Source organism: Actinocorallia populi (assembly GCF_002995495.1).
GTDB lineage: Bacteria > Actinomycetota > Actinomycetes > Streptosporangiales > Streptosporangiaceae > Actinocorallia > Actinocorallia populi.
The window spans coordinates 280,453-336,626 of sequence record NZ_PVZV01000007.1 but is presented as its reverse complement, the minus strand read 5'-3'; the positions used below and the strand labels follow the sequence as shown (position 1 = coordinate 336,626).

At 72.1% G+C, this 56,174-nt stretch carries 53 protein-coding genes and 2 pseudogenes (2 of these 55 only partly in view); 28 read left to right on the top strand and 27 right to left on the bottom strand.

Annotation, left to right across the window (positions count from 1 at the left end; genetic code table 11):
- Positions 1-694, top strand: partial view of a type 1 periplasmic-binding domain-containing protein gene (locus C2865_RS28320; protein ID WP_106401640.1) — the 3' portion only. The gene continues 1,847 nt to the left of window position 1, outside the view; only the last 694 of its 2,541 coding nucleotides appear in the window; its start codon lies off the left edge, out of view; it ends in the stop codon at positions 692-694.
- A 118-nt stretch (positions 695-812) separates the two neighbouring features.
- Here the strand turns inward: C2865_RS28320 and C2865_RS28315 are convergent, their stop codons facing one another.
- Positions 813-1,964, bottom strand: coding sequence for a CoA transferase (locus C2865_RS28315; protein WP_106401639.1), 1,152 nt, complete (start codon positions 1,962-1,964; stop codon positions 813-815).
- Positions 1,965-2,039: 75 nt separating this feature from the next.
- On the opposite strand from C2865_RS28315, the gene C2865_RS28310 reads away from it, so the two are divergent.
- The 9 genes from C2865_RS28310 to C2865_RS28270 all read left to right on the top strand — a co-directional run bounded on the left by C2865_RS28310 (position 2,040) and on the right by C2865_RS28270 (position 12,378).
- Positions 2,040-3,530 (top strand): AMP-binding protein, encoded by a 1,491-nt coding sequence (locus C2865_RS28310; RefSeq protein WP_106401638.1) that lies wholly within the window; start codon positions 2,040-2,042, stop codon positions 3,528-3,530.
- A complete protein-coding gene (locus C2865_RS28305) occupies positions 3,530-5,032 on the top strand; it encodes a class I adenylate-forming enzyme family protein (RefSeq protein WP_106401637.1) in 1,503 nt (500 codons plus the stop codon). The genes C2865_RS28310 and C2865_RS28305 overlap by 1 nt, the downstream gene beginning before the upstream one ends.
- 208 nt (positions 5,033-5,240) lie before the next feature.
- Positions 5,241-7,721, top strand: a complete 2,481-nt coding sequence (locus C2865_RS28300; RefSeq protein ID WP_106401636.1) for a carboxylate--amine ligase/circularly permuted type 2 ATP-grasp protein — start codon at positions 5,241-5,243, stop codon at positions 7,719-7,721.
- A gap of 24 nt (positions 7,722-7,745) precedes the next feature.
- Complete coding sequence (locus tag C2865_RS28295; protein ID WP_106401635.1) at positions 7,746-9,518, top strand: N-acetylglutaminylglutamine amidotransferase; 1,773 nt, start codon at positions 7,746-7,748, stop codon at positions 9,516-9,518.
- Positions 9,519-9,567: 49 nt separating this feature from the next.
- Complete coding sequence (locus C2865_RS28290; RefSeq protein WP_106401634.1) at positions 9,568-10,344, top strand: class II glutamine amidotransferase domain-containing protein; 777 nt, start codon at positions 9,568-9,570, stop codon at positions 10,342-10,344.
- A 91-nt stretch (positions 10,345-10,435) separates the two neighbouring features.
- A complete protein-coding gene (locus C2865_RS28285; protein WP_106401633.1) occupies positions 10,436-10,873 on the top strand; it encodes a nitroreductase family deazaflavin-dependent oxidoreductase in 438 nt (145 codons plus the stop codon).
- Positions 10,874-10,938: 65 nt separating this feature from the next.
- Positions 10,939-11,322, top strand: coding sequence for a hypothetical protein (locus tag C2865_RS28280; RefSeq protein WP_198653664.1), 384 nt, complete (start codon positions 10,939-10,941; stop codon positions 11,320-11,322).
- Complete coding sequence (locus C2865_RS28275; protein WP_106401632.1) at positions 11,246-11,602, top strand: hypothetical protein; 357 nt, start codon at positions 11,246-11,248, stop codon at positions 11,600-11,602. The genes C2865_RS28280 and C2865_RS28275 overlap by 77 nt, the downstream gene beginning before the upstream one ends.
- A gap of 5 nt (positions 11,603-11,607) precedes the next feature.
- Positions 11,608-12,378 (top strand): thioesterase family protein, encoded by a 771-nt coding sequence (locus C2865_RS28270; RefSeq protein ID WP_198653663.1) that lies wholly within the window; start codon positions 11,608-11,610, stop codon positions 12,376-12,378.
- Here the strand turns inward: C2865_RS28270 and C2865_RS28265 are convergent.
- From C2865_RS28265 to C2865_RS28255, 3 genes are read right to left on the bottom strand one after another with little or no spacing between them, the layout of a single operon-like run.
- Positions 12,375-13,256, bottom strand: a complete 882-nt coding sequence (locus C2865_RS28265; RefSeq protein ID WP_106401631.1) for an amidohydrolase family protein — start codon at positions 13,254-13,256, stop codon at positions 12,375-12,377. The genes C2865_RS28270 and C2865_RS28265 overlap by 4 nt on opposite strands.
- Positions 13,257-13,267: 11 nt before the next feature.
- Positions 13,268-13,675 carry a VOC family protein gene (locus C2865_RS28260; RefSeq protein ID WP_106401630.1) on the bottom strand — a complete coding sequence of 136 codons (408 nt, stop codon included), beginning with the start codon at positions 13,673-13,675 and terminating at the stop codon, positions 13,268-13,270.
- Positions 13,663-14,316 carry a nucleoside/nucleotide kinase family protein gene (locus C2865_RS28255; RefSeq protein WP_106401629.1) on the bottom strand — a complete coding sequence of 218 codons (654 nt, stop codon included), beginning with the start codon at positions 14,314-14,316 and terminating at the stop codon, positions 13,663-13,665. Before C2865_RS28255 ends, C2865_RS28260 begins: the two co-directional genes overlap by 13 nt.
- A 197-nt stretch (positions 14,317-14,513) precedes the next feature.
- On the opposite strand from C2865_RS28255, the pseudogene C2865_RS28250 reads away from it, so the two are divergent.
- A pseudogene (locus C2865_RS28250) lies at positions 14,514-16,131 on the top strand (ABC-F family ATP-binding cassette domain-containing protein).
- Positions 16,132-16,324: 193 nt separating this feature from the next.
- Here the strand turns inward: C2865_RS28250 and C2865_RS28245 are convergent.
- On the bottom strand, positions 16,325-16,987 hold the full coding sequence (locus C2865_RS28245) for a DUF998 domain-containing protein (protein WP_106401628.1): 663 nt from the start codon (positions 16,985-16,987) through the stop codon (positions 16,325-16,327).
- A 137-nt stretch (positions 16,988-17,124) separates the two neighbouring features.
- Here C2865_RS28245 and C2865_RS28240 point away from each other — a divergent pair, with 137 nt between their 5' ends.
- The 4 genes and pseudogenes from C2865_RS28240 to C2865_RS28230 all read left to right on the top strand — a co-directional run bounded on the left by C2865_RS28240 (position 17,125) and on the right by C2865_RS28230 (position 20,690).
- Positions 17,125-17,442 carry a YciI family protein gene (locus C2865_RS28240; RefSeq protein ID WP_106401627.1) on the top strand — a complete coding sequence of 106 codons (318 nt, stop codon included), beginning with the start codon at positions 17,125-17,127 and terminating at the stop codon, positions 17,440-17,442.
- A gap of 67 nt (positions 17,443-17,509) precedes the next feature.
- Positions 17,510-18,727 (top strand): annotated as a pseudogene (locus C2865_RS41905) (RNA polymerase sigma factor); the annotation flags it as partial.
- A gap of 78 nt (positions 18,728-18,805) precedes the next feature.
- A complete protein-coding gene (locus C2865_RS41900) occupies positions 18,806-19,486 on the top strand; it encodes a site-specific integrase (RefSeq protein ID WP_408608336.1) in 681 nt (226 codons plus the stop codon).
- 220 nt (positions 19,487-19,706) lie between these two features.
- Complete coding sequence (locus C2865_RS28230) at positions 19,707-20,690, top strand: hypothetical protein (protein WP_106401625.1); 984 nt, start codon at positions 19,707-19,709, stop codon at positions 20,688-20,690.
- A gap of 23 nt (positions 20,691-20,713) precedes the next feature.
- On the opposite strand, the gene C2865_RS28225 is transcribed toward C2865_RS28230, so the two are convergent.
- From C2865_RS28225 to C2865_RS28210, 4 genes are all read right to left on the bottom strand, one after another.
- A complete protein-coding gene (locus tag C2865_RS28225) occupies positions 20,714-22,924 on the bottom strand; it encodes a hypothetical protein (RefSeq protein ID WP_106401624.1) in 2,211 nt (736 codons plus the stop codon).
- The gene (locus C2865_RS28220) at positions 22,921-23,661 is read right to left on the bottom strand and encodes a hypothetical protein (RefSeq protein ID WP_106401623.1); all 741 of its coding nucleotides are present in this window, start codon (positions 23,659-23,661) and stop codon (positions 22,921-22,923) included. The genes C2865_RS28225 and C2865_RS28220 overlap by 4 nt, the downstream gene beginning before the upstream one ends.
- 65 nt (positions 23,662-23,726) lie before the next feature.
- Positions 23,727-24,368, bottom strand: a complete 642-nt coding sequence (locus tag C2865_RS28215) for a Crp/Fnr family transcriptional regulator (protein WP_106401622.1) — start codon at positions 24,366-24,368, stop codon at positions 23,727-23,729.
- Positions 24,369-24,443: 75 nt separating this feature from the next.
- Entirely contained in the window at positions 24,444-24,998 is a 555-nt protein-coding gene (locus C2865_RS28210; protein ID WP_106401621.1) for a TetR/AcrR family transcriptional regulator, read from the bottom strand.
- A 157-nt stretch (positions 24,999-25,155) separates the two neighbouring features.
- On the opposite strand from C2865_RS28210, the gene C2865_RS28205 reads away from it, so the two are divergent.
- The 5 genes from C2865_RS28205 to C2865_RS28185 all read left to right on the top strand — a co-directional run bounded on the left by C2865_RS28205 (position 25,156) and on the right by C2865_RS28185 (position 28,849).
- The gene (locus tag C2865_RS28205) at positions 25,156-26,058 is read left to right on the top strand and encodes an oxygenase MpaB family protein (RefSeq protein WP_232835844.1); all 903 of its coding nucleotides are present in this window, start codon (positions 25,156-25,158) and stop codon (positions 26,056-26,058) included.
- Positions 26,059-26,200: 142 nt separating this feature from the next.
- The gene (locus tag C2865_RS28200) at positions 26,201-26,686 is read left to right on the top strand and encodes a hypothetical protein (RefSeq protein WP_106401620.1); all 486 of its coding nucleotides are present in this window, start codon (positions 26,201-26,203) and stop codon (positions 26,684-26,686) included.
- Between the two features lie 70 nt (positions 26,687-26,756).
- Positions 26,757-27,359 (top strand): FMN-binding negative transcriptional regulator, encoded by a 603-nt coding sequence (locus tag C2865_RS28195; RefSeq protein ID WP_106401619.1) that lies wholly within the window; start codon positions 26,757-26,759, stop codon positions 27,357-27,359.
- 66 nt (positions 27,360-27,425) lie between these two features.
- Complete coding sequence (locus C2865_RS28190) at positions 27,426-28,187, top strand: SDR family oxidoreductase (protein ID WP_106401618.1); 762 nt, start codon at positions 27,426-27,428, stop codon at positions 28,185-28,187.
- A gap of 56 nt (positions 28,188-28,243) precedes the next feature.
- Positions 28,244-28,849: a TetR/AcrR family transcriptional regulator gene (locus tag C2865_RS28185; protein WP_106401617.1), complete on the top strand. Its 606-nt coding sequence runs from the start codon at positions 28,244-28,246 to the stop codon at positions 28,847-28,849.
- A 13-nt stretch (positions 28,850-28,862) separates the two neighbouring features.
- On the opposite strand, the gene C2865_RS28180 is transcribed toward C2865_RS28185, so the two are convergent.
- The 13 genes from C2865_RS28180 to C2865_RS28120 form a co-directional block, all read right to left on the bottom strand.
- Positions 28,863-29,978, bottom strand: coding sequence for a zinc-binding dehydrogenase (locus C2865_RS28180; protein ID WP_106401616.1), 1,116 nt, complete (start codon positions 29,976-29,978; stop codon positions 28,863-28,865).
- Positions 29,975-30,388 (bottom strand): acyl-CoA thioesterase, encoded by a 414-nt coding sequence (locus C2865_RS28175; protein WP_106401615.1) that lies wholly within the window; start codon positions 30,386-30,388, stop codon positions 29,975-29,977. The genes C2865_RS28180 and C2865_RS28175 overlap by 4 nt, the downstream gene beginning before the upstream one ends.
- A gap of 11 nt (positions 30,389-30,399) precedes the next feature.
- Positions 30,400-31,092: a nitroreductase family protein gene (locus C2865_RS28170; RefSeq protein ID WP_106401614.1), complete on the bottom strand. Its 693-nt coding sequence runs from the start codon at positions 31,090-31,092 to the stop codon at positions 30,400-30,402.
- Between the two features lie 62 nt (positions 31,093-31,154).
- Positions 31,155-31,784, bottom strand: coding sequence for an MBL fold metallo-hydrolase (locus C2865_RS28165; RefSeq protein ID WP_106401613.1), 630 nt, complete (start codon positions 31,782-31,784; stop codon positions 31,155-31,157).
- Positions 31,781-32,866: an S-(hydroxymethyl)mycothiol dehydrogenase gene (locus C2865_RS28160; protein ID WP_106401612.1), complete on the bottom strand. Its 1,086-nt coding sequence runs from the start codon at positions 32,864-32,866 to the stop codon at positions 31,781-31,783. Before C2865_RS28160 ends, C2865_RS28165 begins: the two co-directional genes overlap by 4 nt.
- Positions 32,867-32,926: 60 nt before the next feature.
- On the bottom strand, positions 32,927-33,694 hold the full coding sequence (locus C2865_RS28155; RefSeq protein WP_106401611.1) for an enoyl-CoA hydratase: 768 nt from the start codon (positions 33,692-33,694) through the stop codon (positions 32,927-32,929).
- The gene (locus C2865_RS28150; protein WP_106401610.1) at positions 33,691-35,865 is read right to left on the bottom strand and encodes an acyl-CoA dehydrogenase family protein; all 2,175 of its coding nucleotides are present in this window, start codon (positions 35,863-35,865) and stop codon (positions 33,691-33,693) included. The genes C2865_RS28155 and C2865_RS28150 overlap by 4 nt, the downstream gene beginning before the upstream one ends.
- Positions 35,866-35,913: 48 nt before the next feature.
- The gene (locus C2865_RS28145; protein WP_106401609.1) at positions 35,914-37,848 is read right to left on the bottom strand and encodes an acetoacetate--CoA ligase; all 1,935 of its coding nucleotides are present in this window, start codon (positions 37,846-37,848) and stop codon (positions 35,914-35,916) included.
- A gap of 66 nt (positions 37,849-37,914) precedes the next feature.
- Entirely contained in the window at positions 37,915-38,682 is a 768-nt protein-coding gene (locus tag C2865_RS28140; protein WP_106401608.1) for an enoyl-CoA hydratase/isomerase family protein, read from the bottom strand.
- A complete protein-coding gene (locus tag C2865_RS28135) occupies positions 38,679-39,821 on the bottom strand; it encodes an acyl-CoA dehydrogenase family protein (protein ID WP_106401607.1) in 1,143 nt (380 codons plus the stop codon). The genes C2865_RS28140 and C2865_RS28135 overlap by 4 nt, the downstream gene beginning before the upstream one ends.
- Positions 39,818-40,708 (bottom strand): hydroxymethylglutaryl-CoA lyase, encoded by an 891-nt coding sequence (locus tag C2865_RS28130; RefSeq protein ID WP_106401606.1) that lies wholly within the window; start codon positions 40,706-40,708, stop codon positions 39,818-39,820. Before C2865_RS28130 ends, C2865_RS28135 begins: the two co-directional genes overlap by 4 nt.
- The gene (locus C2865_RS28125) at positions 40,705-42,642 is read right to left on the bottom strand and encodes an acetyl/propionyl/methylcrotonyl-CoA carboxylase subunit alpha (RefSeq protein WP_198653662.1); all 1,938 of its coding nucleotides are present in this window, start codon (positions 42,640-42,642) and stop codon (positions 40,705-40,707) included. The genes C2865_RS28130 and C2865_RS28125 overlap by 4 nt, the downstream gene beginning before the upstream one ends.
- A 5-nt stretch (positions 42,643-42,647) precedes the next feature.
- On the bottom strand, positions 42,648-44,201 hold the full coding sequence (locus C2865_RS28120; RefSeq protein ID WP_232835862.1) for a carboxyl transferase domain-containing protein: 1,554 nt from the start codon (positions 44,199-44,201) through the stop codon (positions 42,648-42,650).
- 137 nt (positions 44,202-44,338) lie between these two features.
- Here C2865_RS28120 and C2865_RS28115 point away from each other — a divergent pair, with 137 nt between their 5' ends.
- A complete protein-coding gene (locus C2865_RS28115) occupies positions 44,339-44,935 on the top strand; it encodes a TetR/AcrR family transcriptional regulator (RefSeq protein ID WP_106401603.1) in 597 nt (198 codons plus the stop codon).
- 22 nt (positions 44,936-44,957) lie between these two features.
- Entirely contained in the window at positions 44,958-46,748 is a 1,791-nt protein-coding gene (gene glsA / locus C2865_RS28110; RefSeq protein ID WP_198653661.1) for a glutaminase A, read from the top strand.
- A 127-nt stretch (positions 46,749-46,875) separates the two neighbouring features.
- Here glsA and C2865_RS28105 read toward each other — a convergent pair whose 3' ends face one another.
- Together C2865_RS28105 and C2865_RS28100 are read right to left on the bottom strand one after the other, a co-directional pair.
- Positions 46,876-48,420 (bottom strand): MDR family MFS transporter, encoded by a 1,545-nt coding sequence (locus tag C2865_RS28105; protein ID WP_106401602.1) that lies wholly within the window; start codon positions 48,418-48,420, stop codon positions 46,876-46,878.
- A 1-nt stretch (position 48,421) separates the two neighbouring features.
- Positions 48,422-49,009, bottom strand: a complete 588-nt coding sequence (locus C2865_RS28100) for an NADPH-dependent FMN reductase (RefSeq protein ID WP_106401601.1) — start codon at positions 49,007-49,009, stop codon at positions 48,422-48,424.
- Positions 49,010-49,097: 88 nt separating this feature from the next.
- On the opposite strand from C2865_RS28100, the gene C2865_RS28095 reads away from it, so the two are divergent.
- The 3 genes from C2865_RS28095 to C2865_RS28085 all read left to right on the top strand — a co-directional run bounded on the left by C2865_RS28095 (position 49,098) and on the right by C2865_RS28085 (position 50,699).
- On the top strand, positions 49,098-49,814 hold the full coding sequence (locus C2865_RS28095; RefSeq protein WP_106401600.1) for a TetR/AcrR family transcriptional regulator C-terminal domain-containing protein: 717 nt from the start codon (positions 49,098-49,100) through the stop codon (positions 49,812-49,814).
- 59 nt (positions 49,815-49,873) lie between these two features.
- Positions 49,874-50,254, top strand: coding sequence for a cupin domain-containing protein (locus C2865_RS28090; protein ID WP_106401599.1), 381 nt, complete (start codon positions 49,874-49,876; stop codon positions 50,252-50,254).
- A gap of 70 nt (positions 50,255-50,324) precedes the next feature.
- Entirely contained in the window at positions 50,325-50,699 is a 375-nt protein-coding gene (locus tag C2865_RS28085) for a YchJ family protein (RefSeq protein ID WP_106401598.1), read from the top strand.
- Here the strand turns inward: C2865_RS28085 and C2865_RS28080 are convergent.
- Entirely contained in the window at positions 50,696-51,670 is a 975-nt protein-coding gene (locus tag C2865_RS28080) for an NAD-dependent epimerase/dehydratase family protein (protein ID WP_106401597.1), read from the bottom strand. The two genes, C2865_RS28085 and C2865_RS28080, sit on opposite strands and share 4 nt — an antisense overlap.
- 360 nt (positions 51,671-52,030) lie before the next feature.
- Complete coding sequence (locus C2865_RS28075) at positions 52,031-52,651, bottom strand: TetR/AcrR family transcriptional regulator (RefSeq protein WP_232835843.1); 621 nt, start codon at positions 52,649-52,651, stop codon at positions 52,031-52,033.
- Positions 52,652-52,734: 83 nt separating this feature from the next.
- On the opposite strand from C2865_RS28075, the gene C2865_RS28070 reads away from it, so the two are divergent.
- Together C2865_RS28070 and C2865_RS28065 are read left to right on the top strand one after the other, a co-directional pair.
- Positions 52,735-53,841 carry a ferritin-like domain-containing protein gene (locus C2865_RS28070; RefSeq protein ID WP_106401596.1) on the top strand — a complete coding sequence of 369 codons (1,107 nt, stop codon included), beginning with the start codon at positions 52,735-52,737 and terminating at the stop codon, positions 53,839-53,841.
- A 79-nt stretch (positions 53,842-53,920) separates the two neighbouring features.
- Positions 53,921-54,733 (top strand): universal stress protein, encoded by an 813-nt coding sequence (locus C2865_RS28065; RefSeq protein ID WP_106401595.1) that lies wholly within the window; start codon positions 53,921-53,923, stop codon positions 54,731-54,733.
- A 6-nt stretch (positions 54,734-54,739) separates the two neighbouring features.
- Here C2865_RS28065 and C2865_RS28060 read toward each other — a convergent pair whose 3' ends face one another.
- On the bottom strand, positions 54,740-55,564 hold the full coding sequence (locus C2865_RS28060; RefSeq protein WP_106401855.1) for a helix-turn-helix domain-containing protein: 825 nt from the start codon (positions 55,562-55,564) through the stop codon (positions 54,740-54,742).
- Positions 55,565-55,853: 289 nt separating this feature from the next.
- Between C2865_RS28060 and C2865_RS28055 the strand changes: the two genes are divergently transcribed.
- On the top strand, positions 55,854-56,174 hold the start of the coding sequence (locus C2865_RS28055; protein WP_106401594.1) for a selenium-binding protein SBP56-related protein. 1,077 nt of this gene lie beyond the right edge of the window; the window shows 321 of its 1,398 coding nt (coding positions 1-321); it begins with the start codon at positions 55,854-55,856; the stop codon falls past the right edge of the window.

The following is a 56,174-nucleotide window of genomic DNA, read 5'->3' as shown; positions in this document are numbered from 1 at the left end:
GTTCTCCGGCCGTGGGATCGAGGTGACGGAGATCCTGCCCTACCACGACACCACCCCGTCGGCTCACGAGTCGGCCGGTGACCTCGGTGAACAGGCGTGCGCTGCGAAGACCGGCGAATTCGTCTTCTATGCCGGGCGTTCCGAGGAATTCAGTGAATTCCTCGGCGGGATGCAACGGGCCTGCCGCAACACCTCCCCCCGGGTCCTCGCCGCCGACGACATCACTCGTTGGGTGCTCAACGGAGACTACCGCACTTATCCGGGGGTCGAGCTGGACTACATCTCCTTTGCCAGCAGCATTGCCTTCGGCAAGAACTGCACGAAGGATCCAGCTTCCTTCTACACCTCTTATGCCGAGGTGTTCCCGAAGGGAAGTGCCTGCAAAGATGCGAAAGACGGCCAGGCGGCGATCGCCTATGATGCGATGCTGGTCCTCCAGCAGGGCATCGAGGACGCCAAAGGCAAGGACACAGGTGCGGAGATACGGAGCGCTCTGTTCGAGACTCTGGGTCAGATCCGAGGAGGCAAGAAGATCACGGGTGTGACCGGAGATCTCGACTACGGCGACGATCGATTTCCTGGCGCTCCGAAAGACAAGGCAGTACTCATTCTCCATGCCGCGCCCACCGGCCCGTGTCTCGCGTTCATATCAGGCTCCTTTTTCAGGAAGGAGAAGCGGGTCATGTGCTCATGACCCGCCCGCATCGCCGTCATCGGGCTCCTGACATGAGCCGTGCCGGACCGGGACGGGGCGGCGGCTCCGAGAACAAGGTGTCGCGCGCCTGTCATCCTTCTCTGCGGGCGGTGAGGGATCAGCCGAGGGCGCCGGAGGCGCGGAGGGCGGCGATGGACGCCGGGGCGAGGTCGAGGTCGGCGAGGACGGACTCGGTGTCGGCGCCGAGGAGGGGGGCGGTGCGGACGCCGCGGTCTTCGGCGCCGGTGTCGATGGGGGAGGCAGGGACGCGGAGCCTGCCGAGGCCCGGCTGGTCCACCTCGTGCAGGAGGGGGTGGTCGTGCTGGAGGACTTCGCGGAAGGTGCGGTAGGGGGACCACAGGACGGAGGTCGCCGTCAGGGCTTCGGTGGCCTCGGCCGTGGTGCGGGTGGCGAACCAGGGTTCGAAGAGGGCGGCGAGGGACTCGCGGTGGCGGTAGCGGTCGCCTTCTGAGGTGAAGTCGGCGCGGGTGAGGCGTTGCAGGTCGGCGACCTCGTCCGCGGTGCCGGTGAGGGCCACCAGGTCGGTGAAGTGGCGGCTGGTCAGGGTGACCAGCATGAGGCGGCCGTCTTTGGTCGGGAAGTCGCGGGCGAAGCCGCCGTAGAGGTGGTTGCCGATGCGGGGGCGGTCGGTGCCGTTCAGTTCGGCTTCGCCGAGGAAGCCGAGGTTGCCCGCGGTGGCCAGGGCCACGTCGGAGAGGGGGATGCGGATGCGGCTGCCCTCGCCGGTGCGGGAGCGGTGGCGTTCGGCGGCGAGGATGGCGATGGCGGCGTACAGGCCGCAGGCGATGTCCCAGGCGGGCAGGACGTGGTTGACCGGCTCGGTGGCTCCGGCGGGGCCGGTCACGAAGGGGAAGCCCGTCTCGGCGTTCACGGTGTAGTCGACGGCGGGGCGGCCGTCGGCGTGGCCGGTGATCTGCACGTGGACGAGGCCGGGGATCTCGGCGGCCAGGTCGTCGTAGCGGGGGCGGGGGGCGTTGGTCAGGACGATGCCGGCGCGGCGGGCCAGGCGGGTGAGCAGGTCGCGGCCCTCGGGGGTGCGCTGGTCGACGGTCACCGAGCGTTTGCCCTTGTTCAGGCCGGCCCAGTAGATGGACGCGCCGTCGCCGGTCAGCGGCCAGCGGCCGGTGTCGGCGGCGCCGCCGGGCGGGTCGACGCGGACGACCTCGGCGCCGAGCTGCGCCAGGGTCATGCCTCCGAGGGGTGCGGCGACGAAGCTGGAGACCTCCAGGACCCGCAGTCCACTGAGCATGGTCGTTCCTCCCGATCCAGAACAATCCGTATATGTTATATGAATCCTGTGCGCCTGCCCCGGGGAGCCGAGCCCATGAGCATCACCGAACACGCCTCCCGCACTCCCGACAAACCCGCCGTCATCGTCCCAGGACTGCCCCCGCTGACCTACCGCGGGCTGGAGGAGGACTCCTGGCGCCTCGCACGCTTCCTGCGCTCCCATGGCCTCGAACCCGGGGACGCGGTGGCGATCCTCATGGAGAACCGGCCCGAGTACGTGCTGGCCCAGTGGGCGGTCCGCCGCGCGGGCCTGGACTACGTGGTCCTCAACCCGCGGCTCGCCGTCCGCGACCTCGCCCACATCGTCGAGGACTCCCGCGCCGGCGCGCTGGTCACCTCGGCCGCCTGCGCCGACCTCGCGGCCCGGATGCCGGTGTCCGGACCCCGGTTGAGCGTGGACGGAGCCGAGGGCGGCGCCCCGCTGGCGGAGGTGCTGCGCGACCACTGCGCCGACCCGCTCGAGGACGTGCCGCTCGGCCACGACCTGATGTACTCCTCGGGCACCACCGGCCGCCCCAAGGGGATCCAGACGGCGCTCGGCGGCGAGATCGGCGCGATCATGCAGAGGATGTACGGGCTGACGGCCGCCGACGTCTACCTGTCCCCGGCGCCGATGAGCCACACCGCGCCCGCCCGCACCGTGGCGGGGCTGGTCACGCTCGGCATGACGGTGGTGATGATGCCCTCGTTCGAGCCGCGCGCCTTCCTCGAGCTGGTGGAGAGCCACCGGGTCACCGTCACCCAGATGGTCCCCACGATGTTCGTCCGGCTGCTGCGGCTCCCCGAGGCCGAGCGCGCCCGGCACGACCTGTCGTCGTTGCGGACCGTGCTGCACAACGCGGCGCCCTGCCCCGTCGCGGTCAAGGAGCAGATGATCGGCTGGTGGGGCCCGATCCTGCACGAGTCCTACGCCGCGACCGAGGGCAACGGCTTCACCCACGTCACCTCCCGGGACTGGCTCGCCCGTCCGGGCACCGTGGGGCGGGCCGCGGCGGGACGCATCCGCATCCTCGGCGAGGACGGCGCGGAACTGCCGCCCGGCGAGGTGGGCCTGGTCCACTTCGAGGGCGGCGGGAGCTTCTCCTACCGGGGCGACCCGGCGAAGACCGAGGCCGCCCGCAGCCCCCAGGGCTGGACGACCACCGGCGACCTGGGCCGCCTGGACGCGGAGGGCTACCTCTACCTCGCCGGAAGGGCCGACGACATGATCATCAGCGGCGGCGTCAACGTCCACCCGCAGGAGGCCGAGGACCTCCTCATCTCCCATCCGGCCGTGCAGGACGCGGCGGTCTTCGGCATCCCCGACGACGACATAGGCGAACGGCTCAAGGCCGTCGTGCAGCTGGCGGATCCGGCCGCGGCGAGTGCGGTGCGGGCCGCGGAGCTGCTCGCCCACTGCCGGGAGCACCTGGCGCCGATCAAGTGCCCCGCCGTGCTCGACTTCAGCTCCGAGCTGCCCCGCGACCCCAACGGCAAGCTGCTCAAACGGCTGCTGCGCGTCCCGGCCCGGGAAGGGCGGGCGTGATGACGACCTTCTGGAGCCTGGTGGAACGCAGGGCCGCGCTCACCCCGTCCGCCGAGATGCTCGTGGACGAGCGGGACCGGCGGATGACCTTCGCGGGGTTCCGGGACCGGGCCGAGGCGCTGGCCGCCCGGCTCGCCGGGCACGGCGCCGCGGCGGGCGTCCCCGTCACCTGGCAGGGGCCGACCGTGATCGAGTCGCTGGTGCTGACCGCCGCGCTGGCCCGCCTGGGGGCCGTCCAGAACCCGGTGATGGCCGTCTACGGTGCGGCCGACCTGCGGTTCGTGCTGCGGCAGACCGGGGCGCGACTCCTGGTCGTCGTCCCGCAGCCGCAGGGCCGCGACCTGGCGGCAGGGGTGCGGGAGGCGGCGGAGGGCCGGGAGGTCCTCGTGCTGGACGGGGAGCTCCCCGAGACGGGGACGTGCCCGCTTCCCGCGCCGGAAGGGGACGACGAGGCGCGCTGGGTCTTCTACACCTCCGGCACGACCTCCGACCCCAAGGGGGCACGGCACACGGACCGGTCCGTTCTGGCCTCCGCGCGGGGCATGTGCGAGCGGCTGGCCTGCACGGAGGCGGACCGGGTGGGCATGGCCTTCCCCGTGGCGCACATCGGCGGCTGCGGCACCTGGCTGGGCGGGAGCCTGATCCACGGTTGCACCCTGGTCCTGGACGCCGCCTTCCATCCGGAGCGCACGATCGGGCGGCACCGGAGCGAGGGCGTCACGCTCGCCGGCTCGGGCACGGTCTTCATCCAGGCCTACCTCCAGGCCCAGCGCCGCACTCCGGGGGAGCGGCTCTTCCCGCGGGTGCGCGCCATGACGGCGGGGGCCGCTCCCAAACCGCCCACGCTGCACGCCGAGGTCAAGGACGAGCTGGGCGGCGCCGGAGTGCTGTCCGGGTACGGCATGACCGAGGCGCCGATCCTGACCATGGGCGCGGCCGGGGATCCCGACGAGGCGCTGGCGCTCACCGAGGGCCGCCCGACGGCCGGGGTGGAGCTGCGGATCGCCGCGGCCGACGGCACCGTCCTGGGCCCCGGCGAGGAGGGCGAGATCCGCGCGAAGGGCCCCCAGGTGATGCGGGGGTACGTCGACTCCGCCCTGGACGCCGAGGCCTTCGACGCCGACGGCTACCTGCGCACCGGCGACCTGGGCCGCCTGGACGAGGCGGGGCGCCTCACCGTCACCGGACGGCTCAAGGACGTGATCATCCGCAAGGGCGAGACGATCAGCGCCCGCAGGCTGGAGGAGGAGCTGCAGCGGCACCCCGGCGTCGCGGAGGCCGCCGTGATCGGCCTGCCCGATCCCGAGCGGGGGGAGATGGCCTGCGCGGTGGTCGTCCCGGCCGGTGATCCTCCGTCGCAGGCGGACCTCGCGTCCTTTCTGGCGGAGCGGGGACTGCCGCCTCACCAACGGCCGGAGCGGGTGGAATTCCTGCCGCGGCTTCCCCGCAACTCCATGGGGAAAATCCTGAAGTCGGAACTGCGCGGGCGCTATAACGGTTGAGTGTGTAACCGAAAACAAGTCCATTACCCACTCATCCCTTGATCATGCCGACATCGGGTAATCTGTGAGGAAGTACGCTCCTGAGCTGCGGAGACGGGGCGGTGTGCGGGGTGCTCCGGCGCCGATCGGATTGTGATCTCCGTGACTGTCATGAATAAAGACGGTCAATAGGGGCATAGTAGACGGAAATGTCTACTGGCTGAGGATCATGTTGGAGAAACTGGAATCCGTGGCGGTCGGGGTCGAAGAGGAATTTCACACAGTCGACCTCGCCACCCGCAAATTGGTGCCGCGAGCCGACCGGCTCCTGCAGAACCTTCCGGACAGCAGGTTCTCCAGCGAGCTGCAACGCTCGGTGGTGGAGACCAACAGCAGGCCGTTCGTCCGCCTGGCCGACGTGCTGGAGGACCTCGCCGCGCTGCGCCGGGCCGTGGCCACCGAGGCCGAGGCCTTCGGCCTGGGCGTCGTGGCCGCAGGGACGGTGCCGGTGGTGGACCTCGACGCGCTGAAGGTGACGCCCGACCCGCGCTACGAGAACATGCTGGAGGAGTACCAGTTGCTCGCCCGCGAGCAGCTCATCTGCGGCGCCCAGGTGCACGTGGAGGTGGAGGACCGCGACCTGGCCGTGCAGATCGGGCACCGCGTGTCGCCGTGGATGCCGATGCTGCTGGCCCTCTCGGCCAGCTCCCCGTTCTGGCTCGGCTCGGACTCCGGGTACGCCAGCTACCGCACGCTGCTGTGGAACCGCTGGCCCACGACCGGACCCGCGCCCGCCGTCTCCTCGGCGGCCGAGTACGACGGGATGGTCGCCGACCTGATCAGGACCGGCGTGATCACCGACCCCGGGATGATCTACTACGACGTGCGGGCCTCCGACCACGTGCCCACCGTGGAGCTGCGCATCCCCGACGCCTGTCCCCGGGTGGAGGACGTGGCGCTGCTGGCCGGGTTGTTCCGCGCCCTGGTCGCCACCGAGCTCGAGGCGATCGAGCAGGGCCGCCCGCCGGTGCCGACCGCCCGGCCCGAGCTGGTGCGCGCCTTCACCTGGCGGGCCGCGCGGGCCGGTCTGGAGGGCGAGCTCGTCGACCCGCTGGAGGGCAGGGCCAAGCCCGCCCGCCAGATCGTCCGGGAGACGGTGAACCAGCTGCGCCCGGCGCTGGAGGCCGCAGGCGACTGGGACCTGGTCTGCGACCTGATGGACAACGTGCTGCGCCGGGGCACCTCGGCCTCGCGCCAGCGCACCGCCTACGCCACCGGCGGTCTTGAGGCCGTCGTCGACCTGCTGGTCGCCGAGACCAAGGCCAACACCGAGTGGTGGCCCGAGGCCCGCTGCGCCGAGATCGTCTCCATGATGGGCGGCTCCTACGACACCTCCGCCGACGAGGCGGTCGTCTTCGACGGCACCGCGCGCGGCCCCTACGGGCTCGTGCTCACCGCGCTCGACCGGCTCGGCGCCCAGGGGCTCGCCGAGCGGAACCGGCAGAAGGAGCAGGTCCAGCACGACCTCGGCATGTACTTCGAGGAGGGGCGGCTCTTCCCCGTCGACCTCATCCCGCGCATCGTGGGGAGCGAGGACTGGGAGCTGCTCCAGGCGGGGCTCAGCCAGCGGACGCGGGCGCTGGAGCACTTCCTGCACGACGCCTACGGCCCCGGCCGCGTCATCGAGGACGGGGTCGTGCCCAAGGAGCTGGTCACGGGCGCCCCCGGCTACCGCGAGGAGGGCCTGCTCGTGCCCCCGGACACGATCCGGTGCGCCATCTCCGGGACCGACCTGGTCCGGGACGGCGCGGGCCACTGGTTCGTGCTCGAGGACAACCTGCGTGTCCCGTCCGGGCTCGGCTACGCGATGGCCAACCGGTGGTTGTCGGCACGGGTCGTGCCCGAACTGGTCCGCGCGGTGGCCACGCCCGCGCCGCGGCGCGCCATGGCCGTGCTGCGCGGCGCGCTCACCCAGGCGTCGCCGGAGCTGGCGCTGATCACGTCCGGGCCGGCCGACCCGGCCTACTACGAGCACCGGCTGCTGGCCAGGGAACTGGACGTGCCGCTGGTGGAGCCCGGCGACCTGGAGATCCGCGACGGGGAGCTGTTCGCCGTCGAGGGGCGTCGCATCCGCGTGCTCTACCGCCGGATCGACGAGGAGGACCTCTGGGAGGCGATGCCGGGACTGCGCGACCTGGTGGCCTCCGGCTCGGTCCTGCTGGCCAACGCGCCCGGCAACGGCCTGGGCGACGACAAGGCGATCTACGCCCACGTGCCGCGGCTGATCTCCTACTACCTGGGGGAGACCCCGATCCTCGACAACGTGCCGACCTACCTGTGCCGCGAGCCCGCCGACCTGGAGCAGGTGCTGGACCGGCTGGAGGAACTGGTCGTCAAACCCGTCGACGGGTACGGGGGCCAGGGCGTGGTGATCGGCCCCGACGCCTCCGCAAAGGAGCTGGCGGCCGTCCGCGCCGAGATCATCGCCTGCCCCGACCGCTGGATAGGCCAGGAGACCGTGGCCGTCTCCACCCACCCGACCTTCACCGGCGGACGGCTGGAGCCGCGCGTGGTGGACCTGCGGACCTTCGTCTGCCTGGGCGCCGAACCCGACGTGGTGCCGCTGGCCCTGTCCAGGGTCGCCGCCCACGGCAGCCGGATCGTCAACTCCTCGCGCGGCGGCGGCTCCAAGGACACCTGGCTCCTGTGAACACGAGCGAAAGGATTCTTCTTCATGTGTGGCTTCTGCGGTGAGTTCCGGTTCGACGGGGCTCCCGCCGATGTGACGGCCGTGACCAGGATGAACGCCACCCTGGCGGCCCGCGGGCCGGACGGTCAGGGCGTCTGGTCGTCGGGCGCCCTGGCCCTCGGTCACCGGCGGTTGCGGATCATCGACCTCTCCGACCGGGGGGCCCAGCCGATGACCGACCCGGAGCTGGGGCTGACGGCCGTCTTCAACGGCTGCATCTACAACTACCAGGAGCTCAGGCGCGAGCTGGAGGCCGCCGGGCACCGGTTCTTCTCCACCTCCGACACCGAGGTGATCCTCAAGGGCTACCACCACTGGGGCCGCGACTGCGTGAGCCGCTTCAACGGCATGTTCGCCTTCGCCGTGCACGAACGCGACACCGGCACCCTGGTGCTGGCCCGCGACCGGCTCGGGATCAAGCCGCTCTACCTCAGCGCCGGGCCGGGGCGGCTGCGGTTCGCCTCGACGCTGCCGGCCCTGCTGGCCGGGGGGGAGGTGGACACCTCCCTGGACCTGGTGGCGCTGCACCACTACATGACCTTCCACTCGGTGGTCCCGGCGCCGCGCACCATCCTCAAGGGCGTCTCCAAGCTGCCCCCGGCGACCGTCCGGACCGTCCTGCGCGACGGGAGCTTCGAGGACCACGTCTACTGGGACCCGTCCTTCACCCGGGGGGAGGGGCCCGCGGACCCGCGGGAGTGGCCCGAGGCGATCCTGGAGAGCCTGCGGGCGGCCGTGGACGTGCGGATGGTCGCGGACGTGCCGGTGGGCGTGCTGCTCTCCGGCGGTCTGGACTCCAGCCTGATCGTCGGGCTGCTGGCCGAGGCCGGGCAGCCGGGACTGGAGACCTTCAGCATCGGCTTCCACTCCGCCGGAGGGGAGTCGGGCGACGAGTACGAGTACTCCGACCTGGTGGCGCGGCACTTCGGAACGAAGCACCACAAGATCCATATCGGTGACGACCGGTTGCTGCCCGCCCTGCACGGGGCGGTCGGCGCGATGAGCGAACCGATGGTCAGCCACGACTGCGTGGCCTTCTACCTCCTGTCGCAGGAGGTGTCGCGACACGTCAAGGTCGTGCAGTCCGGGCAGGGCGCCGACGAGGTGCTCGGCGGCTACAGCTGGTACCCGCCGCTGGCCGGAGTCCCGCGCGAGGGGGCAGCGGCCGCCTACGCGAAGGCCTTCTTCGACCGGCCGCACGCCGATCTCGTCGGCCAGCTCAGCCCCGCCTACCTGGACCGCGACCACAGCATGGAGTTCGTCGAGGCGCACTTCGGGCGGCCCGGGGCCGAGAAGGCCCTGGACGCGGCGCTGCGCCTGGACACCACGGTCATGCTGGTCGACGACCCGGTGAAGCGGGTGGACAACATGACCATGGCGTTCGGCCTGGAGGCGCGCACCCCGTTCCTGGACTACCGCCTGGTCGAGCTGGCGGCCGCCTGCCCGCCCGAGCTCAAGATCGCGCAGGGGGGCAAGGGGGTGCTCAAGGACGCGGCGCGGGGCGTGGTGCCCGACGCCGTGATCGACCGCACCAAGGGCTACTTCCCCGTCCCGGCCATCCGGCACCTGTCCGGGCCCTACCTCGACCTCGTCCAGGAGGCGCTGACCGACCCGGCGGCCAAGGCGCGCGGGCTCTTCCGGCCCGAGTACACCGAGCGGCTGCTGGCCGACCCCTCGGGCGAGCGCACCACGCTGGGCGCGAGCGCGCTGTGGCAACTCGCACTCTTGGAGTTCTGGCTGCAGAAACACGGTGTTTAGCTCCTATCCTGAACGAGGAACAGCAGGCAGCAGACCGTAGGGAGGCTCTATGTGCCGTCACTTCGCCTGGCTCGGCAACGATCGTTCGGTCAAGGAGCTCGTCCTGGACCAGCCCTACGGTCTGCCCAGGCAGGCGGCCCGGCCGCGCTGGCAGCACATCGACCTGATCAATCAGGACGGCTTCGGCGTCGGCTGGTTCCCCGCCCCCGGCACCGCCACCACCTACCGCCGGACCGGCCCGATCGAGGCCGATCCCGACTTCCCGGCGCTGGCCGCCTCGATCGTCGCCGACTGCGTGATCGGCGCGGCGCGCGGCGCCAGCCCCGGCATGCCCATCGAGGTGGAGGCGACCGCGCCGTTCACCAACGGCTCGGCGCTGATGTCCCTGAACGGCCACCTCAACGTCGGCGTCACCGCCTCCCTGCTGGAACCGGGCCGCCGGCCCGAGTCCACCTGCGACGCCGCCTTCCTGGCGGCCCTGCTGTGGCAGCGCCTGGAGGCCGGGCAGCAGCTCACGGCGGCCGTGCCCGAGCTGGTGTGCGACGTGGCGGCCCTCGACCCGAACGCGTGCCTGAACGTCCTGGCCACCGACGGCCTGACCGCGATCGCCACGACCTGGGGCGAGACGCTGTGCTACCGCAGGGACGACGAGGGCGCCCTGCTGGCCAGCGAGCCGCTCGACGACGAGGACGACTGGGTCAAGGTCCCCGACCGGCACGTGGTCGTCGCCGACCCGCTGGGCGTCACCGTGATGCCCCTGCAGATCGTCCTCCCGCACCAGGAGACCGGCTCGGAGGAGCCCTCCACGGTGCCCGACCCGATCTGACCTCCCGGGCCGTCCGGCCCGGCGGGCACCCCCGCCCCCGGCGCCCCCGCGGGTCCGTGAGATCTTGGTCTGGACACGGAGAGGAGTCGAGATGCCACTCAAAGGAGAGTACGAGCCGAGCCCCTTCGCCCCCGTCGCCGAGCAGGTGGAGCTCTACGAGCGCACCGGCGGCGAGGAGGGCGGCACGATGCAGGGCAGGCCCGTCGTCATTCTGACCACCAAGGGCGCGAAGTCCGGCAAGATCCGCAAGACGCCGCTGATGCGGGTCACCGACGGCACCCGCTACGCCGTCGTCGCCTCGCTGGGCGGCGCGCCCAAGCACCCCGTCTGGTACCACAACATCGTCGCCGAACCGCACGTCGTCCTCCAGGACGGCCCCGTCGTCCGCGACTACGTCGCCCGCCGCGTCGAAGGCGACGAACTCGACCGCTGGTGGGCCCGCGCCGTGGAGGCATACCCCGACTACGCCGAGTACCAGAAGAAGACCGACCGCGACATCCCGGTCTTCGTCCTGGACCCTTCGCCCTGACCGCCGCCCGTCCCCGCCCGAGGCGGGGACGGCGGCCCCCCGCCGGACGACCGGAAGGAGCGGCCGTGGCCGACACCTACCCGTTCGCGTTCGCCCCGCGTCACCGGCTGCTGCTGAGGGCGCTCGGCGTCCGTCCGGACAACAGCCGGGTCGTGGTGGGGGACGGGTTCTTCTCGGCCCGCTTCGGCCGCTGGGAGCTGACCACGCCCCTGTCCAACCTCGCCTCGGCCGACGTCTCCGGTCCCTACAAAGCGGTCAAGGCGATCGGAGTGCGGCTTTCCCTCAGAGATTCGGGGCTGACCTTCGGCAGCGCGCTGAGAGGCGTGTGCGTCGAATTCCGGAAACCCGTCCGGGCCTTCGGGCCGCGTGCGCATGAGGCCCTCACCGTCACCGTCGCCGACCCCGAGGGTCTCGCCGAGCACCTCGCCTCCGTCATCACGCGCGGCTGAAGGCCCGTCCGCGGCCAGGCGTCGAGGGCGTCCTCGCCGGTGGCCCGCTGGAAATGAGGCGCACGCCTCAGCCGTTTCGGCCCGGCGCCGAGAACTCGGCATCGGCGTCGATCGTCTGAACACATGCGGAGACGCCATCGCCCTCGGCCACCCCCTCGGAGGCGGCGGCGCCCGCACCGTGACCGCCTCCAGCGCGTGCCGGAGGGCAGGGACACCCGGTCCGGCCCCCAGACGAGGCCGGACCGGCAGGGCCAACACGACGACCTTCGAACGGCTGTGAAGAAGATGATGACGACTCCGGTCCGGGCGCTGACGCCTGGAGCGTTCCTCGATGCGCCCGCGGGCGGTCTGATCGAGGCGGACAGGGGGCTCTGGGGTTCCGACGGGCTGCACGGCGGGCTCTCACTCGCTCTCATGGCGGGCGCGATGAGCGCCCATCTGCCCGGACGGGCCCTGGAGAGCGCGACGATCCGGTTCCACCGGCCCATCACCGAGGCGTTCCGGCTGGAGACCGAGCTGGACGGCTTCGGCCGCACCCTCCCGACGGCGACGGCCCGCGCCTTCACCGGCCTCGGGCCCTGCGCCGACGCGACCGCCGTCTTCGCCTCCGCGCACACGGGAGGCCACCGCGTCGTCACCCGGCCCGCGCCGGCCGTGCCGGGGCCCGAACGGTGCGAGCGCCTCGTCGTTCCGCCGGAGACCATGCCGGTCGCCTCCCACCTGGACATCCGGCCGGCCGGTCCCGCCCTGCCGCGTTCCGGCGGCACTGCGCCGGTGCGGACGGCCTGGATCCGACTCACCGAGGACGACACCCCGCCGGACTTCCGCCGGCTCGTGTTCCTCCTGGACGTGCCGGCCCCGTCCCGCCCCACCGTCCAGCTCACCGCCCACCCGGGCCTGGGCCTGTCGCGGGCGTCGTCCCCCTGGGTGCTGGTGCGGGCGGCGACCCGCCCGGCGGCCGGGGACGGCTGGACCGACGAGCGCGTCGACGCCTGGGGCCCGGACGGGCTCCACCTCGGCTCCGCCCGCCGGCTCCGCGTCGTCCGTGGCGCTTAGAGGCCGAAGAGCGCGGCCGCGTTGTCGTGGCAGACGGCGCGCAGCCACTCCTCGCCCAGTTCGAGGCGCTCCAGGCTCTCCAGGGCATGGAGGTAGGGGTAGGGGATGTTGGGGAAGTCGCTGCCGAAGAGGACGCGGTCCCGGAGGTCGAGCAGCAGCGGCAGGGCGTCGCGGGGGAACGGGGCCTCCTCCTCGATGAAGTCGGTGAAGACCATCGTGGTGTCGAGGCGGACCTCCGGGTGGCGCAGGGCCGTGCGCAGGAAGTCGGAGTACTCCGGCGCCCCGCAGTGCGCGATGATCACGCGCAGGCGGGGGAAGCGCTCCAGTACCTCGCCGATGGGACCGGGGCCGGTGAACGGCCCCGCGAGGCCGGGTCCGGAGCCGCAGTGCACCACGACCGGCACGGCGGCGTCCCGGAGCGTGCCCCACACGTCGTCGAGCAGGGGGTCGCGCGGGTCGTAGGCGCCGACCTGCAGATGCGACTTGAAGACGCGCGCGCCGGCTTCGACGGCCTTCTCGACATAGCGGGCGGCGTCCGGTTCGGGGAAGAACGTGGCGGTGTGCAGGCAGTCCGGGGTGCGGGCGGCGAACTCGGCGCACCAGGCGTTCAGGTTCGCCGCCATGTCCGGCTTGTGGGGGTAGATCATGGAGGTGAAGGCCCGCACCCCGTAGGCCCTGATCCGTGCGAGCCGCTCGTCCTCCTCGTGCCGGTAGGTGATGGGCCATGTCCTGCCGATGGCCGGACCGGCCATGTCGAAGTAGGCCCACACCTTGTCCAGCAGCCGCTTCGGCATGAAATGCGTGTGCACGTCGATGAGTCCGGGCAGCCCCAGCCGCCGCCAGAACTCCACGACAGGTGCGGTGTCGGAGAGCGTCATGGACCCGGAGCCTACGCCTCGGGGCCTGCCAGGACGCGGGTGTCCCGGCGGAGGGGGTGGTCGGCGGGGATCTCCACCAGGACGATGCGCACGCCGTCCGGATCGGCGATCCACATCTCGATCAGGCCCCAGAACTCGACCTTCGGCTCCCGCAGGACGGTGACGCCCGCGGCGGAGAGGCGTTCGTGCTCGGCGTGGACGTCGCGGACCTGGATCCACAGCTCCAGCGACCCCCCGGGCGGCTCGGGGGAGTGCCCGGAGACCTCCAGGAAGCCGGAGCCGAGGAAGAACACGACGCCGGGGGAGTCCGGCGGCCCGAACTGGCGGTAGACGGCCAGGCCCAGCACGTCGCGGTAGAAGGCCTGGCTGCGTTCGAGGTCCGCGGGCCGCAGCATGACCCGGCTGCTCAGTACGTCCATGGGTCCGATCCTTCCCTCTCGGTGATCAGGGCCGGGTGGCGGGGGTCGTCCGTCTTGACCACGACGTCCGCCGCCCGTCGGGGCCGGACCTCCCGCTCGTACCTGGCGTAGGCGGGCAGCGTCCAGGCCTCGTCCCCGTCCGTGCGCCGGGCCAGCGCGGCGGGGGAGAGCGCGAGGTGCACGGTCAGCTCGAAGGGGAGCCGCCGGCCCAGCAGCAGCGCCCCGTCCACCAGGACGACGCCTCCCGGCGGGACGTCCACGTACTTCGCCCTGGTGGCCCTGTCCCGCACCCGGTCCCACAGGCTCGGCAGCACCTTCCCCGTCCCGCCGGGCTCCAGCGGCGCGAGCACCTCCCGCAGCAGCCCGTTCGCGTCCAGCCAGTCGTCGTAGAAGGCATCCGGGTCATCCCGCCCGAATTCATAACGAAGCGATGCGGGCCGCAGGAAATCCCACGCCGACACCCGCAGCGCCTCCCGCCCCCGCGTCCGCAGCGGCTCCACCAGCGCGTCCGCCAGCCGCCCCGGTTCCGCCGCCGGAGCCCCGTCGATCGCGACGCGCAGCCGGCGTTCCCGCGGAGCGCGCACGAGCCGGTCGCAGAGTTCCTCGACCAGCCGCTCGAACGAGATCGGCCGCGCGCGCATCCCGTCAGCCCGGGAACCCGGCCGGAGCCCGGCGCCTGCGGTCCGCCCCGGCCCGGGACACGTCGGCGCGGGCGTGGCGGCAGGGATCGAAGCGGGCCTGCGCGGCGGCGGTGCACATGTTCCGATCCTTTCACGGTGCCCGTGGCCGCCTCGTCGGGCGGTGGGCCGGTGCTCGTGAGCGGCTCTAAACTTCAGCGATGGGACATGTAGAGGCAGCGCACGTGGAGTACTTCCTGCCGGACGGGCGGGTGCTGCTCAACGACGTCTCGTTCCGGGTCGGGGAGGGCGCGACGGTCGCCCTGGCGGGGGCGAACGGGGCGGGGAAGACGACGCTGCTGCGGTTGATCGCGGGAGAGCTGAAGCCGCACGGCGGGAAGGTGAACGTCACCGGCGGGCTCGGGGTGATGCCGCAGTTCGTCGGATCGGTCAGGGACGAGCGGACGGTGCGCGACCTGCTGGTCTCCGTCGCGCAGCCGAGGATCAGGGAGGCCGCCCTGGCGCTGGACGAGGCCGAGACGGCGATGATGGAGCGGGACGACGAGGCCGCCCAGATGGACTACGCGCAGGCGCTCAGCGACTGGGCGGAGGCCGGCGGGTACGAGGCCGAGACGTTGTGGGACATGTGCACCCTGGCGGCGATGGGGACGCCGTACGAGAAGGCCCAGTGGCGCGCGGTGCGGACGCTGTCCGGCGGCGAGCAGAAACGCCTGGTGCTGGAGGCGCTGCTCCGCGGCCCCGACGAGACGTTGCTGCTCGACGAACCGGACAACTACCTGGACGTTCCCGGCAAGCAGTGGCTCGAGCAGCGGTTGAAGGAGACCCGCAAGACCGTCCTGTTCATCTCGCACGACCGGGAACTGCTCGCCCGCACCGCGGAGAAGATCGTCAGCGTCGAGCCGGGCCCCGCCGGCAGCGACGTGTGGGTGCACGGCGGCGGTTTCGGCACCTACCACGAGGCGCGCGCAGAGGTTCGAGCGGTTCGAGGAACTGCGGCGGCGGTGGGACGAGCAGCACGCGAAGCTGAAGAAGCTCGTGCTCGACATGCAGCAGTACGCCAAGCGCAGCGACGAGATGGCGTCGCGGTACCAGGCGGCGAAGACCAGGCTGCGCCGGTTCGAGGAGGCGGGCCCTCCGCCGGAGCCGCCGCGCAAGCAGGAGATCACCATGCGGCTGCGCGGCGGCCGGACCGGGGTGCGGGCGGTGACCTGCGCGGGGCTCGAGCTTTCGGGGCTGATGAAGCCTTTCGACCTGGAGGTCTTCTACGGGGAGCGGGTGGCCGTCCTGGGCTCCAACGGCTCGGGGAAGTCGCACTTCCTGCGGCTCCTGGCGGGAGAGGACGTCGCGCACACGGGTGCGTGGAAGCTGGGCGCCCGCGTCGTCCCGGGCCATTTCGCGCAGACGCACGCCCGCACGGAACTCCTGGGACGCACTCTCACGGAGATCCTGTGGACCGACCACGCCAAGAGCCTGGGCCCCGCGATGAGCGCGCTGCGCCGTTACGAGCTGGACAAGCAGGGCGACCAGCGTTTCGAGACCCTCTCCGGAGGCCAGCAGGCCCGCTTCCAGATCCTGCTGCTGGAGCTGGGCGGGGCCACCGCCCTTCTGCTGGACGAGCCGACCGACAACCTCGACCTGGAGTCGGCCGAAGCCCTGCAGGAAGGTCTCGAAGCCTACGACGGCACGGTCCTGGCGGTGACGCACGACCGCTGGTTCGCCCGGTCCTTCGACCGTTACCTGGTCTTCGGCTCCGATGGTGTCGTCCGCGAGACGTCCGAGCCGGTCTGGGACGAACGCCGGGTGGTCCGCGACCGCTGACCGACCTTGGACCGGGGTACGGACGCCCGTCGATTCCGCGGCGACGTCTGGGGCCGGCTCCAGGCGCACGGCCGGGTCGGCAGCCGGGCGTCCTCGGCGGATCTTCAGGGCCGTTGCGGAGAAGTATCCGGCCGTCGGGGAATGAGCGTAGGCCCGGCCGTCGTCGGACGGCCGGGCCCGGGTGGGCGGCGGTTCAGAGAGCCGTGCCGCGGAGGCGGGCGGCGACTGCGGAGATCCAGAGCATGCCGGTGATGACACCGACGGCGAGGACGAGGGAAGCGGCGGGGGAGTTGCTCATCGCCCACAGGTTGCCCAGGGCGACGGCGGTGCCCGCGAGGCGGGAGAGGACGGCGCGGGCGCGGTCGCCGGCGCGGGCGTAGCGGCGGGCGAGGACGAAGCAGGCGGCGGCCAGGGCGATGAAGGCGATGGAGCCGGAGGCGAGGTGGAGGAGGGCGTGCCAGCTCACGGTGGTCGGCGCTCCCGCGGGGGTGCCGACGGGGAAGCCGTCCGCGGGGTCCATGACGAAGACGCCGGCCGCGATCATGCCCAGGCCGTAGACGGCGACCAGCCGGGGCGCCCAGGTGCCGCCGGGGGTGCCGTGCAGGGCGCGGCGCAGGCCTATCGCGCCGACGGCCGTGAGGACGCCGCAGAACAGGAAGTTGGCGATCTGGAGCCAGCCCAGGGAGCCGGTGCTCAGCACGCTCAGCGGGTGCCGCGTCAGGTCGTAGCCGTCGCGGGTGAGGGCCTGGGCGAGGGAGACCGCCGCCCACAGGGGGGAGGCCGCCGCGAGGAGCGTGAGCGCCGTCCGGGTGCGGGCCGGTGCGGAGGCGGTGTGCTGGAGGGTGATGGTCGTCATGGTGTCTCTCCCGGATCGTTCGGCTGTTCTCATCCGGGACGTCGTACCGAGGATGTGACAGGGAACGCGTTCCCTGTCACATCATCCCGATCGACGGAGGGGCGTAAGGCGAAACGGAAAACGAAGAAGGAGCGGATATGCGATACCTGATGACCACCAAGGGCGGCGCCGAGGCGGACGAGAAGCTGTTCGCCGAGATGGGGGCGTTCGTCGAGGAGATGACCAAGGCCGGCGTGCTGCTGGCCACCGGCGGGCTGGAGCCGCGCGGCCTGCTCGTCAACTCCTCCGGTGGCGAGATCACCGTGACGGACGGGCCGTTCCTGGAGGCCAAGGACGTGGTCGCCGGGTTCGCGCTCGTCGAGGTGCGCTCCAAGGAGGAGGCCATCGAGGTGGCACGGCGCTTCCGGAAGATCGCCGGCGACGGAGAGAGCCAGATCTGGCAGGTCTTCGGCTGACGCGCCGTCCACGGGGCGCGCACCGCTCCGGTTGCGAGCGCACCGGGGCGGTGTTGTGATTCCCGCTATGACGGTCGAGGACGTTCACCGCACGATCGACGCGGTCTGGAAGCTGGAGGCCGCGAAGATCGTCGCCGCGCTCACCCGGCTGGTCCGCGAGGTGGGCCTGGCCGAGGAGCTGGCGCAGGACGCCCTGGTCGCGGCGCTGGAGCAGTGGCCGTCGCAGGGCATTCCGGGCAACCCGGCCGCCTGGCTGATGACGACGGCCAAACGCCGGGCCATCGACCACCTGCGCCGCCTCGAACGGCTGGAACGCAAGCAGGAGCAGCTCGCCCACGAGCTGGAGCAGGCACCGGAGCCCGAGCCGGAGCAGGGCGACGACGTGCTGCGCCTGATGTTCGTCTCCTGCCATCCGCTGCTGTCCACCGAGGAGCGGGCCGCTCTGACGCTGCGGCTCCTCGGCGGCCTCACCGCGGGGGAGATCGCCCGCGCGTTCCTCGTCTCCGAGCAGGCGGTCGTCCAGCGCGTCGCGCGGGCCAAGCAGGCGCTCGCCGACGCGGGCGTCCCCTTCGAGCTCCCCGACGGGGCGGAGCTGGCCGAGCGGTTGTCGTCCGTGCTCGAGGTCATCTACCTGATCTTCAACGAGGGCTACTCCGCGACCTCGGGCGAGGACCTGATCCGCCCCGCCCTCTGCCTGGAGGCGCTGCGCCTCGGCCGGATGCTGGCCGGGCTCGCACCCGGCGAACCCGAGGTCCACGGCCTCGTCGCGCTCATGGAGATCCAGGCGTCACGCTCGGCCGCGCGCACCGGCCCGTCCGGGGAGCCGCTCCGCCTGCACGAGCAGAACCGCGGCCGCTGGGACCCGCTGCTCATCCGCCGCGGCATGGCCGCCCTGCTCCGCGCCCGCGAGAACCCCCGCCCGCCCGGCCCTTACGTCCTCCAGGCCGCCATCGCGGTGACGCACGCCCGCGCCCGCACCGCCGAGGAGACCGACTGGCCGCAGATCGCCGCCCTCTACGACGCGCTGCTCCACGTCCTGCCCACCCCCGTCGTCCGGCTCAACCGCGCCGTCGCGATCGGAATGGTCCGCGGCCCAGAAGCCGCCCTGGCCATCGTCGACGAGCTGACCGGCGACCCGTCCCTGAAGGACTACCACCTCCTCCCCAGCGTCCGCGCCGACCTCCTGGCGCGGCTCGACCGCCCCGCCGAGGCCCGCACAGAGTTCGAACGCGCCGCGTCCCTGGCCCGCAACGCCGCCGAACGCGCCTTCCTCCTCGACCGCGCCGCCGCCCTCCCCGCCGCCCCGCCCGACCAGGGCGTCACCCTCGCCGAGGCGGCGGAGGCCTTCCTCACCCGGGACGACCTGACCCCCTCCACCCGCCGCTCCTACACCCAGACCCTCCACCGCCTGCTCCGCGCCCTCGGCGCCCGCACCCCCCTCACGACCCTCACCCCCGACCACGTGGCCCGCGCCTTCACCACAGCCTGGCCCGACGCGGCACCCAAGACCTGGAACCGCCACCGAGCGGCCGTCCGCTCCTTCACCGACTGGACCTCCGCCCCGCCCCGCGCCTGGCTGGAGACGGACCTCTCGTCGTCCCTGCCCCGCCACCGCGAATCCGGCGCCCCCCGCACCCCCCTGCACCCGGACGAGTTCGCCCGCCTGCTGGCCCGCCCCGACATCCCCCTGAGGGAACGCGCCCTGTGGTCCCTCCTGTACGAGTCCTCCACGACGATCGCCGAGGCCCTCGCCCTCAACGTGGAGGACCTCAACGTCGAGGACCTCGCCCCGGACCGGCTCCCCGCCGCCGCAGACCTGCTCCTGGGCCTCGCCGCGGGCCGGACCCGCGGCCCGGTGTTCCTCTCCGACCGCCGCCCAGCCCCTTCCCGCACTCCCGGCCCCGCCGACCTCTGCCCCGACACGGGCCGCCGCCGCCTCTCCTACGAACGCGCCGAATACGTCTTCAAACAGAAGACGAAACCCCTGGACCCGTCAGGCCGCGGCTACACCCTCCACCAGCTCCGCCACGCCCGCCCGCGCTGACCTCGGGCCTCTTTCCACGCGAGACGTAGAGAGCCTTCTCCCCGCAGCGGGGCCGTCCCTCGCAAAGCCGGAAAGAACTTATCGACGCTCGATGCCGTTGTCTTAGGGCAGAGGCGGTCACCGAGCTGCATTTCGCCGACGGTCCGGTTCCAGGCCGCCGACCAGGAAGAGGCCATGGCCGGTTCCTGGCGATGCGTACCTGCTTCCGACGGAGGGAATCATGGGGCTGGAGCACAAGGGCATCTCGTACATCGTCGAAGGCAGGAGCGATGACGCCGTGCGGCGTGATCTGCAGGTCATCGCCGAGGAACTGCACTGCACGACGGTGATGCTCATCGGCACGGACACCGAAGCGCACATCGAGGCCGCGGAACGCGCGTTGGAAGCAGGACTCGACGTCTATGTCCGGCCGTCGTTCCCCGACCGGCCGCGTTCGGAGCTCCTGGCCCACCTGGCGGCGACGGCGACCGCCGCGGAGGCTCTACGCGTCCGGTACCCCGGCCGGGTCACGCTACTGGTCGGGAGCGAGTTCTCCTTCACGGCCCCGGGAATGATCCCGGGGCCGAACACTTTCATCCGCCTGCAGATCCTGGTACGGCCGCGGTTGCTGCGGCTGTTCGAACGCCGGATCACCCGCAAGCTCGACATGCTGCTCGCGGACGCGCTCGCCACGGCCCGCGACGCCTTCCACGGCCCGGTCACCTATGCCGCGGGCGCCTGGGAGAAAGTGGACTGGTCCGGCTTCGACGTCGCGGGCGTCAACCTGTACCGCCTCGGCACCGACCCCGCCGCCTACGAGAGAAGGCTGCGCTCCCTCCTGGAGAACGCCGGCAAACCAGTTGTCATCACCGAATTCGGATGCGGCGCCCACATCGGGGCCGACAGGCGAGGGCCGAGCTCCTTCCGGATCGTCAAATGGCTCACCGAGACACCCCACGTCAAGGACGGCAACGTACGCGACGAGCCCACCCAGGCGAAGTACCTCGCCGAGCTCATCGACCTGTACGCCGCGCACGACGTCCACGGATGCTTCGTGTTCACGTTCGTCATGCCGAGCTTCCCCCACCACACCGAGCCCCGGCACGACCTGGACATGGCGGGCTTCGGCGTGGTGAAGGTCCCCGCCGACGCACCCGGCACCTGGCAGCCCAAAGAGGCGTTCCACGAGGTCGCCCGCCGCTACGCGGCGCTTCGCCCCCCGTGACCGGCCCGCCATCGAGCCGGACCTCAGGAGGGCCGCCGGGCCCGTCCTCGTGAGCGGTTCTCGAAGAGGGATCGGAACCAGACCCAGAGGATCAGCAGCCACCTCTGCCAATCGGGCTGGAGCAGCCGGACGTACACCGCTTCCCTGACCCTGCGCCACTCGGGTCTCCCGTTCGACCACGACGTGACGAGGTTCAGCAGCAGCCGTCCGCCTCCCGTCGTGCTCTCCGCCGCGTCGAGAAGCGATGACAGGACGAGAGGGCGCAGCGCGGGCCGGGCGACGGCGGTCTCCAGCCAGAGGCGGAGGACCTCTTCGAACTCGGGGAGCCGGCGTTCAGGTCCTGAGGCGATGCCGAACGCCACGGACCACGCGGGGGTGAGGCCGGCGAGGTCGACGGGGGCATGGCCCGACAGGAAGACCGGCGGGCCCGAGCCGTTTCGTTTTCCGGCCAGGGCGAGGAAGACCTCGGCGCCCAGCGACGCCTGGAGCGTGATGCCCCTCGTGGAGCGGTCGTCGGCGCCTCTCGTCCAGGACAGGAGCAGGTCGAGTACGGGCCAGGGGTACTCGGCGGCCAGTTGCAACAGGTTCTTCAAGAGGAGGGGGCGAAAGCGGGAATCGCCCTGCGCGGCCAGGAAGTCGATGATTCCGAGGACGTCGCGGAGCTCGGCCGGGCCGCCCTGGGGCAGCAGCGTGCACAGCAGCCGCAGCCCCACCTCGATTCTGTTGATGTTGGCGCGGTCGGACATGCGGGCCGCGGTTCGGCACCACTGCAGTGCCGTCCGGAAGACCGCCGGGGGATTGTTCCTCGCGAGGGAACAGGCCACCTCGAACACCTTGTCCCGGATCTCCGCGTCCCCGTAGGTCGCCAGATGCTTGAGGCGGGTCAGCGCGATGGACAGGTGGGTCTGCCCCAGGACTTCACAGACCTGGATGACCGTCAGTTTCAACGACCGGGGAGCGGTCCGCTCCTTGGACCAGAGGTAGAGCCGCGTGCGCACCCGGCCGCCGACGCGCGGGTGGAGGCAGGTTCGGGCGAGCACGATGTAGGCCAGATCAGCGGTCCGCCGACGGCCGTCCGCCCAGTGCTCCGCCCGCTGGACGATCTTCTCCGGAAGGTTGTAGTCGGCTGCCAGGTCGGCGAACGATTCGACGAGCCGGTACCGGAGCGCGGGTTCCAGGGTGACGACGGGGTCGGTGGGCAGCTCCGACAGCCAGGACAGCAGGTCCAGCCGGGCCAGCGGGTGCTGGGTGCAGACGTGGCGCAGGACCGATTCGGCGTAGCCGAGCCTGCGGAACACGATCCGGTCGCCGTCCTCGCGTTCGGCGTCCAGCAGGCCGTCCAGCGCGGCGGACGGATGCCATGCCAGACCGCCGCCCTCCAGGGGGACGTCCAGCCGCTTGGCCAGGGTCAGCGCCGCGCCGTACACGCTGTCCTCGTCCGCCGGGGCGATCGTCGTGGCGGCGATCATCAGGATCCGTTCCAGCAGCCCGTGCTGGCCGAACCAGCCGCGCAGCTCCTCACCCCACCCGAGGTAGGCCTGCTCCACCTGGTACGCGTCGCCGCCCCTCTGGACGGCGTCCCACACGAGGTCGGCGAGGCGGCGCCCGTGGCCGGGAAGGGACCCGTCCAGCAGGTCGCGGGATCTGGGCCAGTCGTACCAGCGGGTGGAGCCCAGACCGCGGCGCTCCAGCCTGCGGCGGTAGACGGCCTCGGCCGGAGGCGGCTCGACCAGGACCATCTGGAGGTGGTCGGCGAACCGCCGCTGTTCGGCCTCCGTGCCCATGACCACCAGATAACCGCCGGACGAGAGGACGGCCTCGACACAGGACCGGAGCCGCGACGTGTCGTCCTCGTCGGCCGCGCGCACCAGGTACCCGAGCACACCGCTGATCCTTATCTCCTCGACATCGTCCTTCTCGGTGGCGAACAAGCGGATCGCCAGCCCGGGGCGGAGTTCCCGCAGGGCCGCGATGGCCGCCGTCTTCACCCCGGAGCCGTCCGGTCCGGCGAGCGCCAGGACGTGGAAGTTCCGGAGCGCCTTGACGATCTGGACGTGGTTGAAGGCGGGCACGTACTCCTCGACCCGCTCGTCGATCTCATCCGAGGACAGCACCATCGAAGCGCGGTGGCGCACGAAGTTGAGCTGCTGGAGGATGACGTCGCCGCCGATCTCGTTTCCGAAGACGTTCTGGTTGCCGTCCCCGTTGATCGTGACATCCTCGTCCACCGTCACGGCCGCCCCATCTGGAAGCCGCCGCTGATCTGGTTGCCGAAGACGTTCTGGTTGCGGTCACCGTTGACCGTCACCCCGCCGGGCGACGTCCCGCCGGGCGGAGCGGCGGACGGCGCGGCGGGAGCGGCCTCGGGCGGTGTGCCGTTCCGGGAGGGCACGGGCACGTAGAGGTGGGCGGGCCGGTCGAACTGCTTGACCTTGACCCGTACCTCGGTGAACCGGCTGGTCCGCAGGCCGGTACGGCCGCCGCGCACGTAGGCGGTGAAGACCTCCTCCGACAGCAGGAAGGCGGTGAAGGTGGCGTCCGGGTCGCTGTGCTTCAGTGCGTCCCGCAGCGGACCGGCGTCGAGGAGCCGGTTGACGTCGATGACCGCGGTGGAGATGCCGGGCGCGTCCGGCCGCTCCTCGTCGAGCAGGCCGACGTGCACCGCCGCCCGCAGCCGCAGGCGCATCCCGCGTGCCCGCAGCCGGGGCGCCGCCTGGGCCAGGGCCTCCTGGAGCCACAGGGGGAACGGGTCGATGAGCGTGGGGATCACCCGGTGCGGCAGGGCGGTGAGGAGCCCGTCACCGGTGCTCTCCAGGAACCGGACGGCCTGCCAGACCTCCCCGAGCCCACTGGCTTCGAAGGCGGAGGCGACGGCGGAGCGGATCTCCAGGTGGAGGTCGGGCAGGTCGTTGTCGCGGTGGCCGCTGAACTGCTCGGCGTCGACGACGAGCAGCGCGTGAAAATCTTCCATGATGTCTCCCGGAGTCGTGAAGTAGCACCACTCTGCTGAGATGACATTGGCGGAGATGTCTGAAATCAGATGTCCCGCTGGCCCGAACCGGCCAGTGCCCGCAGTCCGGCGAGATCGCGGACGACGATCCTGCGCCGTTCGGTGCGGACGAGACCCCGCTCCCGGAAGCGGGACAGGGCGGCGGCGACCATGCTGCGCGACAGGCCCACCGCCTGCCCGATCTCCGTCTGGTCGAGGTTCACCTCCGGCAGGCCGTCGGCGCCGGGCGTCGCGAGCCGCTCCAGCGCGCGGGCCACCCGCGGCCCCGCGGGCAGCGCTGCCAGCTCCGCCCGCCACGCCTCGCCCTCGAGTATCCGCCGCATCGTGCGCCGCAGCAGCGCCTCCTCCAGGCCGTGCGCCCGGATGAGCTCCCGGAAGCGGTCGGCGGCCAGCACCCGCGTGATGCACGGTTCCAGCGCGACGACGGTCGCCGAGCGGTCGTGCCGGCCGATCACGCCCACCGACCCGAGCAGCTCACCCGGACTGCGCACGGCCAGCAGCAGCACCGTCCCGTCCGCGGAGCCGGTCAGCACCTTCACCCGGCCGGACAGCAGGATCGACACATGTGTCGGCGGGTCGCCCTGCCGCAGGATGTTCTCCCCGGTGCCGAACCTCACCTCGGCGCCGGTCGCGGCGAGCGGCTTCCACGTTTCCGCAGAGAATTCCACGCATCCTGTCTGTCATGGATCGTCATGGTTCACGGTGGAATCTGGGTTTTGTGATGGTGAGGTGACCGCCGGGGGTCATCTGCTGATGTAGCGGATGATGAGTTCGGCGAGTTCGTCGACCATGCGGTCGTGGGGGATGGGCGGGCGGTCGAGGACGTAGCGGATGGCGAGCTGGCCGACGGTCTCGGTGATGATCCACAGGGCGGCGTCGATGTCGAGGCCGGGGCGGAAGCGGTCGCGGTTGAGCAGCAGGTAGATGCGGACCATGTCGGTGAGGCGCTGGCGGAGGGCGTCGAGCTTGTCGAAGGGGCCCAGCCGGGGGACGTGCTCGACGACGACGCGCAGGAGGTCGGCGTTCTCCTCCAGCAGGCGGATCTGCGCCTCGAGGAGGGAGCGGCCGCCGGACTGCCAGGGGCCGGACATGGCGGCCTCGATCTCGGCGCCCAGCCGCTCGGCGAGGTGGTCGGCGAAGCGGTCGAGGACGGCCACCACGATCGCGTCCTTGTTGGGGAAGTACTGGTAGAGGGAGCCGTTGCTCAGGCCGGCGGCGGCCGCGATGCGGTTGGTGGAGGCGCCGTCGTAGCCGCGTTCGGTCAGAACGCGAGTGGCGGCGTCCAGGATGCGCTCCATGGTGCGGCGCGACCGTTCCTGGCGGGGGATCTTCCGTGGTGAATGCGCTGGCAGGGGCGGCAACGGACATCACCTTCCGAACGCGACTTGTAAGCGACTACTTATTCGCGTTTAGCTTATGGGGACATCCTTCACCCGTCATCCCTGAGGAGGAGCGGTGAGTCTCATCGAGGAAGGCGTCTCCCGTGGAACGGCGGAACGGGACCCCGAGCCGTTCGGGCCCGGTTCCCTGCTGTGGGACCAGATCGGCCTGTACACCTCGGCGCTGGCCGGGAACAGTGTGTTCATCCTGCAGACCATGCATCCGGCGATCGGCACCGTCGTCGACCGGCTGTCCAGCTTCCGCACCGACCCCGTGGGGCGTGCAAGGCGCAGTTTCGCCTCCGTGCAGACCTGGGTCTACGGCGGGCAGACCGCACTCGAGGAGGGCCGGCGCCTCCGCGAGATGCACAAGCCGCTCAGCGCCGTGGACGAGCACGGCGTGCGCCATCACGCATTGTCCGCCGAACCCTGGGCCTGGGTGCACCTGACCGGCTTCTACGCCGCCGTCACCGCGCCCCGCTACTTCGGCACGGAGCCGCTGACCCCGCAGAAGGAACAGCAGATCTTCGACGAGTTCATGCGACTGGGGCGCATCCTGCAGGTGCCCGAACGCATGCTCCCCCCGACCATCCCCGACTACTGGAAGTACTTCGACGCGATGGTCGCCGACACCCTCGTCCCCCACAAGGTGGCGCTCGAGGTCCTGGACGCGATGGACAAGGTCCCGGCCGGCATCCCCGCGCCCCTCCGCCCGGCACTGGCCCCGGTGATGGCGACGGTCGGCAACCTGGGCCGCTTCATCACCGTCGGCACGCTCCCGCAGGCCGCCCGCGACAAGCTCGGCCTGACCTGGACGTCCCGCGACGAGCGCCTCCTGCACGTGGCGGGCCAGGCCATCGCCCGCTCCACCCCCCTCCTGCCCGAGCGCCTGCGCTACATGCCGATCGCCTACCGAGCCCGCCAGGCCGCCCGCGCCCGCGAACGCCTGGACCGCGCCCTGGCCGCCCGCCCCCTGTAGCCCTCCACGGGGGCGTCGGCCTGGACGGCGCCCTCATCCGGAGGGCCTACGCCCGAATCGGGAGGTGGATCACCCCGCCGGGGGAGCGGGTTGGCTCTCCGGCGGGAAGCGGGTTCCGCGGGGCGCTGCCACGATCTGTGACATGAAGCCCTCGACGGCCGCCTGGGCCGGAGCCGCGTCCCTGCTCCCCTACGTAGTGATGAAGACCTATTGGGCGTTCGGCGGAACGGCCGGCAAGCCGCCGGGCGACCTGGCCGCGCAGTTCCGGGAGAACGGCGCTCCCGAGGCGCTGGTGTGGATGGAGCAGCACGGCCTCGACTTCACCGTCCTGGGCGCGTTCGCCGGAATGCTGCTCCTGGCCGCCCTGGTCCTTCCCTGGGGGAGGAGGCTGCCCCGCTGGTCGCTCCTGTTCCCCGGCTGGGCCTGCGCCCTCCTGCTGACCCCGTACGGCCTGGCCACCATGGTCGCCGCCCCCTTCGGCCTCACCGTGGGCGACGCCGGGGGCTGGTCCCCCTGGGTGGGCGTCATCGGCGGCCTGGCGTTCGCCGGGCTGGGCGCGTCCCTCGCCGTGTGCGCCCTGCCCCACCGGCGCTCCGCAGGTAGGACACCCGTGCCGGAGAATTCATAAATCTCCGTTATTTGCCGATGAATGGCCCGCGTATTTGTCGCCGTGCGCCGGCGCATGGGAAAGTGTCGAAATGACATACGTTCCCGAGAGGATGCCGCAGCCGAGCAGGGCACGGGCAGCGGAATTCGCGAAGGGCATCGGATTCGGTTCGGTGTTCGTCGAGGCGTCCCGTCTCGCGGTGGCGCACGTGCCGATCCAGGTGGTCCTCGACGAGGGCACGGGGCTTCCCGCCGAGGTCGTCTTCCACTTCTCCGTCAAGAACGAGCTGGTCGGGCTCCTGGCGGGGTCGGCGCGGGCGCTCCTGGTCTTCCGCGGGCCGGACGGGTACATCTCCCCGCGCTGGTACGACCAGGAGAGCTTCCCCACCTGGGACTACGCCTTCGTGCACATGACGGGCCTCGCCGGGCCCGTCGCCGAGGCCAGGCTTCGCCGCCATATCAAGGACCTCGTGGAGCGTTTCGATCCCGGATTGGCCTTCGGTGAGGAATTCATCGACCGGTACATAGGCGGTATCCGCGGATTCTCGATGTCCTTTCCCGAGGTCGAGCCATTGTTCAAACTCAGCCAGGACAAGAACGAGGCGTCGGTGAACGGCGTGCTCCGCGGGCTCCGGCGACGCGGGGAGAGCCTCGACGGGCGGCTCGCGGACGCCATCGAGGCGGTGCGGCGGTAGACCGGCTGCCGCTCGATAGACTGCGGGTCTCGTATCGGACCTCTCATGGCATACCGGGAGTGACTCATGGACCTGTTCCGGCTGGACGGCAAGACCGCGCTGGTCACCGGGGGGACCCGGGGCATCGGGCTGATGATCGCCCGGGGCCTGCTGGAGGCCGGGGCGGCCAGGGTCGTCATCAGCTCCCGCAAGGCCGCCGCGGTGGACGAGGCCGTCGCCGAGCTCTCCAAGGTCGGCGGCGGGGAGGTCGTCGGGGTGCCGGCCGACCTGTCCACCGAGGAGGAGTGCCTGCGGCTGGCCGGGACCGTCGAGGGGCCGCTGCACATCCTGGTCAACAACGCCGGCGCCACCTGGGGAGCCCCGCTGGAGGAGTTCCCCTCCTCGGCCTGGGACAAGGTCATCGACCTCAACCTGAAGTCCCCCTTCTACCTCACCAAGGCGCTGGTGCCGCGCCTGCGCGAGGCCGCCACCGCCGACGACCCGGCGCGGATCATCAACATCGGCTCGATCGACGGCATCATGACGCCGGGCCAGCGCTACTCCTACACCTCCAGCAAGGCCGCGGTCCACCAGCTCACCCGGGTGCTGGCCAAGGAGCTCGGACCGCAGGCGATCACCGTCAACGCGATCGCGCCCGGCCCGTTCGAGTCCAAGATGATGGCCGCGACGCTCGACGCGTTCGGCGAAGCCATCGCCGAGGCGGTGCCGCTCAAGCGCATCGGCCGCCCCGACGACATGGCGGGCGCCGCCGTGTTCCTCGCCAGCCGCGCCGGGTCGTACGTGAACGGTGCGGTGATTCCCGTGGACGGCGGCCTGACGGTCGCCTAGTCTCTGGTGACTCCCGGCCCGTGCCGGGATCCGGGCGAGTACAGGAGTGGCGGCGCATGGCGGCTGAGACCGTCCAGGAGGCTTGGGCGGACCTGCCGCCCACGGCGCAGAGGCTGCTGATGGCCGCGCTGGACGCCTTCGGCGAGCAGGGTTACCACGGGACTTCGACCCGCCAGGTGGCGTTGCGTGCGGGGATGAGCCCGGCCGCGATGTACATGCACTTCGCCACCAAAGAAGCGCTGCTGTACGAGATCGCGCGCACCGGGCACGAAGTGAACTCCGAGCAGGTCCGCCGGGCCTGCGAAGAGCATCCGGATCCGGTGGAGCGGGTGCGCGCCATCGTCGAGGTGATGGTCTCCTTCCACGCCGAGCACCACACCCTGGCGCGGGTGGTGCAGTACGAGCACACCTCGTTGTCCCCGGCCCGCCAGCGGGAGCTGATCGTGATCCGGCGGCGGACCGAGGCCTTCCTGCGCGAGGCGATCGACGAGGGCGTCGCGGCCGGGCTGTTCGAGGCCGCGGCGGCGCCCATGGCCACCACGGCGATCATGTCCCTGGCGATCGACGTGGCCCGCTGGTACCCCAGCCAGCGCAGCCGCGGCGCGGACCAGATCACCGCGGCCTACGCCGACCTGGCGCTGCGCATGCTGGCGTCCCGCTAGCGGGACGGGACCGTCAGAAGAGCACGACCTGCCGGACGGCCTCGCCGGTGTGCAGCCGGTCGAAGCCCGCGTTGACCTCCTCCAGCGGCAGGGTGCCCGTCAGCAGCCGGTCCACCGGGAGGACGCCCTCGCGGTACATCTCGATGAAGCGGGGGACGTCCCGCCGGGGCGCGCAGGAGCCCAGGTAGCTGCCGCGCAGGGTCTTCTCCTCGGCGACGAGGCTGAGCGCGGGCAGCGCCAGCTCCCTGCCGGGAGCGGGCAGCCCCACGGTGACGGTGGTGCCGCCCGGGGCCGCCGCGTCGTAGGCCTGGCGCAGCACCGGCACGACGCCCGCGGTCTCGATGACCTTGTCCGCGCCGCCGCCGGTGATCTCCTTGAGCTCCGCGACGGCGTCCGGGCCGCCCGCCACGGTGTGGGTGGCGCCGAGTTCGCGGGCGAGTTCCAGCTTGGCGGGCACGACGTCGATCGCGACGATCGTCTCCGCGCCCAGGGCCTTGGCCGCCAGCAGCGCCGACAGGCCGACGCCGCCGAGCCCGAAGACGGCGACGCTGTCGGCGGGGGCGACCTGCGCGCTGTGCAGGGCGGCGCCCGCGCCGGTCAGCACCGCGCAGCCGAACAGCGCCGCGATCTCGAACGGCAGGTCGGAGTCGACTTTGACCGCCGACTGCTGGGAGACCACCGCGTAGTCGGAGAACGCCGAGACGCCCAGATGGTGGTTGATCCGCCCGCCGTCGATGCGGCGCCCGCCGCCCAGCAGGGTGCCCGCGCCGTTGGCCGCCGCGCCCGGCACGCACAGGGCGGGCCGCCCGGACCGGCAGCGGGGGCACCGCCCGCAGGCCGGCACGAACGCCAGCACGACACGGTCGCCGACGGCGAACTCCGCTCCCTCACCGGCCTCGACGACCTCGCCGGCGGCCTCGTGCCCCAGCGCCATCGGCAGCGGCCGCACCCGCGACCCGTTGATCACCGACAGGTCGGAGTGGCACAGTCCCGCCGCGCCGATCCGCACCAGCAGCTCGCCCGGCCCCGGCGGGTCGAGCGTCACCTCGGTGACCTCCAGCGGCCGGGAGGCCGCGTAGGGCGCCTCCCTGCCGAGTTCGGTCAGCACCGACACCCGGGTCCTGGTCATGACGCCACCACCAGCTTCTCCATGGCCTCGCGCATCCGCCCGGTGATCGGCACGGGACGGCGGGTCTCGCGGTCGACGAAGACGTGGGTGAAGTCGCCGTGGGCGATGAGGGTCTCGCCGTCGGCGCGGTGCAGGCCGATCTCGTACCTGACGCTGGAGGTGCCGAGCCTGCCGATGCGCAACCCCACCCTGATGACCTCGGGGAAGCGGGCCTCGGCCTTATACTCGCAGCGGGATGCCACGCACATGCCGATGGTGTCACCGTGGAACGGGTCGAAGCCCGCCTCGCGGATGAGCCAGGTGTTGGCCACGGTGTCCATCATCTCGTAGTGGATGACGTTGTTCATGTGGCCGTAGCAGTCGTTGTCGTTCCAGCGGGTCGGGACGCTCTCCCAGTACAGGTAGCTCACGGGAAACTATCCTACTGGTCAGTAACATCGGGTGGTGTGACGGGGCTCCCATCGAAGGAGTCGAAAGTGGCGAACTCCGACACCGCCGCACGCCGCAGCCGTGTCGGCCTGCGCACCGGATGGCCCAGGAACACCACCGACGCCAGCGCGACGCCGTCCGGAGCCCCCAGCAGTTCGCGCACACCCTCCTCCTGGCGGATGTGGATCGTCGTCATCACCCCGCCCAGGCCCTCCTCGCGCGCCGCGAGGAGCAGGTTCCACACGAACGGGTAGACCGACGCGCCGCCCGCGAACGTGTAGCGGTCGTGGTCGCGGTCGACGGCCGCCAGCTCGTTCAGGTCGGCGAACACGGCGAGCATCACCGGCACCTTGTCCATGTTGAGCGCGAAGTCGGCACGGTGGTCCTCGGCGGGCTCCCGGTCCAGCGCCGCGGCCTCGGCCTCCCGGTCGGCCAGCGGCGACCACGCCCGCAGCCCCGCCTCGCCCAGCGCCCGGTAGTCCCGCCAGCCCGGCAGGTACAGGTCGCGCATCTTCGCGCGGACCTCGGGGTCCTTGACGACGACGACCCGCCATCCCTGCTTGTTGCCGCCGCTGGGCGCGAACCGGGCGGTGTCCAGGATGCGGTGGACGACGGCGTCGGAGACGGGTTCCTCCGTGAACTCCCTGATGGCGGCGGTGCCGCGCAGAGCCTCGAGCAGTTCCATGACCGCATCGTGTCATGCCGGGCGGACCGCCGACCGCGGCCCGCCCCCGTATCACCGGAGGCTCAGTGGCCCCGGTCGAGCCACTCCTGCAGATGCGGGGCCTCGTCCCCGATCCTGGTGGAGTCGCCGTGCCCGGTGTACACCTTCGTGTCGCCGGGCAGGGTCAGCAGCTTCTCCCGGATGGAGCCGATGATGGTCGGGAAGTCCGAGAACGAGCGCCCGGTCGCGCCCGGACCGCCCTGGAAGAGGGTGTCGCCGGTGAAGACCGTGCCCAGCTCCGGCGCGTACAGGCAGACGGCGCCGGGCGCGTGGCCCGGGGTGTGCAGGACCTTCAGCTCGATCCCGCCGACGGTCAGGGCCTGCCCGTCGGCCAGCTCCCCGTCGGGCCGCCGGTCCGGGTGCGTCATCTCCCACAGCGGCAGGTCGGCCGGGTGCAGCAGGATCGGCGCGTTCGTGGCGTCGGCGAGGACGGGGGCCGCGTCGATGTGGTCGTTGTGGGCATGGGTGGAGACGATGGCCTTCAGGGTGCGTCCGCCCAGCGCGTCGCGGATGGCGGCGGCGTCGTGGGCGGCGTCGATGACGATGGCCTCGTGCTCGTCGCCGATGATCCAGACGTTGTTGTCGACGTCCCAGATGCCGCCGTCCAGGGAGAAGGTGCCGGAGGTGACCAGGTGGCTGATGGCGGCGGTCACAGGATCACCACCGAGCGCAGCACGTCGCCGTGGTGCATCTTGGCGAACGCGGCCTCGATGCCATCGATGCCGATGGTCTCGGTGACGAACGCCCCGAGGTCGAGGCGGCCCTGCAGGTACAGGTCGATGAGCATGGGGAAGTCCCGCGAGGGCAGGCAGTCGCCGTACCAGGAGGACTTCAGCGCCCCGCCGCGGCCGAAGACCTCCAGCAGCGGCAGCTCCAGCCTCATCTCCGGGGTCGGCACCCCGACCAGGACGACGGTCCCGGCCAGGTCACGGGCGTAGAACGCCTGCTCATACGTCTCGGGACGGCCCACGGCCTCAACCACGACGTCCGCGCCGAACCCGCCGGTCAGCTCCCGGATCGCCTCGACCGCGTCGGTCTCCTTGGAGTTGACGGTGTGGGTCGCGCCCAGCTCGAGCGCCTTGTCGAGCTTGCGCTGGTCGATGTCCACGGCGATGATCCGCCGCGCTCCGGCCAGCCGCGCCCCCATGATCGAGGCCCCGCCGACGCCGCCGCACCCGATGACCGCGACCGAGTCGCCCCGGGTGACGCCGCCGGTGTTGATGGCGGCGCCGATCCCGGCCATCACCCCGCAGCCGAGGAGACCCGCGACCTCCGGCTTGGCCGCGGGGTCGACCTTGGTGCACTGCCCGGCGGCCACCAGGGTCTTGTCGGCGAAGGCCCCGATCCCCAGCGCGGGCGACAGCTCGGTGCCGTCCTCCAGGGTCATCTTCTGCTTGGCGTTGTGGGTGTTGAAGCAGTACCACGGACGCCCGCGCAGGCAGGCGCGGCACTGGCCGCAGACGGCCCGCCAGTTGAGGACCACGAAGTCACCGGGCGCGACCTCGGTGACCCCGTCGCCCACGGACTCCACGATCCCCGCCGCCTCGTGGCCCAGCAGGAACGGGAACTCGTCGTTGATCCCGCCCTGCTTGTAGTGCAGGTCCGTGTGGCACACCCCGCACGCCTGGACCTTCACCACGGCCTCGCCCGGCCCCGGGTCCGGAATGATGATCGTCTCCACCCGTACGGGTTCGTTCCTGCCCGGTGCGACGACCCCGCGTACCCGCTGCGCCATGTGCCTCGTGCCTCCCTTTTTCGCCGGTCAGAGACCATCCTCTCAGAACGTTCCCCGGTGTCAGGGCCTGCGGAAGGTGCGGTTCAGGGTTTCGCGGGTGGCGGGCCGGGTGGAGGAGTCCGCCTGCGCCCAGGCCTCGAAGGCGAGGGTGGCCTCGAAGCCCTGGGTGGCGGCCAGCCCGACGGCGGTCTTGATGTCGCGGGCCAGCCCCGGCGGCACGGAGGCGAACCTGCCGGCCATCTCCAGGGCGGCGGCCAGGGGGTCGTCGTGCAGTTCCAGGGCCAGGCCGTGCCGGACGGCCTGCTCGCCCGCGAGGGTGCCGCCCTCCAGGAGGACGGCCAGGGCGCGCTGGCGGCCCAGTGCCTCGACCAGGAAGTAGGTGCAGCCGCCGCCGGGATGCAGGCCGATCCGGCTGAACGTCGCGCTGAACTTCGCCTGCGGCGCGGCCAGCCGCACGTCGCAGGACATCGCCAGGTTCAGGCCCGCGCCGATCGCGTGGCCCTGCACCGCGGCGATCGTCGGGATGGGCAGGTCCCGTACGGCCAGGAAGGCGTCGTACATGCGGGCGGCGTCGTCGCGGATCTCCCGCACCGGCAGGTCCTCGGCACCGAAGAGCTCGCCCAGGTCCGCGCCGGAGCAGAACGACCGGCCCGCTCCCGTGACGATCAGGACCCGCGCGTCATGGTCGGCCCGCAGCCGGGCGGCGCAGTCGACGAGGTCGTCGCGCATCGCGAAGCTGATGGCGTTGTGCCGCGCCGGGTCGTCCAGCGTCAGCACCCGCACCCCGCCGTCGCGGCTCTCCAGCCGCAGCGTCTTCCACCGGCTCATGCCCGTCCTCCTCGATCGTCCTGTACGTCTGCCTGTACGGCCACTTGTACGTCCACGCCGGTCGATCCCCACAACCGGTCGTCGCCGGGCCCCGGCCCGGCGGCGCGGGCGAGTGCCCCGGCCCAGTGCCGGGCGTCGGCCCATTCGTCCCGCCACGCCCACAGTCTGCGGGTCGTGTGGTGCAGGGGGTGTTCGCGGGTGACGCCCATCGCGCCGTGCACCTGGTGGGCGGCGGCGGCGACCTCTCCCGCGGCCTCGGCCAGCCACAGGCGCAGCGCCGCCACCGGGGCGCCCGTCCCGGCCTCGGCCGCCCGTGCCAGCGCGGTCTCGGCGCCCTCGACGCGGGCGGCGGCTCCGGCCAGCGTCAGGGAGACCGCCTGGAACGCCGCGAGGGGGCGGCCGAACTGCTCGCGGGTGCGGGCGTGGTCGGCGGCGAGCCGCAGCGCGGTGCGCAGGGCCCCGACGAGCTGGGCCCCCTGCAGGAGGGCGGCCCGTTCCACGACCTCCTCGCGGGAGACGTCGCAGGCGATCCGGTGGCCGGGCGGGATCCGGCACCCGTCCAGGTGGACCGTGTCGCGGGGCTCGCCGGCCAGGTTCCGCCCGGGTTCGACCCGCCAGCCGGGGACGGTGCCGTCCAGCAGCACCAGCTCCCCGTCGAGCGGCACGACGACCAGGTCGGCGGCGGACGCCCAGGGCACGCGTTCGATCGTCCCGTCGAGCGTCTCGCCCGTCCGCAGCCCGGGTCCGGGCAGTGCGACCGTGGCGGTCATCCGGGCGGGGAGGGGCCGGCCGGCCCGGACGAGCAGCCGGCAGGCCAGGGAGGTCTCCAGGAGCGGGACGGCGGCACCGTGTTCGCCGACCGCCTCCAGCAGGGTCAGCAGTTCCGTCAGGGTGCCGCCCTCACCGCCGAGCTCCTCCGGCAGGCCCGCGCCCGCCCAGCCCAGCTCGCGCAGCTCCTCCCACAGGCCGGGGTCCTGCCCGCGCCCGGCCAGGACGTCCGCCGCCAGCTCGCCGAGCGGCGTCCGGCCCGGCCGGGAGGGCGCGTCCGAGGTGAGGCCCTTGGCGACGATCGTGCCGAGGATCTCCGTGGTGCCGCCGCGCAGGCTGAAACCGGGAACGGCGGGCACGGCCTGGGCCATCAGCCGTTCCAGCCCGCCGCCGTCCGGGTCGGGCAGGGCGCCGCGGACCCGCCGGACGGTCTCGACGACGTCCTTCTCGAAGGCGGTGCCCAGCGACTTCAGCAGGGCGGCCTCCCTGATGGGTGCGCGCCCCTCGTCCATGTCGGCGGCCACCCGCCAGGCCATCGCCCGCAGCACGGACAGCCGGGCGGTCAGCTCCCCGGCGGCCTGGACGGCCAGGGAGTCGCCGGGGTCGACGTCGGCGACGAACGCCGCGAGCAGGGGATAGGTGCTGAGCACCCGTTCCGCGCCGCCGCGTTCGAACGACAGCTGCTCGGTGACCTGCTTCCAGCCCTGGCCCTCGACGCCCAGCAACCGGTCATGGGGGATGAGCACGTCGTCGAAGAACACCTCGTTGAAGTGGTGCTCCCCGGAGAGGTCGAAGAGGGGCCGGACGGTCACACCGGGCGTCGCCAGGTCCAGCAGGAACTCGCTGAGCCCCTCGTGCTTGCGGCCGGTCGCGTCGGTGCGCGCCAGGACGTAGGCGTGGGTGGAGCGGTGGGCGTGGCTCGTCCAGACCTTGCGCCCGTTGAGCAGCCACCCTTCGCCGGTGCGGGCGGCGGTGGTGCGCACGGCCGCCAGGTCGCTGCCGGCCTCGGTCTCGCTCATCGCGACGCAGAAGGTGATCTCGCCGCGGGTGATGCCGGGCAGGAACCGCCGCTTCAGTCCGGCCGAGCCGTGCCGCAGGATCGCGGGCCCGATCTGCCGGTCGGCCATCCAGTGCGCGGCCACCGGGGCGCCCGCCCGCAGCAGCTCCTCGGTGACGACGAGCCGGGCGAGGTGGGAGCGCTCGGCCCCGCCGTACTCGCGGGGCCAGGTGAGCCCGATCCAGCCGCGCCCGGCAAGGGCGCGGGAGAAGGCGGTGTCGTGCTCGCGCAGCCAGGAGTCGCAGCGGGGGGCGAAGCGGCCCTCCTCCTGCCACTCCCGGACGAACGATCTGACCTCGTTCCTCAGCTCCCGCAGACCCTCGGCCGAATCACGTTCTGTTCTCATGGGCGGCAGTCTGCCGTCTCCTGTGGCGGCCGGTCGAGTGCGGGCCGGTCATGCGGAGGCGTCCGGCACGTAGTGGTCGAGGACCGACGGGTCGGCGAGGGAGCCGCGGTTGACCGCCTTGTCCGGGTCGACGCCCTGGAGGATCTTGCGGACGGGGACCTCGAGCTTCTTGCCCGACAACGTGCGAGGCACCCCGGGGACCGGCACGAAGCGGTCGGGCACGTGCCGGGGCGAGAGGTCGGCGCGCAGCGCCGCCCGCAACCGGCCCAGCAGCTCCTCGCCCAGCTCCGCGCCCGGGGCGAGCTGCACGTACAGGATCAGCTCGCCCTCCGCGCCGAGCCCGCCGGTGTCGATGACCAGGCTGTCGGCGATCTCCTCGAACGACTCCACCACCCGGTAGAAGTCGCTGGTGCCCATGCGGATACCGCCCCGGTTGAGGGTGGAGTCCGACCGCCCGTAGATGACGCAGCCGCCGTCGGGGAGCACCTTCACCCAGTCGCCGTGCCGCCATACGCCGGGGAAGTCCTCAAAGTACGCCTCCCGGTAGCGCACGTTCCCCGGGTCGTTCCAGAACCCGACGGGCATGCACGGCATCGGCTCGGTCAGCACCAGCTCGCCGACCTCGTCCACGACCGGGCGGCCCGCCTCGTCGAACGCCTCGATCTTCGCGCCGAGCGCGCGGCACTGGATCACCCCGGCGCGCACCGGCAGCAGCGGCACCGGTCCCACGAACCCCGAGCACACGTCCGTGCCGCCCGACAGCGAGCCCAGCAGCACGTCCCGCTTGACCTCCTCGTACACCCAGGAGAACCCCTCGGGCGGCAGCGGCGAGCCGGTCGAGCCGATCAGCCGCAGCGCCGACAGGTCCAGGCTCGCGCCCGGCGTGAGCCCCGCCTTGCGGGAGGCCATGATGTACGGGGCGCCCAGGCCCAGATGGGTGGTGCCGGTCTCGGCGGCCAGCCGCCACAACACCTCCCCGGCGGGCGCTCCGTCGAACAGGACGATGGTCGCGCCCAGCATCAGGCCGCTGACCAGGTAGTTCCACATCATCCAGCCGGTGGTGGTGAACCACAGGAACACGTCGTCCGGGCCGAGGTCCTGGTGCAGGGCGAGGGACTTGACGTGCTCCAGCACCATCCCGCCGTGCCCGTGGACGATCGGCTTGGGCAGCCCGGTCGTCCCGGACGAGTACAGGATCCACAGCGGCTGGTCGAACGGCACCCGGTCGAAGGCGGGCTCGGCGGGCCGTGCGAGCTCGTCGTAGGGGAGCGCGCCCGCCACCGGCTCGCCGGGGACGACGTCGATCAGCACGGTGGCGGCCAGCGTCGGCAGGGCCGCGCGGATCTCCGCGAGGGTCTCGCGCCGGTCGAAGACCCTGCCGTTGTAGACGTAGCCGTCCACCGCGAGCAGGACCTTCGGCTCGATCTGCTGGAACCGGTCGATGACGCTCGGCGCCCCGAAGTCCGGGGAGCACGACGACCAGGCCGCGCCCAGCGAGGCCGCCGCCAGCATGACGACCAATGCCTCCGGCCGGTTCGGCAGGTAGCCCGCGACCCGGTCGCCGCGGCCGACGCCGAGCGCGGCCAGGCCCGCCCGCGCCCCGGCCACCTGCTCGGCCAGCCGGGCCCAGGTGAGCTCCACCGTGGTGCCGTCGTCGGTGCGGTAGACGACGGCCGTGCGGTCGGGCCGCTCGGCGGCGTGCCGCAACATGTTCTCGGCATAGTTCAACCGCGCCGAGGGGAACCAGCGCAGCCCGTCCACCGGGGTGGGCCCGCCCTCGCGCACCGGCCCGTCACCGCGGTCCCCGACGATCTGGAAGTGGTCCCAGACCGTCTGCCAGAACCCGTCGACGTCCGCCACCGACCAGCGCCACAGCTCGTCGTAGTCACGAGGCCGCGACGGCAGCGCCCGCATGAACGCGGTGATCCTCGCCCGTTCGACGGTCTCCTGCGACGGCTCCCACAGGGTGATGCCCTCCTGCACGGCGGCCTCCCGGCTATTTTGAAACGGCGTTTCCCAGACGTAATAGATTTAATCAGGCGCGCCGGTTCACAGTCCCGGCCACTCCGGGCGGCGCTTCTCGTTGAACGCGGCGATGCCCTCGCGGCGGTCGCCGGACAGCGCGGCGGTGCGCCAGGCGGCGTCCTCGACGTCCAGGGCCGCGGCCAGGTCCAGCGGGGCGCCGTGGCGCAGCGCCCGCTTGGCCGCGCGCAGCGCCACCGGGGAGTTGGCCGCGATGGTCCCGGCCAGCTCCAGCGCGGCCGCGCGGTCCTCGCCCGCGGGCGCCGGGCGGTCCACCAGGCCCAGGGCGACGGCCTCGTCGAAGCCGACCTTGCGGCCGGTGAAGATGAGGTCGGCGGCCTTGGCCGTGCCCACCCGGCGCTGCAGCAGCTGGGTGCCGCCGCCTGCCGGGATCAGCCCGACGCCGACCTCGGGCAGCCCGAAGACGGCCGTCGGGTCGGCGACGACGAGGTCGCAGGAGAGCGCGAACTCCGTGCCGCCGCCCAGGGCGAAGCCGTGGACGGCCGCCACGACGGGCTGCGGCAGGTGCAGGACGGCGCCGAAGGCTCTGCGGAAGACCGGACGCTGGCGCATCAGGTCGTCGTCAGTCATCGAGGCGCGTTCCTTCAGGTCCGCGCCCACGCAGAAGGACTTCTCGGCGGAGGACGACAGGACGACGGCGCGCGCGTCGGAATCCGCGACCTCCGCGCACACGGAGGCGAGCCGGACGGCCATCTCGGTGGACAGCGCGTTGTGCGCCTTCGGACGGTCCAGGACGATCTCGGCGACGTGCCCGTGCCGGTTCAGCGTGATCATGCAAGCCCCAGCTGGCGAGAGATGATCATGCGCTGGACCTCGGAGGTGCCCTCGCCGATCTCCAGGATCTTGGCGTCCCGGTAGAAGCGGCCCACCGGGAACTCGTTCATGAAGCCGTAGCCGCCGAAGATCTGCGTGGCGTCGCGGGAGTTGTCCATCGCGGCGTTGGAGGCGGTCAGCTTGGCGATCGCGGCCTCCTTCTTGAACGGCTCGCCGCGCAGCATCCTCGCCGCCGCCGCATAGTAGGCCACGCGGGCGGTCCACACCCGCTGCTCCATGTCGGCGATCTTGAACTGGATCGCCTGGTACTCGCCGATCGCCCGGCCGAACGCCTGCCGCTCCTTGACGTAGCGCAGGGACTCGTCGACGCAGCCCTGCGCCAGGCCGACCGACAGCGCGGCGATCGCGATGCGGCCCTCGTCCAGGATGCGCAGGAACTGGGCGTAGCCGCGGCCGCGCGGGCCCACCAGGTTCTCCTCCGGGACGCGCACGTCGTCGAAGAACAGCTCGCGGGTGTCCGAGGCGCGCCAGCCGACCTTGGAGTACTCCGGCCCCACGGTGAAGCCGGGCGTGCCGTTGGGGACGATGATCGTGGAGATCTCGTTCTCGCCGGTCAGCGCGGTGACCGTGACGAACTCGGTGATGTCGGTGCCGGAGTTGGTGATGAAGCACTTCGAGCCGTTGACCACCCACTGGCCGTCCTCCAGCCGGGCCGTGGTGCGCATGCCGCCCGGCACGTCCGAGCCGCCGCCCGGCTCGGTCAGCCCGAACCCGGCCAGCCGCTCACCGGTGAGCAGCTTCGGCAGGTACCTGCGCTTCTGCTCCTCGGTGCCGAACCGGTAGATCGGCATCGCGCCCAGGCCGACGCCGGCCTCCAGGGTGATGGCGACCGAGGAGTCCACCCGCGCCAGCTCCTCCAGCGCCAGGCACAACGCGAAGTAGTCTCCGCCCATGCCGCCGTACTCCTCGGGGAACGGCAGCCCGAACAGGCCCATCTTCCCCATGCCGGCGACCAGCTCGTAGGGGAACTCGCCCCGCTCGTAGTGGCCGCCGATGACGGGGGAGACCGCCTCGCGGGCGAACGCCTCGACGCTCTGCCGCAGCGCCTCCTGCTCCTCGGTGAGGGTGAAGTCGATCATGAGTTGCTCCTTGCGGTGACGACGCGGGAAGGGGAGGGACGGCCGAGCCTCCCGGCCATCCAGGTGCTGGTCTCGACCAGGGAGTCCAGGGACACGCCGTGCCGGATCCCCAGGCCGTCGAGCATCCAGACCAGGTCCTCGGTGGCGAGGTTCCCTGTGGCGCTCTCGGCGTACGGGCAGCCGCCGAGTCCTCCGGCGGAGGCGTCGACGGTGGTGACGCCCGACTGCAGGGCGGCCAGCGTGTTGGCGAGCGCCTGCCCGTAGGTGTCGTGGAAGTGCACGGCCAGTGCGGCGGGGTCGCCGAAGGCCGCGATGAGCTCCTGGACGTGCCCGGCGGTGCCGACGCCGATGGTGTCGCCGAGGCTGAGCTGGTAGCAGCCCATCTCCAGCAGCCGCTTCCCGGCGGCGACGACCTGCGGGACCGGCACGTCGCCCTCCCACGGGTCGCCGAAGGCCATCGACAGGTACACCCGCACCCGCATGCCCTCGGCCAGCGCCCGGGAGACGACCGGCTCGAACATGGCGTACTGCTCGTCCATGGAGCGGTTGAGGTTGCGCTGGGCGAAGGACTCGGTGGCGCTGGCGAAGATCGCGATCTCGCCGACCCCGGCGGCCAGCGCGCGGCCCATGCCGCGCTCGTTGGGCACCAGCACCGGGTAGGACACCCCGGGCCGGCGGTCCATCCGCTTCAGCAGCTCGTCCGCGTCGGCCAGCTGCGGCACCCACTTGGGATGCACGAAGCTGGTCGCCTCGATGGTCTTCAACCCGGCGTCGGCGAGCCGGCCGATGAACTCGGCCTTCACCTCCACGGGAATGGCGGTCTTCTCGTTCTGCAGGCCGTCGCGGGGACCGACCTCGTAGATGGTGACCTGTTCGGGCAGGTTCATTCCGCCTCCTCGGACGTGATCTCGGCCAGGACGGCGTCGAGCGCCACCTGGTCGCCGACGCGGACCGGCAGCCGGGCGACGGTCCCGGCGACGGCGGCCACGACCGTGTGCTCCATCTTCATCGCCTCGACGATCACGACCGGCTGGCCCTCGGCGACGGCGTCGCCCTCGGCGACCTTCACGGCCAGGACGGTGCCGGGCATCGGACTGCGCAGCACGCCCCCGGCCACGGCCGACGCGCCGCCGGCCGCCAGCCGCTCCCGCTCGCGGACCGACCAGGTCCGCCCGTCCGCGCCGATCCAGACCGCGCCGTCGTGACCGGTGGCGCGGCGGTGCGGGTGGCGGCGCCCGTCGAGCACCAGGGCCTCCCCGGACAGGACCGCGTGCCGGGGAGGCCCGTCCCCGACGGCGACCTCCTCGCCCCTGGTCCGCGCCTCGACCGGCTCGCCGCCGTCGACGACCAGCGCGTGCGGGGTCCACGCGGCCTCGCCGACCCGCCAGCCGTCCATGGCGTCCCACGGGCCGTCCCCGGCAGGGGCGTCCGCGCGCATCCGCTCCAGCGCGGCGGCGGCGAGCACCCACTCGGGAACGGTGGCGTCGCCGGCGTTCAGCTCCGGCAGGACCCGCTCGACCAGGCCGGTGTCCAGCTCGCCCGAGACGACCTCGGGCCGGGCCAGCAGCCTGCGCAGGAAGGCGACGTTGGTGTGCACGCCCAGCAGCGAGTACTCGGCCAGGGCGCGGTCCAGCGCCCGCAGCGCCTCGGCCCGGTCCCTCCCGTGCACGACCACCTTGGCGATCATCGGGTCGTACCGGCTGCCGATCTCGTCGCCCGCGCCGATGCCGGAGTCCACCCGGGCCTGCGCGGGCTCGGCGAGCGCCAGGACGCGGCCGCCGGTCGGCAGGAAGCCCCGCGCCGGGTCCTCGGCGTAGACGCGGGCCTCGACGGCGTGCCCGGTGAGCACGACGTCGTCCTGGGTGAACGGCAGGGGCTCGCCGGAGGCCACCCGCAGCTGCAGCTCGACCAGGTCCAGGCCGGTGACCAGTTCCGTCACCGGGTGCTCGACCTGAAGGCGGGTGTTCATCTCCATGAAGTAGCGCTCGTCGGGCCGTTCGCCCGCCACGATGAACTCCACGGTGCCCGCGCCGACGTAGCCGATGGAGCGTGCCGCGTTCACCGCGTGCGCGCCGATCTCGGCCCGCTGCGCGGCGTCCAGCAGGGGAGAGGGCGCCTCCTCCACGATCTTCTGGTGGCGGCGCTGCAGGCTGCACTCCCGCTCGCCCAGGTGCACGACGTTGCCGTGCGCGTCGGCGAAGACCTGCACCTCGATGTGGCGGGGCCCGTCGATGAACCGCTCGGCCAGCAGGGTGTCGTCGCCGAACGCGCCGCGCGCCTCGCGCCGCGCCGAGGCGATCGCCCCGGCCAGCTCCTCTTCGGCGCGCACCAGGCGCATGCCCTTGCCGCCGCCGCCCGCCGACGGCTTGAGCAGCACCGGCAGGCCGATCTCCAGGGCGGCCTCGGCGATCTGCTCGTCGCTCAGCCCCCGCTCGTCGCGGCCCGGCACGACCGGCACCCCCGCGGCGGCGACGGTCAGCTTGGCCTCGATCTTGTCGCCCATGGCGTCGATGGCCGAAGGCGGAGGGCCGATGAAGACGACCCCCGCCTCGGCGCAGGCACGGGCGAAGGCGGCGTTCTCGGCCAGGAACCCGTAACCGGGATGGACGGCCTGGGCGCTGGTGGCCCGCGCGGCCTCGATGATCGCCGCGCCGTCCAGGTAGGACGGGATCCGCACGGCCTCGTCGGCCTCCCGTACATGGACGGAGCCGGCGTCGTCGGGCGCGTACACGGCGACGGAGCGCACGCCCAGGCGGCGCAGGGTGCGCTGGACGCGGACGGCGATCTCGCCGCGGTTGGCGATGAGGACGGTGGTGAACATGGGCCTCACATCCGGAAGACGCCGTAGCCGACGTCGGCGAGGGGGGCGTTGGCGGCCGCGGACAGGGCCAGGCCGAGGACCCGGCGGGTGTCGACGGGGTCGATCACGCCGTCGTCCCACAGGCGGGCGGTGGAGTAGTACGGCTCGCCCTGCGTCTCGTACTGCTCCCGGACGGCGTCGGCGTCGGCGTCGCCGACGGTGGTCAGCACCGAGGCGGCCTGCTCGCCGCCCATCACCGAGATCCGGGCGTTGGGCCACATCCACAGGAACCGGGGCGAGTACGCGCGGCCGCACATGGCGTAGTTGCCGGCGCCGTAGGAGCCGCCGATGATCACGGTGAACTTCGGCACCCGGGCGCAGGAGACGGCGGTGACCATCTTGGCGCCGTGCTTGGCGATGCCGCCGTGCTCGTAGTCGCGGCCGACCATGAAGCCGGTGATGTTCTGCAGGAACACCAGCGGGATCGAGCGGCGGTCGCACAGCTCGATGAAGTGCGCGCCCTTCATCGCCGACTCGGCGAACAGGATGCCGTTGTTGGCGATGATCCCCACCGGGTGGCCCTGGATTCGGGCGAAGCCGGTCACGAGCGTCGGCCCGTACTCCTTCTTGAACTCGGTGAACTCGCTGCCGTCCACCACGCGGGCGACGACCTCCCGCACGTCATAGGGCGTGCGCGGGTCCGCCGGGACGATCCCGTACAGCTCGGACGGGTCGTAGAGGGGCTCGGCGGACGGCCGGACGTCCCACGGGCGGGGCGGGCGCGGGCCGAGCGTCGCGACGATCTCCCGCAGGATGCGCAGGGCGTCGGCGTCGTCCTCGGCCAGGTGGTCGGTGACCCCGGAGACCCGGGAGTGCACGTCGCCGCCGCCCAGCTCCTCGGCGGTGACGACCTCGCCGGTGGCGGCCTTCACCAGCGGCGGGCCGCCCAGGAAGATCGTTCCCTGGTTCCGGACGATGACGTTCTCGTCGCTCATCGCCGGCACGTAGGCACCGCCCGCGGTGCACGAGCCCATGACGGCGGCCAGCTGCGCCACGCCCAGCGCCGAGAGGTTGGCCTGGTTGTAGAAGATCCGGCCGAAGTGCTCGCGGTCGGGGAAGACCTCGTCCTGCATCGGCAGGAACGCGCCGCCGGAGTCGACCAGGGCGATGGACGGCAGCCGGTTGTGCAGCGCCACCTCCTGCGCCCGCAGGTGCTTCTTGACGGTCATCGGGAAGTACGTACCCCCCTTGACCGTCGCGTCGTTGGCGATGACCACGCACTCGCGCCCGGAGACCCGGCCCACGCCGGTGATCATCCCGGCTCCGGGCGCCTGGCCGTCGTACAGGCCCCAGGCGGCCAGCGGGGACAGCTCCAGGAAGGGCGAACCCGGGTCCAGCAGCCGGTCGACCCGTTCGCGGGGCAGCAGCTTGCCCCGGGACACGTGCCGCTCGCGGGCGCGGGCGGACCCGCCCAGGGCGGTGGCCGCCAGCCGTTCCCGCAGCTGGGCGGCGAGTTCGGCGTTCGCCTCGGCGTTGCGCTTGTAGGGCTCGCCCGCGGCGTCCGCCCGGCTCGGCAGCACTCCCAACGTGTCCCTCCTCCATCGAATCGCTCGATCCGGTCGATACGGCCGGCGGGGCCGCGCGGCGGCGGCACCCATGTTAATGGTCACTAACAACGATGTTAATCATCATTAACTGCGTCGTCTACACTGGGGGCATGGAGATCGATACCCGGGCCAGGCGGGCGCAGATCCTGGCCGCGGCCGCCGAGCTGTTCGCCCGGCGCGGCTACCACGGGGTGTCCATCGGCGAGCTCGGCGCCTCCGTCGGCCTCACCGGGCCCGCGCTGTACCGGCACTTCGCCGGCAAGGAGGCGCTGCTGGCCGAGATCCTGCTGGACATCAGCGCCCGGCTGCACGACGAGGGGTTCCGGCGCGCCGCGGCCGCCGCCGACCCGCTCGGCGCCCTGCTGGACTGGCACATCTCCTTCGCGCTGGACCACCCGGCGCTCATCGTCGTGCACGAGCGCGAACTGGAGAACGTCCCCGAGGCCCCGCGGCGGGAGATCCGCCGCCTGCAGCGCGCCTACGTCGAGGAATGGGTACGGGTGACGCGCGAGCAGTGGCCCCGCCCGGAGGACGAGGCCCGCGCCGCCGTCCACGCGGTGTTCGGGCTGCTCAACTCCACCCCGCACAGCGCCGGGGAGCTGGACCGCGCGGGCATGGCGCGCCTGCTGCGCCGCATGGCCGAGGCGGCGCTCCTGGCCGGGACGGCGGCGTGTCCGGATACGGATACCGGTGATCTCCGGGAGTGAGCCTTCTCGTTACCCTGTGGGAGTGAACGCGCCATTTGTCAGCCCGATCCAGGACCTCCTGGACGACCTGCACGCCCGTCTCATCGAGCAGCGCGCCGGTGAGGTCGCCACCTACATCCCGGAGCTGGGCAAGGCCGACCCCGAATGGTTCGGGCTCGCCGTCGCCACCCTCGACGGGACCGTCTACGAGGCGGGCGACAGCCGGGTGCCGTTCACGATCCAGTCGGTGTCCAAGCCGTTCGTCTACGCCCTGGCCCTGCAGGACCGCGGCCTGCCCGACGTGCTCAAGCAGGTCGGCGTCGAGCCCACCGGAGACGCCTTCAACGCCGTCCGCCTCGAGCCCTACACCGGCCGTCCCTACAACCCCATGGTCAACTCCGGCGCCATCGTCACCTCCACCCTCGTCGGCGGCGACACCTTCGAGGAGCGCCGGGAGCGCATCCTGACGGGCCTGTCGGCCTTCGCCGGACGCGAACTGGCCGTCGACCGCAAGGTGATGGACTCCGAGGCGGCCACCGGCGACCGCAACCGCGCCCTGGCCTACCTCATGCACGGCGCGGGCACCCTCACCTGCGACGTCGAGGAGTCGCTGCGGCTGTACTTCGAGCAGTGCGCGGCGCTGGTGACCACCAGCGACCTCGCCGTCATGACCGCCACCCTCGCCGGAGGCGGCATCAACCCGCTGACCGGCGAGACCGTCGTGTCGGTGGAGGCGGCGGCCAACGCGCTGACCGTCATGGCCACCTGCGGCACCTACGACTACGCGGGCGAGTGGCTGGTCCGCGCCGGGCTGCCCGCCAAGAGCGGCGTGTCCGGCGGGCTCATCGCCGCGCTGCCCTCCCAGCTCGGGCTCGGCCTCTTCAGCCCCCGCCTGGACTCACGCGGCAACAGCGTGCGCGGCGTCGCGGCCTGCGAGGAGCTGTCCCAGCGGTTCGGGCTGCACCTGATGCGCCCCGCCGAACGTTCCGGACCGGTCTTCCACCGCACCCTGCGCGGCGACACCGCGCACTCCTCCCGGGTCCGCGCCCACGACGAACGCACCGCCCTGGCCCGCCTCGGCGGCGCCATCCGCGTCTACGTGCTCCGCGGCGACCTGGCGTTCAGCAGCGCCGAGGCGGTCGTGCGCACCATCAGCGAGGACACCGGCTCCGTCCGCTGGGTCGTCCTGGACCTCAAACGCGCCGGGCGGGTCGCCTCGGTCGCCGAGACCCTCATGGAGGGCCTGGCCGCCAAACTGAAGGAACGCGGCATCACCACGGTCGTCGTCGACACGGAGAAGGGCGTCACCGTCCCCTCCGCGGTCATCTCCGAGACCAGGGACGCCGCGCTGGAGTGGTGCGAGGACGCCCTGCTGGAGTCCGCGGGCGCCTCCCGCATGACCGTTCCGCTGGCCGAACAGGACCTGCTGCGCAGCCTCGACCCGTTCCTGGTCACCGCCCTGGAGGCCTACCTGGAGCCGCGCGAGTACGCCCCCGGCGAGCGCCTCCTGGAGGACGTCGCCGCACTGTGCTTCATCATCTCCGGCGGCCTGGCCCGGCAGATCATGGTGGGCACCCCGCCTCGCCCCGTCCGCGAGACCTCCATGGGCCCCGGCACCGCCGTGGGCCGCCTGGCCCTGATCGACGACGCCGAGCACACCCACCGCATCGTCGCCGAATGCCCCACCTCCTGCCTGGTGCTCACCACCCGGGAACTGGCCCGGCTGGAACGCGACTCCCCGCGCCTGGCCGACGCGCTGCGCTGGTCCATCGCCAACGCCATCGCCGCCCGCCTCCGCCGCACCGACGCCGAGAACCACGCCCTCATCCACTGACGGACGTCCGCCTGGCGGCGTCCTGCCCGTGGCTGTACACGCGCTGGCGCGCGTTGGACGTTCCACTGACGGACGTCCGTCTGGCGGCGTCCTGCCCGTGGCTGTACACGCGCTGGCGGGCTCGTCCTCATCGGTCGGCCGGTGACCGGTGCGGTTCGGGGGTGGACGGGGGGAGGGCGGTGCGGAGGGGGACCTCACGGATGAGCCAGGAGGCGGCGAAGGTGAGGAGGGCCAGGACGAGGGTGCCGTAGAGGATGAGGTGGAGACCGCCGGTGACGGCGGAGCGGACGGCATCGACGGTCTCCGCCGGCAGGGCGGGGAGGAGGGCGGGGGTGAGGGCGCCGCCTTCGGTGAGGTGCGCGGCCGTGGACGGTCCCAGGCGGGCGGTCAGGTCGGCGGCCATGCGGGCGGCGTAGAGGGTGCCCAGGAGGGCGATGCCCAGCGAGCCGCCGATGGTGCGGAACAGCATGAGGGTGCCGTTGGCGGCGCCCATGTCGCGCGGGTCGGCGCTGTTCATGGTGATGAGCGTGCTGCTCTGCATCAGCAGGCCGATTCCGGCCCCGATGAGGAACGTGAGGGCCGAGGCGGCGGGCGCGGGGGTGCCCGTGCCGAGCTGGAGCAGGGCGAGGACGCCCGCGGTCATGAGGGCGCCGCCGAGGATCGGGTAGCGCCGGTAGCGGCCGTCGGCGCTGATGAGGCGGCCGGTGAGCAGCTGGGCGCCGAGCATGCCGAACATCAGCGGGAGCAGGAGCATGCCGGCGGCGGCCGGAGACGCGCCCTGCACGAACTGGAAGTACTGCGGCAGGTAGTTGGTCACGGTCAGCATCGCGGCGCCGACGAGGAACCCGAGAACCTGCACGACGGTGAAGTCGCGGTCGGCGAACAGCCGCGGCGGGATGATCGGCTCGGCCGCCCGACGCTCGACGGCGACGAACCAGGCGACGCCGAGGACGCCGGCCGCGCCCAGGCCGAGGATCTGCGGCGAGGCCCACGGGTAGGCGGTCCCGGCCCAGCTCGCGAGCAGGGTCAGCGCCACGATGGAGGCCGTCAGCAGGGCGGCGCCCGCGTAGTCGATGCGGGGCCGCCCGCGCGGGGCGGGCGGCGGGTGGACGCGGGTCGCGATGAGCAGGAGGGCCACCGCGCCGACGGGCACGTTCACGTAGAACGTCCAGCGCCAGCTCAGATGGTCGGTGAGCAGGCCGCCGAGCAGCGGGCCGCCGACGTAGGCGATCGGCATGATGACGCCGATCATCGACTGGATCCGGCCGCTGTCGCGGGGCGGGACCAGCACGCCGATGACGGCGAGCGCCCCGACCATGAGCCCGCCCGCGCCCAGCCCCTGCACGGCGCGGAAACCGATGAGCTGGGCCATGTCCCGTGCCAGGCCGCACAGGACGGACCCGGCCAGGAAGAGCACGATCGCGGTGACGAAGACCGCCTTGCGGCCGAACAGGTCGCCGAGCTTGCCCCAGACGGGGGTGGTGGCCGCGGCGGCGAGCATGTACGCGGTCACCACCCAGGGCAGCCGGTCCAGCCCGCCGAGGTCCCCGGCGATCGTGGGCAGCGCGGTGCCCACGACCAGCCCGTCGAGCATCGCCAGGAACATGCCGAGCAGCAGGCCGAACACACCGGCGTGGAGGGACCGGCGCTCGGTTCGGGCGAGGTCGTCCATGTCAGGCGGCGTAGGGGGTGGCGGCGCGGGCGGTGCGCAGCGCGTGCGTCCACCAGGCGAGGCGGTCGAGCATGAGCCTGCCGGCGGCTTCGACGGCCGGGTCCACTGCACGGCCGTCGCCGTCGAACTGCTCCCACGGGCTCTGGAGGGAGACGGCGTCGCGGATCGCCACCGCGTGCACTTCGGCGAGGACCGGGCGCAGCTGCTCGATCGCCCGCAGGCCGCCCGAGAAGGCGCCATAGGAGACGAAGGCGACCGGCTTGGCGTGCCATTCGGTGTTGTGCCAGTCGATCGCGTTCTTCAGCGCCGCGGGAAAGCTGTGGTTGTACTCGGGCGTCACGATGACGAAGGCGTCGGCCTCGGCCAGGCGGGGCGACACCGCGGCCAGCAGTTCCCGGTCCGCGGCGGACGCGGGCGGCTGGCCGAGGACGGGGAAGACGGTCGGCAGCGGGGTCTCGACCAGGTCGATGACGTCGGCCCGCATGTCCCCGCGCTCGGCGATCAGGCTCTCCGTCCACGCGGCGACGGAAGGGGCGAAGCGGCCGTCCCTGGTGCTGCCGACGAGGATCGCGATCTTCATTTCGTGCATGGCCGTCCCCTGGGTGTGTACGTCGTATTGATCGAGATACAACGTACACATCGCTATGTACGTTGTCTACTTGGGATACGTTGTACTCATGGGTACGGAGAAACCGGGGTCACTGTGGGAGCGGCTGGAGCGTCCCGCGCCCGCGCCGCGTCAGACGCTGTCCCCCGAGCGCATCGCCTCGACCGCGGTCGCGCTCGCCGACGCGGAGGGGCTGGAGGCCGTCACCATGCGCCGGCTGGCCGCCGAGCTGGGTGTCGCCCCCATGGCGCCCTACCGCTACCTGTCCGGCAAGGACGACCTCCTGGACCTGATGGTCGATCACGTCTACGCCGAGCCGTGGACGCCGGACGGTCTCGGCTGGCGCGAGGCGCTCCGGGACCTGGCCTTCCGCACCCGGGAGCTGACGCTGGCGCACCCCTGGCTCGGCCGGCTGCCCCTGCGGGCCAAGCTGGCGCTCACGCCGAACCGGATGGCCGTCGCCGAGCAGGCGCTCGCCGTGCTGGACGGCCACGACATGGACGCCGACACGATGATGAGCGTGTTCAGGGCCGTCGACGCCTATGTGGAGGGCGCGACGGGCTACGAGACCGCCGTCACCGAGCTGATCGACGACGAGGGGCTGGCCGGTGGCGACGGGCTGCGCTCCGAGCTCGCCCCGACGATGGTCTGGCTCACGGGCACCGGCCGCTACCCCGCCTTCGAGAAGTACCTCAGGACGGCCACGCGCAAGGACGACGCCGAATGGCGCTTCGCCCACGGCCTCGACTGCCTGCTGGAGGGCATCGCCGCCCGCCTCGGCATCTGACCGGCGGCGCCCGTCGCCGTCGAACGGTCCACCGGCGATCTCGGTTAGTCTCGCTGGCCGTGACAGACGACATCTACGTGGGCAACGCCAACATCGACGCGCCCGAGGAGCGCGGCTGGCTCCTGGGGCACTTCATGCCCGAGGGAGACGCCCGGCACAGCACCGACGTCGAGATCAAGTGGGGCGTGCACCCGCCCGGCGACACGCGCGCCGCATGGGTGCACGGCGAACACCGCACCGCCCTCCTGGTCCTCATCAGCGGCCGGTTCCGCATGGAGTTCCCCGGCCGCGACGTGGTGCTGAGCAAGCAGGGCGACTACGTCGTCTGGGGCCGGGGCGTCGACCACTCCTGGTACGCGGAGGAGGAGTCGGTCGTCCTCACCGTCCGCTGGCCGTCCATTCCCGGCTACAAGGTCGAGGGAGCCGAGACCGGACCCTGACGGGAAGGGCGCGGCACGGCCGCCACCGGGCCCCGATGGCGCGGCGGCCGGGAGAAGGGAGAATGAGGGAATGTCTTCGAAGTGTCCGTGCGGGCTTTCCGAGCCCTACGAGCGGTGTTGCGGTCGGTTCCACGCAGGGGAGAGCAGCGCGCCCACGGCCGAGGCGCTGATGCGTTCGCGGTACAGCGCTTTCAGCGTGGGCGACTCGGACTACCTGCGGCGCACGTGGCACCCCGCCACCCGGCCCGCCGGCACGGGGGTCGACCGGCGGACCAGATGGACGGGCCTGGAGGTGCTGGAGACCGCCAGGGGCGGCCCCTTCGACACCGAGGGCACCGTGCGGTTCCGCGCCCACTACGTGGAACGGGGACGGCGGGGGCGGATGGAGGAGAACAGCAAGTTCGTCCGCGTCGAGGGGGACTGGGTCTACGTGGGCACCGTCTAGGCGGCGAGCAGGGCCTTCTCCTGCTCGGGGGAAAGCCCCACCTTCCGGCCGAAGACGGTGTCGGGGGCGCTCCAGCCGGAGGAGCGCATCCAGGCCCAGGTGCCGGCGACGGTCTCGGCGGCCGGGCGGCAGACCAGGCCGCGGGCGAGGGCCTTGGCGGGGTCGCCGGAGTGCATGGTGTCGTGGAGTTCGCCCGGCGGCAGCCAGACCGGCAGGTCCGACCACGGCTCCACGCCCGCGGCCTCCACCTGTTCGGGGGAGAGCCAGCGGAGGTCGGGGGCGGTGCCGGTCGCCGCGGCGCAGGCCTCCAGCAGGCCGCGCATCGTGGTGTGGCCGGGCGGACCGATCAGGTCGAAGGCGCCTCCGGTGGCGGGGTGGTCCAGCAGGAAACGGGCGAGGTCGCGGGCGTCGATGAACTGCAGGGGCAGGTCGGCGGGGCCCGGTGCGGGGATCGTGCCGCCCCGGGAGACCCGGTCCAGCCACCAGGGGAGGCGGCCGACGTTCTCGTACGGGCCGAGGACGAGCCCCGCGCGGGCGAACAGCGCGCGGTCGCCGAAGGACTCGGCCACGGCCATCTCCCCGCCGAGCTTGGCCTGCGGATAGGGCACGTCTCCGGCGTCGGGGGCGGCGCCCTCGACCAGCGGGCCGCTCTCGTCGCCTCCGGGCGGCGCGGGCTGGGCGTAGACGGACCGGGACGAGACGTAGGTGTAGTGGCCGGCCCGTCCGGCCAGCAGGCGGGCCGTCTCCCGCACGGCGCGGGGCGCGCCCTTCCAGGTGTCGATCACCAGGTCCCAGGAGCCGGTGCGCAGCGCGTCCAGACCACCGAGCCGGTCGCCGGTCAGCATGGCCGTTCCGGCGGGCGCGGGACGGGTGCCGCGGTTGAACACCGTGACGTGGTGGCCGCGGGAGACGGCCTCCTGCGCCGCGATCGTTCCGACGAACCGGGTGCCGCCAAGAATTAGGACTTTCATGACATACATCCTTATCTGGGATAGATATCCGTTTCAATGGAGATCGCGATGGGCGAGCAGGTGCATCGGCGGTCGGTCCCCGGGGTTATTTGTCTCACCTTTTGAAACAGAAGTCGCACTTCAGGTGGAAAGCATGGAATTGTTAGCTCCCGTCCGGGTTGTCATTCTCCAGGAGGAACCCCCCATGAAGAAGATCCTGATCCACCGGCCGGGAACGGTGGGCCTGCGCGGGGCCGCCAGCGCCAAGCATTCCGGCTGAAAACCCCCGCGGCGCGGACGGCCCGTTCGTGGACCGCTCCATGCGGGAGAGTGGAGGATCCCCGCACGGAGCCGTTCCCGGCGCCGTCCGCGCCGGACGTTTCAGCGCGGCAGCGTGTCGAGCGCGCTGATGAACAGCTCGAGGCCGAACTCGAAGTCCGTCTCGGGGTCGTGCGCGGTGAGCTCCTTGGCCAGCGCGGTCACGTGGGGGAACTCCACCGGGTCGAGCTCGGCGAAGGCCGCCGCCGGGTCGGCCGGCAGGTAGTCCAGCATCTTCACCATGTCGGTCTCGCGCAGCTGGGCGCCCAGCGCGTAGGCGATGATCGCGCGCATCACCCGGACCGAGGTGGGCCCGTCGAATCCGGCCGAGTCGGCGATGACCAGCGCCCGCTCGATCGGCCTGATGCCGAACGGCAGCTCCACGCTGTGCGTGACGATGAGGTTCATGCAGGCCGGGTAGTCGCGCGCCACCCGGCGGAAGGCGCGGATGAGCGTGCGGGCCTGGGTCTTCCAGTCGGCCCCGGTGTCCTCGTCCAGGTACAGGCCGGTCATCACGCGGTGGGCGATGCCGTCCAGGAGCGCGGCCTTGCTGGGGACGTGGTTGTACAGGGACATGACCGCCACGTCCAGCTCCGCGGCGACGGCCCGCATGGACAGCGCGTCCTCGCCGTGCCGTTCGACCAGCGCGATCGCCGCGTCGATGATGCGCCCCTTGCTGAGCAACCGTTGACACCTTTCCAGCGCTGTGCGACTTTACGTACATCGTACGTTCTACGTACGTTGTACGTCACAGACGGGAGTACAGCGTGTCGACCCACGAGCTTTACACCGCCCCCGTTTCCCGGGAGACCTGGAACGTGCCGCTGGCCGGTGACAGCCGATTCACCTGGGAATACGACGAGGGCCGTGACAGGCTTCTCAATCTGTACCAGAAAGGCAAGGACAAGCAGTGGGACGCCGTCAAGCGCATCGACTGGAGCCTTGACGTCGACCCCGCCAACCCGCTCGGCCTGCCCGACCAGGCCAACGCCATCTACGGCACCCCCTACTGGGAGAAGATGAACGACAGGGAGCGGGGAGAGCTGCGGCTGCACCTGACCTCCTGGCAGTTCTCCCAGTTCCTGCACGGCGAGCAGGGCGCGATGATCACCGGTGCCCGGATCGTGGAGACCGTCCCGGACCTCGACGCCAAGTTCTACTCCGCCACCCAGACCATGGACGAGGCCCGCCACGTCGAGCTGTTCGGCAAGTTCCTGCACGAGAAGCTCGAACTCGTCTACCCCATCAACGACAACCTGCGGTCGCTGCTCGACGACACCCTCTCCGACAGCCGCTGGGACATGCCCTACCTCGGCATGCAGGTGCTCATCGAAGGCCTCGCCCTGGCGGCCTTCGGCCTCGTGCGGGACATGACGACGGCCGAGCTCCCCAAGCAGATGCTCACCTACGTCATGCAGGACGAGGCCCGCCACGTCGCCTTCGGCCGGCTCGCGCTGCGCGACCACTACCGCGAACTCACCGACACCGAGCGCCGCGAGCGCGAGGAGTTCGTCATCGAGGGCTGCTACCTCATGCGCGACCGCTTCCAGGGCCTGGAGGTGTGGGAGAACTTCGGCATCCCCAGGGACGAGGCGAGCCGCCTGGCCCGCGAGTCGGAGTACATGAAGATCTTCCAGAGCCTGCTGTTCAGCCGGATCGTCCCGTGCGTGAAGGACATCGGCCTGTGGAGCGAGCGCGTCCAGAACGCCTACGCCGACATGGGCGTCCTGGAGATGTCCAAGGGGGACCTGGAGGCGCTGATGGCCCAGGACGAGGAGCTCGCCGACCGGCTCGACGCCGAGCGCTTCGCGGCCGAGGAGGCGGCGCGCCGCGAGGAGGTCGACGCGGTCATCGCCGAGGCCGCCTCCGCCTGACCCGCCCGTCGGGGGAGCGGCCCCGCAGGGGTCGCCCTCCGTCTCCGCTGGGTAGGAGAGCGGAGACGGAGGAGAGCCGATGGAGGAGATCCTGGTCGGCGTGGACGGGTCGGAGCCCGGGAACGCCGCGCTGGAGTGGGCCGCGGTGCAGGCCGGGCGCCGTGCGGCGCGGTTGAGGCTGCTGCACGTCCCCGTCGCGGCGGGTGGGCACGAGCTGCTGGAGACCGCCGCGGCCCGGGCCCACCGGGTCGCCGGCCAGGCCGACCTCGTCATCGAGGCCGAGTCCGGCCGGCCCGGCGAGGTGCTGCTGGAGCGGGTGGGCGGGGCAGGCCTGGTGGTGCTGGGGACCCACGGGCACGGCGCGGTGGGCAGCCTGGTCGCCGGTTCCGCGGCGCTGGCCGTGGCCGGCTGCTGCCCCGTCCCGGTGGTCCTGGTCAAGAACGACGCCTCGGCCCTGCACGACGCGCCGGTCGTGGTGGGGGTGGGCGCCGAGCCGTCCGCCGCGGTGCTGGAGGCCGCCGACGCCGAGGCCCGGCTGCGCGGCCGCGCCCCGCGCCTGGTCCACGCCTGGTTCCAGCCCCCGGTGGAGGGGTTCGGCGCGCCCGCCTGGATCCCGCCGCTGGACACCGCGCCCGTGCTCGCGGGTGTGCGCGAGCACCTGGCCCGCGAGCTGGAGCCGTGGACGTCGCGCTGGCCCGGCACGGCTCCGGTCGTCGCGCCGGGCTTCGCCCGCGACGTGCTGCTGGAGGCGTCGGCCGGTGCCGGGCTGCTGGTGCTGGGGCGGCACGAGCGGCCCGGCTGGAAACTGCGCGCGCTGGGCGCGACCACCCGCGAGCTGATCCGGGACGCCCCGTGCCCGGTCATGGTGGTGGGGGAGCCTGCGCCCGCCTGAGCGGCGTCAGGAGGAGCGGTTCAGCACCCGGGAGAGCATCTCGCGGGAGTCGCCCGGCTGGGCGGCCTCGAGGGCGAGCCGGTTCATCACCTGGAGGTAGCGGTCGATGTCGGCCGGCTTGTCCAGGTACAGGGCGCTGGTGAGCTGCTCGAGGTAGACGATGTCGGGCAGCGTCGCCTCGGGGAAGCGCAGGATGCTGAAGGCGCCGGAGACCGCGGCGTGCCCGCCCGCGTTGAAGGGCAGCGCCTGGATGGTGACGTTCCGGCGGCCGCTCAGCTCGATGAGGTGCTCGACCTGCGCCCGCATGACCGCCTTGCCGCCGATGGGGCGGCGCAGCGCGTTCTCGTCCACGACCGCCCACACCCGCAGCTCGCCGGCGAGCAGTCTGCGCTGGCGCCGCATCCGCAGCTGGACGCGCCGCTCGAGCTCCTCCTCGGAGATCTCGGGGAAGCCCAGCGGGATGAGGGCCCGCGCGTAGTCCTCGGTCTGCAGCAGCCCGGGGATGAACTGCAGCTCGTAGGTGCGGATGATGGACGCCGCGCCCTCGAGGCCCATGTAGACCTCGAACCAGTTGGGCAGCAGGTCGTTGTAGTTGTACCACCAGCCGGGTTCGTTGGCGCGGCTCACCAGCTCCAGGATCGGGGCGCGCTCGGCCTCGTCCAGCACCCCGTAGAGGGTGAGGAGGTCGGCGACGTCGCGCTCCTTGAAGCCGACGCGGCCGAGCTCCATCCGGGAGATCTTGGAGTGGGACGCGCGGATGGTGTAGCCGGCCTTCTCCGCGGAGATGCCCTTGTCCTCACGCAGTCTCCGCAGCTGGGCGCCGAGCATCATGCGCAGCACGGTGGGCCCGCCGTCGAGCGGAGAGAGGTGGCCCTCCGGATGGTCCGGAAGACTCGCTGAAGCGTTCACACGAGACCTGCCTGATCGGGGGAATGCGCTTGCTTTCCTACATGATCGTTACCCGCGGGGCAACACTACCCGGCAGATGTAAATGGAGCGTGACATTGAAGACTACCGAGACGTTACACGGCGCGCCAGAGCCCCAGCTCACTACCTACCATGATGGTATTCCATACTCGGAAAGTATAAAATCTGCGCAACCGTCTGCGAGGAGCCCCCCATGGCGCTGTGGAAGCCCGATCCGACCTTCTACCCCTCTCCCAGGGACGCGGCCTCGGCCCCGCCGGAGAAGCTGGCCTACGTGGCCGCCTTCGACCGGGCCGCCGAGAAGCCCGACGCGATGGCCGTCCTGGACACCGACCCCGAGTCGGACTCCTACGGCGAGGTCGTGGGCTGGACGGACCTGCCCCACCTCGGGGACGAACTCCACCACTTCGGCTGGAACGCCTGCAGCAGCGCCCTCTGCCCCGGCGCCCCCCACCCGCACGTCGAACGCCGCTACCTCATCGTCCCCGGTCTGCGCTCCTCGCGGATCTACGTC

Coding starts and splice junctions, on each gene's coding strand:
- C2865_RS28315 (WP_106401639.1), bottom strand. CDS start 1,964: ATGCTCAGTGGACTGCGGGTCCTGGAGGTCTCCAGCTTCGTCGCCGCA.
- C2865_RS28310 (WP_106401638.1), top strand. CDS start 2,040: ATGAGCATCACCGAACACGCCTCCCGCACTCCCGACAAACCCGCCGTC.
- C2865_RS28305 (WP_106401637.1), top strand. CDS start 3,530: ATGACGACCTTCTGGAGCCTGGTGGAACGCAGGGCCGCGCTCACCCCG.
- C2865_RS28300 (WP_106401636.1), top strand. CDS start 5,241: ATGTTGGAGAAACTGGAATCCGTGGCGGTCGGGGTCGAAGAGGAATTT.
- C2865_RS28295 (WP_106401635.1), top strand. CDS start 7,746: ATGTGTGGCTTCTGCGGTGAGTTCCGGTTCGACGGGGCTCCCGCCGAT.
- C2865_RS28290 (WP_106401634.1), top strand. CDS start 9,568: ATGTGCCGTCACTTCGCCTGGCTCGGCAACGATCGTTCGGTCAAGGAG.
- C2865_RS28285 (WP_106401633.1), top strand. CDS start 10,436: ATGCCACTCAAAGGAGAGTACGAGCCGAGCCCCTTCGCCCCCGTCGCC.
- C2865_RS28275 (WP_106401632.1), top strand. CDS start 11,246: ATGAGGCCCTCACCGTCACCGTCGCCGACCCCGAGGGTCTCGCCGAGC.
- C2865_RS28270 (WP_198653663.1), top strand. CDS start 11,608: ATGATGACGACTCCGGTCCGGGCGCTGACGCCTGGAGCGTTCCTCGAT.
- C2865_RS28265 (WP_106401631.1), bottom strand. CDS start 13,256: ATGACGCTCTCCGACACCGCACCTGTCGTGGAGTTCTGGCGGCGGCTG.
- C2865_RS28260 (WP_106401630.1), bottom strand. CDS start 13,675: ATGGACGTACTGAGCAGCCGGGTCATGCTGCGGCCCGCGGACCTCGAA.
- C2865_RS28255 (WP_106401629.1), bottom strand. CDS start 14,316: ATGCGCGCGCGGCCGATCTCGTTCGAGCGGCTGGTCGAGGAACTCTGC.
- C2865_RS28245 (WP_106401628.1), bottom strand. CDS start 16,987: ATGACGACCATCACCCTCCAGCACACCGCCTCCGCACCGGCCCGCACC.
- C2865_RS28240 (WP_106401627.1), top strand. CDS start 17,125: ATGCGATACCTGATGACCACCAAGGGCGGCGCCGAGGCGGACGAGAAG.
- C2865_RS28230 (WP_106401625.1), top strand. CDS start 19,707: ATGGGGCTGGAGCACAAGGGCATCTCGTACATCGTCGAAGGCAGGAGC.
- C2865_RS28220 (WP_106401623.1), bottom strand. CDS start 23,661: ATGGAAGATTTTCACGCGCTGCTCGTCGTCGACGCCGAGCAGTTCAGC.
- C2865_RS28210 (WP_106401621.1), bottom strand. CDS start 24,998: ATGGAGCGCATCCTGGACGCCGCCACTCGCGTTCTGACCGAACGCGGC.
- C2865_RS28200 (WP_106401620.1), top strand. CDS start 26,201: ATGAAGCCCTCGACGGCCGCCTGGGCCGGAGCCGCGTCCCTGCTCCCC.
- C2865_RS28195 (WP_106401619.1), top strand. CDS start 26,757: ATGACATACGTTCCCGAGAGGATGCCGCAGCCGAGCAGGGCACGGGCA.
- C2865_RS28190 (WP_106401618.1), top strand. CDS start 27,426: ATGGACCTGTTCCGGCTGGACGGCAAGACCGCGCTGGTCACCGGGGGG.
- C2865_RS28185 (WP_106401617.1), top strand. CDS start 28,244: ATGGCGGCTGAGACCGTCCAGGAGGCTTGGGCGGACCTGCCGCCCACG.
- C2865_RS28180 (WP_106401616.1), bottom strand. CDS start 29,978: ATGACCAGGACCCGGGTGTCGGTGCTGACCGAACTCGGCAGGGAGGCG.
- C2865_RS28170 (WP_106401614.1), bottom strand. CDS start 31,092: ATGGAACTGCTCGAGGCTCTGCGCGGCACCGCCGCCATCAGGGAGTTC.
- C2865_RS28160 (WP_106401612.1), bottom strand. CDS start 32,866: ATGGCGCAGCGGGTACGCGGGGTCGTCGCACCGGGCAGGAACGAACCC.
- C2865_RS28155 (WP_106401611.1), bottom strand. CDS start 33,694: ATGAGCCGGTGGAAGACGCTGCGGCTGGAGAGCCGCGACGGCGGGGTG.
- C2865_RS28150 (WP_106401610.1), bottom strand. CDS start 35,865: ATGAGAACAGAACGTGATTCGGCCGAGGGTCTGCGGGAGCTGAGGAAC.
- C2865_RS28140 (WP_106401608.1), bottom strand. CDS start 38,682: ATGATCACGCTGAACCGGCACGGGCACGTCGCCGAGATCGTCCTGGAC.
- C2865_RS28135 (WP_106401607.1), bottom strand. CDS start 39,821: ATGATCGACTTCACCCTCACCGAGGAGCAGGAGGCGCTGCGGCAGAGC.
- C2865_RS28130 (WP_106401606.1), bottom strand. CDS start 40,708: ATGAACCTGCCCGAACAGGTCACCATCTACGAGGTCGGTCCCCGCGAC.
- C2865_RS28125 (WP_198653662.1), bottom strand. CDS start 42,642: ATGTTCACCACCGTCCTCATCGCCAACCGCGGCGAGATCGCCGTCCGC.
- C2865_RS28115 (WP_106401603.1), top strand. CDS start 44,339: ATGGAGATCGATACCCGGGCCAGGCGGGCGCAGATCCTGGCCGCGGCC.
- C2865_RS28105 (WP_106401602.1), bottom strand. CDS start 48,420: ATGGACGACCTCGCCCGAACCGAGCGCCGGTCCCTCCACGCCGGTGTG.
- C2865_RS28100 (WP_106401601.1), bottom strand. CDS start 49,009: ATGCACGAAATGAAGATCGCGATCCTCGTCGGCAGCACCAGGGACGGC.
- C2865_RS28095 (WP_106401600.1), top strand. CDS start 49,098: ATGGGTACGGAGAAACCGGGGTCACTGTGGGAGCGGCTGGAGCGTCCC.
- C2865_RS28085 (WP_106401598.1), top strand. CDS start 50,325: ATGTCTTCGAAGTGTCCGTGCGGGCTTTCCGAGCCCTACGAGCGGTGT.
- C2865_RS28080 (WP_106401597.1), bottom strand. CDS start 51,670: ATGAAAGTCCTAATTCTTGGCGGCACCCGGTTCGTCGGAACGATCGCG.
- C2865_RS28065 (WP_106401595.1), top strand. CDS start 53,921: ATGGAGGAGATCCTGGTCGGCGTGGACGGGTCGGAGCCCGGGAACGCC.
- C2865_RS28060 (WP_106401855.1), bottom strand. CDS start 55,564: ATGATGCTCGGCGCCCAGCTGCGGAGACTGCGTGAGGACAAGGGCATC.